At 72.1% G+C, this 57,671-nt stretch carries 27 protein-coding genes (2 of these 27 running past the window's edge); 2 read left to right on the forward strand and 25 right to left on the reverse strand.

The annotated features are described in order from the left end of the window. The 5 genes from JK364_RS03880 to JK364_RS03900 all read right to left on the reverse strand — a co-directional run. On the reverse strand, positions 1-4,438 hold the 5' portion of the coding sequence (locus tag JK364_RS03880; RefSeq protein ID WP_201847495.1) for a type I polyketide synthase. It extends 515 nt beyond the left edge of the window; only the first 4,438 of its 4,953 coding nucleotides appear in the window; it begins with the start codon at positions 4,436-4,438; its stop codon lies off the left edge, out of view. Between the two features lie 85 nt (positions 4,439-4,523). Then, entirely contained in the window at positions 4,524-14,954 is a 10,431-nt protein-coding gene (locus tag JK364_RS03885; RefSeq protein WP_372461920.1) for a type I polyketide synthase, read from the reverse strand. 91 nt (positions 14,955-15,045) lie between these two features. Further along, on the reverse strand, positions 15,046-26,886 hold the full coding sequence (locus tag JK364_RS03890; protein WP_201847498.1) for a type I polyketide synthase: 11,841 nt from the start codon (positions 26,884-26,886) through the stop codon (positions 15,046-15,048). A 260-nt stretch (positions 26,887-27,146) separates the two neighbouring features. Beyond that, the gene (locus tag JK364_RS03895; RefSeq protein WP_201847500.1) at positions 27,147-27,353 is read right to left on the reverse strand and encodes a ferredoxin; all 207 of its coding nucleotides are present in this window, start codon (positions 27,351-27,353) and stop codon (positions 27,147-27,149) included. 111 nt (positions 27,354-27,464) lie between these two features. Then, positions 27,465-28,559 (reverse strand): cytochrome P450, encoded by a 1,095-nt coding sequence (locus JK364_RS03900; protein WP_230991290.1) that lies wholly within the window; start codon positions 28,557-28,559, stop codon positions 27,465-27,467. A 541-nt stretch (positions 28,560-29,100) separates the two neighbouring features. Between JK364_RS03900 and JK364_RS03905 the strand changes: the two genes are divergently transcribed. Beyond that, on the forward strand, positions 29,101-33,753 hold the full coding sequence (locus JK364_RS03905) for a hypothetical protein (protein WP_201847503.1): 4,653 nt from the start codon (positions 29,101-29,103) through the stop codon (positions 33,751-33,753). Continuing rightward, positions 33,750-34,415, forward strand: a complete 666-nt coding sequence (locus JK364_RS03910; protein ID WP_307841143.1) for a hypothetical protein — start codon at positions 33,750-33,752, stop codon at positions 34,413-34,415. Before JK364_RS03905 ends, JK364_RS03910 begins: the two co-directional genes overlap by 4 nt. On the opposite strand, the gene JK364_RS03915 is transcribed toward JK364_RS03910, so the two are convergent. The 20 genes in view from JK364_RS03915 to JK364_RS04010 are tightly spaced (at most 19 nt apart) and all read right to left on the reverse strand, a layout consistent with a single transcriptional unit that may run on beyond the window. Continuing rightward, positions 34,403-34,678 (reverse strand): hypothetical protein, encoded by a 276-nt coding sequence (locus tag JK364_RS03915; RefSeq protein WP_201847505.1) that lies wholly within the window; start codon positions 34,676-34,678, stop codon positions 34,403-34,405. The genes JK364_RS03910 and JK364_RS03915 overlap by 13 nt on opposite strands. A 5-nt stretch (positions 34,679-34,683) precedes the next feature. After that, positions 34,684-36,786, reverse strand: a complete 2,103-nt coding sequence (locus JK364_RS03920; RefSeq protein ID WP_201847507.1) for an ATP-binding protein — start codon at positions 36,784-36,786, stop codon at positions 34,684-34,686. 5 nt (positions 36,787-36,791) lie between these two features. Further along, complete coding sequence (locus JK364_RS03925; RefSeq protein ID WP_201847509.1) at positions 36,792-38,693, reverse strand: hypothetical protein; 1,902 nt, start codon at positions 38,691-38,693, stop codon at positions 36,792-36,794. Continuing rightward, positions 38,690-39,220, reverse strand: a complete 531-nt coding sequence (locus JK364_RS03930; RefSeq protein ID WP_201847510.1) for a hypothetical protein — start codon at positions 39,218-39,220, stop codon at positions 38,690-38,692. Before JK364_RS03930 ends, JK364_RS03925 begins: the two co-directional genes overlap by 4 nt. A gap of 2 nt (positions 39,221-39,222) precedes the next feature. After that, entirely contained in the window at positions 39,223-40,359 is a 1,137-nt protein-coding gene (locus tag JK364_RS03935; RefSeq protein ID WP_201847512.1) for a hypothetical protein, read from the reverse strand. Next, positions 40,356-42,371, reverse strand: coding sequence for a hypothetical protein (locus JK364_RS03940; RefSeq protein ID WP_201847514.1), 2,016 nt, complete (start codon positions 42,369-42,371; stop codon positions 40,356-40,358). Before JK364_RS03940 ends, JK364_RS03935 begins: the two co-directional genes overlap by 4 nt. Positions 42,372-42,373: 2 nt before the next feature. Next, positions 42,374-43,651 carry a hypothetical protein gene (locus tag JK364_RS03945; RefSeq protein ID WP_201847516.1) on the reverse strand — a complete coding sequence of 426 codons (1,278 nt, stop codon included), beginning with the start codon at positions 43,649-43,651 and terminating at the stop codon, positions 42,374-42,376. 12 nt (positions 43,652-43,663) lie between these two features. Further along, entirely contained in the window at positions 43,664-45,625 is a 1,962-nt protein-coding gene (locus tag JK364_RS03950) for a phage tail protein I (RefSeq protein WP_201847518.1), read from the reverse strand. Beyond that, a complete protein-coding gene (locus JK364_RS03955) occupies positions 45,622-47,685 on the reverse strand; it encodes a putative baseplate assembly protein (protein WP_201847520.1) in 2,064 nt (687 codons plus the stop codon). The genes JK364_RS03950 and JK364_RS03955 overlap by 4 nt, the downstream gene beginning before the upstream one ends. Beyond that, complete coding sequence (locus JK364_RS03960) at positions 47,682-49,631, reverse strand: putative baseplate assembly protein (protein ID WP_201847522.1); 1,950 nt, start codon at positions 49,629-49,631, stop codon at positions 47,682-47,684. Before JK364_RS03960 ends, JK364_RS03955 begins: the two co-directional genes overlap by 4 nt. After that, positions 49,628-50,059: a GPW/gp25 family protein gene (locus JK364_RS03965; protein ID WP_201847524.1), complete on the reverse strand. Its 432-nt coding sequence runs from the start codon at positions 50,057-50,059 to the stop codon at positions 49,628-49,630. The genes JK364_RS03960 and JK364_RS03965 overlap by 4 nt, the downstream gene beginning before the upstream one ends. After that, positions 50,056-50,751: a phage baseplate assembly protein V gene (locus JK364_RS03970; protein WP_230991291.1), complete on the reverse strand. Its 696-nt coding sequence runs from the start codon at positions 50,749-50,751 to the stop codon at positions 50,056-50,058. Before JK364_RS03970 ends, JK364_RS03965 begins: the two co-directional genes overlap by 4 nt. Positions 50,752-50,753: 2 nt before the next feature. Continuing rightward, positions 50,754-51,935: a phage late control D family protein gene (locus tag JK364_RS03975; protein ID WP_201847528.1), complete on the reverse strand. Its 1,182-nt coding sequence runs from the start codon at positions 51,933-51,935 to the stop codon at positions 50,754-50,756. A 10-nt stretch (positions 51,936-51,945) separates the two neighbouring features. Continuing rightward, the gene (locus JK364_RS03980) at positions 51,946-52,617 is read right to left on the reverse strand and encodes a CIS tube protein (RefSeq protein WP_201847530.1); all 672 of its coding nucleotides are present in this window, start codon (positions 52,615-52,617) and stop codon (positions 51,946-51,948) included. After that, complete coding sequence (locus tag JK364_RS03985; RefSeq protein ID WP_201847532.1) at positions 52,614-52,808, reverse strand: putative phage tail protein; 195 nt, start codon at positions 52,806-52,808, stop codon at positions 52,614-52,616. The genes JK364_RS03980 and JK364_RS03985 overlap by 4 nt, the downstream gene beginning before the upstream one ends. Further along, complete coding sequence (locus tag JK364_RS03990) at positions 52,805-53,323, reverse strand: phage tail protein (protein WP_201847534.1); 519 nt, start codon at positions 53,321-53,323, stop codon at positions 52,805-52,807. Before JK364_RS03990 ends, JK364_RS03985 begins: the two co-directional genes overlap by 4 nt. Further along, positions 53,320-54,813 (reverse strand): phage tail sheath family protein, encoded by a 1,494-nt coding sequence (locus tag JK364_RS03995; protein ID WP_201847536.1) that lies wholly within the window; start codon positions 54,811-54,813, stop codon positions 53,320-53,322. The genes JK364_RS03990 and JK364_RS03995 overlap by 4 nt, the downstream gene beginning before the upstream one ends. 1 nt (position 54,814) lies before the next feature. Next, positions 54,815-55,270, reverse strand: a complete 456-nt coding sequence (locus JK364_RS04000) for a phage tail protein (protein WP_201847538.1) — start codon at positions 55,268-55,270, stop codon at positions 54,815-54,817. Positions 55,271-55,289: 19 nt separating this feature from the next. Further along, positions 55,290-57,554, reverse strand: coding sequence for a phage tail sheath family protein (locus tag JK364_RS04005; protein WP_201847541.1), 2,265 nt, complete (start codon positions 57,552-57,554; stop codon positions 55,290-55,292). A 10-nt stretch (positions 57,555-57,564) separates the two neighbouring features. Then, positions 57,565-57,671 carry the final stretch of a carboxypeptidase-like regulatory domain-containing protein gene (locus JK364_RS04010; protein ID WP_201847543.1) on the reverse strand. The gene runs 619 nt beyond the window's last position, so the window shows 107 of its 726 coding nt (coding positions 620-726); its start codon lies beyond the right edge, outside the window — the gene reads right to left on this strand; it ends in the stop codon at positions 57,565-57,567.

Genomic DNA, 57,671 nt, shown 5'->3' on the forward strand with positions numbered 1-57,671 from the left:
CCGCACGCAGCTTCGCCGCGGCCAACTCGGCCGGTGCCGGGTCCGAGGACTCGGACGACGCGTTCGGCTGCCGCCTCTTCACCAGTTCGGTCAGCAGTGGCGTCGGCTGGGCTCCATCGTCCCCGAAGCGCTCCCATGCGGCATCGATCACCAGGGCGTAGGTCTCGTCCAGGTCAAGAACGCGCTGGAGCGCGGAGATCGCCAATTCCGGGTTCATCAGGGCGACGCCGCTGCGGTTCATGTACTCGTCGAGATCTCCGTCGATCACCAGGCCGCTTCCGGCCCAGGCGCCCCAGGCGATGGAGGTCGCCGGAAGGCCGTCCGCGCGCCGCCACGACGCCAGCGCGTCCAGGAACGCGTTACCCGCCGCGTAACTCCCCTGCCCCGGGCCGCCTATCGTGCCCGCCGCCGAGGAGAACAGGACGAATGCCGACAGATCCATCCCGGCGGTCAGCTCATGCAGATTCCGCGCCGCGTCCACCTTGGGACGCAACACCCCGGCCGCCCGCTGAACCGTCAGCGCGTCGATCACACCGTCGTCGAGCACAGCCGCCGTATGCACCACCGCGCTCAACGGCGACTGTGCGGGAATCGCCTCCAGCACCGCCGCCAGCGCCGCACGGTCCGCGGCGTCGCACGCCGCCACCGTCACCCGGGCGCCCATGGCCTCCAGCTCCGCCTTCAACTCGACGGCGCCCTCGGCCTCCATACCCCGACGGCTGGTCAGCACCAGATGTTCGGCACCCGTACGCGCCAACCACCGCGCCACATGGCCACCCAGCGCACCCGTGCCACCGGTCACCAGCACCGAACCAGTCGGCCGCCAGCCGTCCCCGGTCGTGCTCTCCGGCGCCGAGGCCCGCACCAGCCGCTTGGCGAACACTCCCGAACCACGTATCGCCACCTGGTCCTCGGCGTCCGCACCGGCCAGTACACCGGCCAGACGGTCCACCGCACGGCTGTCCATGGTCTCGGGCAGGTCGACCAGACCGCCCCACCGCTGGGGATACTCCACTTCCACGATCCGCCCCAGGCCCCAGACCATCGCCTGGGTCGGGCTCACCAGCCGGTCGGAGCCTCCCACCGACACCGCGCCCCGCGTCCCGCACCACAGCGGGGCCACCACACCGGCGTCGCCCAGCCCCTGGACCAGTCCCACCGTCGCCGCCAGCCCGGCCGGGACCACCTCGAACGATCCGTGCGCCGACTCGTCCAGCCCCAGCAGCGAGAACACGCCCGACACCCCCGCCGGGTCGGCTCCCGCCTCGTCGAGCGCCTCACGCAGCCGCTCCGTCATCGCCTCACGGCCATCGGCCGCGTCGGCAACGACACGAACCACCTGCGCACCGCGCCCGGCCACACCGTCCACCACGGAGGCGAGCAAGGCGTCGTCACCACAGACCTTGGGGACGACGACCAGCCAGGTGCCGGTGAGCGTGGTCCCGGCGGCGGACGCCACGGGCTTCCAGGCGGCGCTGTAGCGCCAGCTGTCCACCGTGCTCCGCTCACGCTGCTGACGACGCCACGACGACAGCGTCGGAAGCAACGCGGTCAAGGACGACTGCTGCTCCTCGTCCGCCACCTCCAGCGTCCGGACCAGCGCCTCCAGGTCCTCGCGCTCGACGGCCTCCCAGAACCGCGCGTCCACGCTGTCCGCGCCCAGCCCCGCACCGCCGACGGGCACCTCATCGACCGGCGCGTCCAGCCAGTACCGCTGGCGCTGGAAGGCGTAGGTCGGCAAGTCGACCCGGTGGGCACCACGGCCCTCGAACACCGCCCGCCAGTCGACACCGGCCCCGCTGACGTGGAGTTCGGCGGCGGAGGTCAGGAACCGCTCCAGGCCGCCCTCGTCACGCCGCAGCGTGCCCACGACGACCGCCCGCGCCCCGGCGGACTCCACGGTCTGCTGCAACGGCAGCATCAGTACGGGATGCGGGCTCGCCTCGATGAAGACACCGTGCCCGCTGTCGAGCAGTGCGCGGGTGGTGGCCTCCAGCTCGACGGTCTGCCGGAGGTTGCGGTACCAGTACTCGGCGTCCAGGCCGGCGGTGTCCACCAGTTCACCGGTCACCGTCGAGTAGAACGGCACCTCCGACGAACGCGGCTCGATACCCGCCAGGACCTTCAGCAGCTCCTCGTGAATCGCCTCCACATGCGCCGAGTGCGACGCGTAGTCCACCGGAACCCGGCGAACCCGCACCTCCTCACCCTCCAGCCGCGCCACCATCTCATCCAGCGCACCCGGATCACCCGACACCACGACCGAACCCGGGCCGTTCACCGCGGCGACCGAGATCGCACCATCCCAGGCGGCGATACGCTCCTTGGCCTCGTCCGCCGACAGGCCGACCGACACCATGCCACCACGACCCGCAAGACCCCTCGCGATCGCCTGCGACCGCAACGCCACCACCTTCGCGGCATCCTCCAGCGACAACGCACCCGCCACACACGCCGCCGCGATCTCACCCTGACTGTGACCCATCACCGCATCCGGCTCCACACCCACCGAACGCCACAACTTCGCCAACGACACCATCACCGCGAACAACACCGGCTGCACCACATCCACCCGGTCAAAACCGGGAGCACCCTCAACCCCACGCAACACATCCGTCAACGACCAGTCCACATACGCCGACAGAGCCGACTCACACTCGCCGACCGCCTCCGCGAACACCGGCGAGGACTCCAGCAACCCCACCGCCATACCCACCCACTGCGCCCCCTGACCCGGGAACACAAACACCGAACGACCCGGGCCATCAGCCACACCACGCGTGACGCCCGGGACAGCCTCGTCCCCGGCCAACGCGCCCAGCCGCTCCAGGATCTCCTCGCGGTCAGCCCCCGTCACCACACCACGATGCGCGAACGAGGACCTGGTCGTCGCCAGTGAGAGAGCCACATCGGCGGCGCCCAGCTCCGGACGGGCCGCCACGAACTCCCGCAGCCTGCCCGCCTGCGCCCGCAGGCCGGCCGCGCCGCGGCCCGACACCACCCATGCCACCGGACCCTCGACCACCTCGGCCTCGGCGACCTCCGCCGCCTCGGCCTCCGGAGCCTGCTCCAGAATGGTGTGCGCGTTCGTCCCGCTCACGCCGAACGACGACACACCAACCCTGCGCGGCGCCCCGGTCTCCGGCCACGGGGTCGACTCGGTCAGCAGCGACACCGCCCCCGCCGACCAGTCCACATGCTCCGACGGCTCCTCCACGTGCAGAGTCTTCGGCAGCACACCGTGCCGCATCGCCATCACCATCTTGATGACGCCACCCACGCCGGCGGCCGCCTGCGTGTGCCCCATGTTTGACTTCAACGACCCCAACCACAGCGGCCGGTCCGCCCCGGGGCGCTCCTTGCCGTAGGTGGCCAGCAGTGCCTGCGCCTCGATCGGGTCACCCAGCGTCGTGCCCGTACCGTGCGCCTCCACCGCGTCCACATCGGCCGCCGACAGGCCCGCGTTCCGCAGGGCGTCGCGGATCACCCGCTGCTGCGAGGGACCGTTCGGCGCGGTCAACCGGCTGCTCGCCCCGTCCTGGTTCACGGCGGCGCCCCGTACCACCGCCAGGATCTGGTGCCCGTTGCGCCGCGCGTCGGACAGCCGCTCCAGCAGCAGCACACCGGCGCCCTCGGACCATGCGGTGCCGTCGGCCGCGTTCGAGAACGACTTGCAGCGTCCGTCCACGGCGAGTCCGCGCAGTCGGCTGAACTCGATGAACACCTCTGGAGTCGCCATCATGGCCACACCGCCGGCGAGCGCCAGCGAGCATTCGCCCTTGCGGAGCGCCTGCACGGCCAGGTGCAGCGCCACGAGCGACGAGGAGCAGGCGGTGTCCACGGTCACCGCGGGGCCCTCGAAGCCGAAGGTGTAGGAGATCCGGCCGGACGCGATGCTTCCGGCGCTGCCGTTGCCCAGGTGGCCTTCGAGACCCTCCGGTATCGACCGGATACGGGAACCGTAGTCGTTGTACATCACCCCGACGAACACGCCGGTGCGGCTGCCGCGCGCGGACGCCGGGTCGATGCCCGCCCGCTCCAGCGCCTCCCACGAGGTCTCCAGCAGCAGCCGCTGCTGCGGATCGGTCGCCAGCGCCTCGCGCGGGCTCATGCCGAAGAACGCCGCGTCGAAGCCGTTCGCGTCGTGCAGGAACCCGCCCTCACGCGTGTAGCTCTTGCCCGGCTTCTCCGGGTCCGGGTCGTACAGGTCCTCGTCCCACCCCCGGTCCACGGGGAAGGTGGAGACGGCGTCGGTGCCCGAGGCGACCAGCTCCCACAGGTCTTCCGGCGACTCCACCCCACCGGGATACCGGCACCCCATGCCGACGATCGCTACGGGCTCGGTGTCCCGGTCCTTGAGTTCCCGCAGCTCTTGACGAGTCTCGTGCAGACTGGCCGTCGCGCGCTTGAGGTAATCGCGCAGTTTGGTGTCGCTCACTGCCTCTTGTCACTCCTCTGGGAACCCCAAGACAGGGGGTTGAAAGCCTTCGGCCGGTAACGTCCGGGGACGGGGTGCGTGTCGGTCACGACGTTCCGAGCTCCTCGTCGAGGAAGTCGAAGATCTCGTCGTCGGTCGCCGACTCGAACTTGTCGGCGGCAGCGACCCCACCGTTCGTCGTCTGTGTCCGCTGCCCCGCGGTCAGCTTCGCCAGCACCTGCTGCAGGCGTGAGGTGAGGCGTGTCCTCGCGGCTTCGTCCGCCACCACCTCGGCGAAGGAGCTCTCCAGCTTCTCCAGCTCCGACAGGACCGGCAGCACCACCGATGCCTCCGGCTCGTCCGCGACGAGTTCTTCCGCCAGATACCCGGCCAGCGCCCTGGACGTCGTGTAGTCGAACAGCAGGGTGGCGGGCAGCCGAAGGCCGGTCACCGTGCCCAGCTGGTTGCGCAGTCCGACCGCGGTCAGCGAGTCGAAGCCGAGATCGAGGAATCCGCGGTCCGGGGCGATCATGCGAGGGTTGTCGTGGCCCAGCGCCATGGCCGCGTGCTCGGTGACCAGTTCCAGGAGCGCCTGCTGCCGGGCGGCGGGGTTCATCGAGCCGATACGCCGGCGCAGCTCGGCGGAACCGGCGCCGGAACCGCCCGTGGACGTCCGCCCGGCGCCGCGCCGGGCCGTGGTCCGGATGACGCCCCGCAGCAGGGCCGGGATCGGCCCGTCCTGGGCTCGCCACGCCGAGGCGTCGAGCCGTGCCGGGACCAGGGTGGCCGTGTCGATGCCGCACGCGGTGTCGAACAGGGCCAGGGCCTCCTCGGAGGCCATCGGGGTCACGCCGTCCCGGGCGATGCGCCGCATATTGGCCTCGTCCAGCTTGCCGGTCATGCCACTGCGCTCCTCCCACAGCCCCCAGGCGAGTGACTGGGCGGGAAGGCCCTCGGCCCGGCGCCGGTGCGCGAACGCGTCCAGGAAGGCGTTGGCGGCGGCGTAGTTGGCCTGGCCCGGGCCGCCGAGCGTCCCGGAGAGCGAGGAGAAGAGCACGAACGCGGACAGGTCGAGGCCGGCGGTCAGCTCGTGCAGGTTGAGCACCGCGTCGACCTTGGGCCGCAGCACACGGTCGACGCGCTCGGGAGTGAGTGCCTCGACGACGCCGTCGTCCAGCACACCGGCGGTGTGAATCACGGCGGTGAGCGGGTGCTCGTCCGGCAGCGAGGCCAGCAGCGCGGCGAGGGAGTCGCGGTCGGCGGTGTCGCAGGCGGCGACCGTGGCGTGGGCGCCGAGGTCCGCCAGCTCTGTGCGCAGTTCGGCCGCGCCGTCCGCGGCGAGGCCGCGGCGGCTGGCCAGCACGAGGTTGCGCACACCACGCTCGCTGACGAGGTGCCGGGCGACCAGGCCCCCGAGGCCGGACGCGGCTCCGGTGACCAGGACGGTGCCCCGCGGGTCCCAGGTGACGCCGGTCGTGGCCGTGTCCTGCTCGGGCGCGTTGGCCTGCTCGGACGCGTTGGCCCGCTCGGACGCGTTGGCCTGCTCGGGCGCGTCGCCGCGAGCCGGGACCCGAGCCAGGCGGCCGGCCAGGACCGTGCCGCCCCGGACCACGAGCTGTGGTTCATCGGCGGTGAGCGCCGCCGGGAGGATCCGGCGTGAGCCTTCCTGGCCGTCCAGGTCGGCCAGGACGAACCGGTCGGGGTTCTCGGACTGGGCCGAGCGCACCAGGCCCCAGACGGCCGCGCCGGCGGGGTCGGCCACATCGGTGTCGTCGCCCGCGGCGATGGCTCCCCGGGTGAGGAACACCAGGCGGGAGTCACCGAAGCGGTCGTCGGCCAGCCAGCTCTTGAGCAGGTCGAGGGCGTGGTGGCCGACTTCCCGTACCGCCTCCGCCAGGTGCTGCGTCCGGCGGCTGCGGGACACGGTGGCGGCCAGGACGACGTCGGGCGCGGGCGCGCCCCCGCCGATGGCCTCGGCCAGGGCCGCGAGGTCCGGGTAGGCGTCCACGGTGACACCGGCCGATCCGAGGACGCCGGTCACCTCGGCCTGGTCGGGTCCGACGAGCGCCCAGCGCCGGGCCGCCACGCCATTCGGCTCCGGGGCGCGGGACGTGTCCACGGGCACCCACTCGACCTGGTACAGCGACTCGTACGGCTGGACGGAGTTCACCTGCTCCGGGGCCACCGGCCGCAGGACGAGGGAGTCGACCGTGACGACGAGCGCGCCGGAGGTGTCGGTGGCGTGCAGGGAGACGGTGTCCCCGCCGCCGCTCGCGAGCCGTACGCGCAGCGCGGACGCGCCACCGGTGTGGAGGGTCACCCCGTTCCACGAGAACGGAAGGGTGCTGCCGTCGGTGCCGGTGGGGTTGAAGGCGACGGTGTGCAGCGAGGCGTCGAGCAGCGCCGGGTGCAGGCCGTACCGCGCGGCCTCGGCCTCCTGTGCCTCGGGCAGGTCGATCTCGGCGAAGATCTCGTCACCACGGCGCCAGGCGGCTCGCAGCCCCTGGAAGGCCGGACCGTAGGCGAAGCCGACGTCGATGAAGCGGTCGTAGACATCGGCCACATCGATCGGCTTCGCCTCCGCGGGCGGCCACACGGCGAAGTCGGCGGCCACGGACTCCGGTGCCGTGGTGGACGGGTCCCTGGTGAGCAGGCCGGTCGTGTGGCGTGTCCAGGGCTCGTCCGACTGGGCGTCCTCGGACCTGGAGTACAGGTTGAGCGAACGGGCTCCGGACTCGTCCGGCTCGCCCACGGTGAGCTGGATCTGGGCCGCGCCCCGTTCGGGCAGGACCAGCGGCGTCTCGATGGTCAGCTCGTCCAGCCGCTCGTAGCCCACCTGCTCCGCCGCGCGCAGGGCCACTTCCACGAAGGCCGTGCCCGGGAAGAGAACGGTCTCCGCGAACACGTGGTCGGCCAGCCATGGCTGAGTGGCGACGGACAGCCGGCCGGTGAACAGGTAGGAGTCGGTGTCGGCCAGGGCGACGGCGGCGCCGAGGAGCGGGTGGTCGGGCGAGTCGAGCCCCGCCGAGGTCACATCCCCGCCGGCGGCCGGCACCGATTCGAGCCAGTAGCGCTGCCGCTGGAAGGCGTAGGTGGGCAGCTCCACCCGCCGGGCGCCGCGCCCGGCGAACACCGCGTCCCACTTCACCGTGGTGCCCTGGACGTGGAGTTCGGCCAGCGCCATGGTCAGCGACTGGATCTCGGGCCGGTCCTTGCGCAGCACGGGTACGAGGGAAGGAGCGGGCCGGCCGTCGGACTCCTCGGCCGTCAGGCAGTCCTGGGTCATCGCGGTGAGCACACCGTCCGGGCCCACCTCCACGAACGACGTCACGCCCAGCTTCTCCAGGGTCCGTACCCCGTCCGCGAACCGCACCGCCTCCCGCACATGGCGCACCCAGTACTCCGGCGAGCACACCTCCTCCGGGTCCGCCGGCGCGCCGGTGACGTTGGAGACCAGGGAGAGGGCCGGCGGAGCGAACGACAGTCCCTCGACGACCTTGCGGAAGTCGCCGAGCACCCCGTCCATGCGCGGGGAGTGGAAGGCGTGGCTGACGCGCAGGCGACGCGTCTTACGGCCCTCTCGCTCCCACTGCCCGGCGATCTCCAGCACCGCGGCCTCGTCGCCCGCGATGACCACGGCGGTCGGGCCGTTGATCGCGGCGATGCTCACCTCGGCCTCACGACCGGCGAGCGACGCGGCGATCTCCTCCTCGGGCGCCTGGACGGCCACCATCGCGCCGCCCTCGGGCAGCGCCTGCATCAGCCGGCCACGCGCCGCCACCAGCGCACACGCGTTCTCCAGCGAGAACACCCCGGCCACATGCGCGGCCGCCACCTCACCGATGGAGTGGCCGATCAGCACATCCGGGGCGATGCCCCAGTGCTCCAGCAGCCGGAACAGCGCCACCTCGATGGCGAACAGCGCGGGCTGGGTGAACGCCGTCTGGTTCAGCAGCTCGGCGTCCGCACTGCCCTCGACCGCGAACATCACCTCGGTGAGCGGACGGTCGAGCAGCACATCGAGATGCGCGCACACCTCGTCCAGCGCCTGGGCGAACACCGGGAAGGCGTCGTACAGTTCACGGCCCATGCCCAGGCGCTGCGCCCCCTGGCCCGAGAACAGGAACGCCGTCTTCTGCTCGGTCCGCGCCTCGCCCTGGATCAGCGTGGCCGCGTTCCCGCCCTCTGCCAGCGCGTCGAGTCCGGACCGGAACTGCGCCGGCTCCTCGGCGACCACAACCGCGCGGTAGGGCAGCGCGGAACGGGTCGTCGCCAGCGAATAGCCGATGTCGGCGAGGTCATTGGTGTGCGCGGTACCCACACCGTCGAACTCGCGCAGTCGCCCGGCCTGAGCGCTCAGCGCGTCAGGGCTGCTGCCGGAGAGCAGCCACGGAACCACCGCGATACCGGCCGGTGAACCGGTGACCCCGCCGTCCGTCCGCGGCGACGGTGCCTCGGCGGTGTCGGCCGCCTCGATGATCGTGTGCGCGTTGGTGCCGCTGATCCCGAAGGACGAAACGGCCGCCCGGCGCGGGCGGTCCGTCTCCGGCCACGGGGTCGCCTCGGTCAGGAGGGACACCGCGCCGCTGGTCCAGTCGATATGCGGCGAGGGCTCGTCCGCGTGGAGCGTCTTCGGCAGCACGCCCTCGCGCATGGCCATCACCATCTTGATGACCCCGGCCACCCCGGCCGCCGCCTGGGTGTGCCCGATGTTCGACTTGATGGAACCCAGCCACAGCGGCTGGTCCTCCTGCCGCCCCTGGCCGTAGGTGGCCAGCAGCGCCTGCGCCTCGATCGGGTCACCGAGCGAGGTGCCCGTGCCATGGGCTTCCACCGCGTCCACCTCGGCGGCCGACAGTCCCGCGCTCTCCAGCGCCTTGCCGATCACCCGCTGCTGCGACGGGCCGTTCGGCGCCGTCAGTCCGTTGGAGGCGCCGTCCTGGTTGATCGCCGAACCCCGGACGACGGCCAGCACCTGATGGCCGTTGCGCCGTGCGTCCGACAGCCGCTCCACCAGCAGCAGGCCCACGCCCTCGGACCAGCCCGTGCCATCGGCCCCGGCGGAGAACGCCTTGCACCGTCCGTCCGGCGACAGCACCCGCTGGGAGCTGAACTCGACGAACGTGCCCGGCGTGGCCATGATCGTCACACCGCCGGCCAGCGCCATATCGCATTCGCCCTGGCGCAGCGACTGCGCGGCCAGGTGCAGGGCGACCAGCGACGACGAGCACGCGGTGTCCACCGTCACGGCCGGGCCCTCGAAACCGAAGGTGTAGGAGAGACGGCCGGAGGCGACGCTCGACGCGCTGCCGAGTCCGAGATAGCCCTGCACCCCGTCCGGCGCGTTGATGGCCCGGCCGCTGTAGTCCTGGTAGTTCGAGCCGATGAAGACGCCCGCCTGGCTGCCACGCAACGTCGCCGGGTCGATGCCGGCGCGCTCGAACGCCTCCCACGATGTCTCCAGCAGCAGCCGCTGCTGCGGATCCATCGCCATGGCCTCGCGCGGGTTGATCCCGAAGAAGTCCGGGTCGAAGTCGGTGACGTTGTCGAGGAAGCCGCCGGTGCGGGCGTAGGTCTTGCCCGGCTTGTCGGGGTCGGGGTCGTACAGCCCCTCGATGTCCCAGCCACGGTCGTCGGGGAACCCGGAGATCGTGTCGACTCCCCCGTTCACCACATCCCACAGCTGCTCGGGGGTCCGCACACCGCCCGGGAACCGGCAGCTCATCGCCACGATCGCGATGGGCTCGTCGAACGAGTCCGATCGGGTCGGCGCCGTCTCGGCGGCGCCGCCTTCCTCGGTGCCGAACATCTCGCCGTTCAGGAACCGTGCCAGCACCGCGGGCGTGGGGTAGTCGAAGACCAGGCTGACCGGCAGCCGCAGCCCGGTCGCCGCGCCGATCCGGTTGCGCAGTTCAACGGCGGTCAGCGAGTCGAAGCCGAGGTCGCGGAAGGCACGGTCCGACGCCACCGCGTCCGCGCTGTCGTGCGCGAGGACATCGGCGGCCTGGGCACGCACCAGGTCCCGCAGCGCCCCTTCGCGCTTCTCCTGGGGCATGGCTTCCAGCCGGTCGTGAAGTTCGGCCCGCCCGGGGGCGGCGCCGCCCACCGTGGGCTGCTTCCCCGTGGTGGCGCTCCGCGCGCTCCGCAGCTGGCGGAAGAGGGGAGTGTCGGCGGAGTCCGCTTCGAAGCGTGCCCAGTCGATGTCCGCGACCGCGAGGAACGTCTCGTCGTGGTCCAGTGCCTGCTGCAGCGCTGAGATCGCCAGCTCGGGGGGCATGGCCAGGATCCCCGACCGGCTCATCTGCTCGCCGACCTCATCCGTGACGAGACCGCCTCCGGCCCAGGCGCCCCAGGCGATGGAGGTGGCCGGAAGGCCATCCGCACGCCGCTGCGACGCCAGCGCGTCGAGGTAGGCGTTACCCGCCGCGTAGCTGCCCTGACCCGGGCCGCCCAAGGTGCCGGCCGCCGAGGAGAACAGGACGAACGCCGACAGATCCATCCCGGCGGTCAGCTCATGCAGATTCCGCGCCGCGTCCACCTTCGGACGCAGCACCCCGGCCGCCCGGCGCACCGTGAGGGCGTCCACCACACCGTCGTCCAGCACACCGGCCGTATGCACCACGGCCGTCAGCGGGAACTCCCGCGGAATCGCCTCCAGCACCGCCGCCAGTGCCTCACGGTCCGCGGCGTCACACGCCGCCACCGTCACCCGGGCACCGAGCCCCTCCAGCTCCGCCTTCAACTCGGCGGCGCCCTCGGCCTCCATGCCACTACGGCTCGTCAGCACCAGATGTTCGGCACCCGCACGCGACAGCCAACGGGCCACATGGCCACCCAGCGCACCCGTACCACCGGTCACCAGCACCGAACCACTCGGACGCCAGCCATCCGCGGCCGTGGCCTCGGGTGCGGAGGCCCGCACCAGCCGCTTGGCGAAGACGCCGGACCCGCGCACCGCGACCTGGTCCTCGGTCTCGGTCTCCGCACCCGCCAGCGCTCCGGCCAGACGGGCCACCGCACGGCTGTCCATGGTCTCGGGCAGGTCCACGACGCCGCCCCAGCGCTGGGGGTACTCCGCCTCCAGGATCCGGCCCAGGCCCCACAGCATGGACTGCACCGGGCTCACCAGCCGGTCGGAGCGCCCCACCGACACCGCACCCCGGGTGCCGCACCACAGCGGAGCCACCACATCCGCGTCGCCCAGCGCCTGGACCAGGCCCACCGTCGCCGCCAGCCCGGCCGGGACCACCGCGAAGGACTCATGCGCCGACTCGTCAAGACCCAGCAGCGAGAACACACCCGCCACGCCCGACGGCTCCACCGCCACGCCATCGAGGGCCACGCGCAGCCGCTCCGCAATCACCTCACGGTCATCCGCCGCCCCGACGGCTACCCGGACCACATGCGCACCGCGCCCGGCCAGCCCGTCCAGCACGGTGGCGACCAATACATCGTCACCACGGCCTTCCGGAACGGCCACGAGCCAGGTGCCCGAGAGCGTGGTCTCGGACGCGGATGCCAGGGGCTTCCAGACGGCCTGGTAACGCCAGCTGTCCACCGTGTTCTGCTCACGCAGCTGACGGCGCCAGGACGACAGCGCCGGAAGCAACGCCGTCAGCGACGACTGCTGCTCCTCGTCCGCCACCTCCAACGTCCGCGCCAGCGCCTCCAGGTCCTCGCGCTCCACCGCCTCCCAGAAGCGCGCGTCCACCGCGTCCGCGCTCAAGCCGCCACCGGCGGCCGCCCCCTCGACAAACGAGATGGCGTCCAGCCAGTACCGCTGGCGCTGGAAGGCGTAGGTGGGCAGTTCGACGGGGTGTGCGCCGGTGCCGGCGAACACCGTCCGCCAGTCGACGGCGATGCCGCCGGCATGGGCCGCGGCCAGGGAGGTCAGGAACCGTGCCGGGCCGCCTTCGTCGCGGCGCAGCGAGCCGATGGCCGCCACGGGGGTGCCGTGGTCCTCGGCCGTGTGCTCGATGCCCATGGTCAGCACCGGGTGCGCGCTGGCCTCCACGAACGTCTGGAAACCCTCGTCCAGGAGCACCCGTACGGTCTCGTCGAAACGCACGGTCCCGCGCAGATTGCGGTACCAGTAGCCGGCGTCCATCTGCGTGGTGTCCAGCACACCGCCGGTCACCGTCGAGTAGAACGGCACCGAGGAGGACCGCGGAGCGATCCCGGCCAGAGTGCGCCGGATCTCCTCTTCCAGGCTCTCGACGTGGGCGGAGTGCGATGCGTAATCCACCGGGATGCGACGCGCCCGGATCTCCTCCGCCTCACACGCCGCCAGCAACTCCTCCAGCGCGTCGGCGTCGCCGGAGACCACCACCGCCGAGGGGCCGTTCACCGCCGCCACCGACAGCCGCTCACCCCACGCCTCAAGGCGCTCCCGAACCGAGTCCACGGGCAGCGACACCGACACCATGCCCCCGCGCCCGGACAGCACCGGCAGCGCCTGGCTGCGCAGCGCCACCACCTTCGCGGCGTCCTCGAGCGACAGCGCACCCGCCACACACGCCGCCGCGATCTCGCCCTGGGAGTGGCCGATGACCGCCGCGGGCTCCACACCGTAGGAGCGCCACAGCTTCGCGAGCGACACCATCACCGCGAACAGCACCGGCTGAACGACATCCACCCGGTCAAAACCGGGGGCGCCCGCGGCACCACGCAGCACATCCGTCAACGACCAGTCGACATACGCCGACAGGGCGGTCTCACACTCGGCTATCGCCTCCGCGAACACCGGAGAGGACTCCATCAGCCCCACGGCCATGCCGACCCACTGCGACCCCTGACCGGGGAAGACGAAGGCGACCCCGGCGCTGCGCCTGGCAATGCCTTCGACCAGTCCGGAGGTGCCCCGCCCCGCCAGGTGATCGGTCAGCATCCGTACGGCCTTCGCACGGTCGGGGGCCAGCACGACCGCACGGTGCTCGAAAGCGGTCCGCGTGGTGGCAAGAGACAGCCCGATGTCCTCGGCCGCGACCTCCGGGTGCTGTTCCACGTGGTCCAGCAGCCGCCTCGCCTGAGCCCGCAGCGCCGCCTCGGACTTGCTCGACAACAGCCAGGGAACGAGCGGCAACGCCATCCGCGGCGCCTGCGCCGGCTCCGTCTCCGCCGCCTCGGCACCGGACGGGGTGACGGACGGCAGTGGTGCCTGCTCGATGATGGCGTGGGCGTTGGTGCCACTGATGCCGAAGGAGGACACACCGGCCCGGCGCGGCTCCTCACCCTCGGGCCAGGCGGCGGCCTCGGTGAGGAGCTCGACGGTGCCCGTCGACCAGTCCACATGCGGCGACGGCTCAGCCGCGTGCAGCGTCTTGGGCAGCACACCATGGCGCATCGCCAGCACCATCTTCATCACACCCGCCACACCCGCAGCCGCCTGCGTATGACCGATGTTCGACTTCACCGACCCCAGCAGCAGCGGCTCACCCGCGGCGCGCTCACGGCCGTACGTGGCCAGCAGCGCCTGCGCCTCGATCGGGTCACCCAGCGACGTACCCGTCCCATGAGCCTCCACCGCGTCGACCTGCCCGGCCGTGAGCCCGGCGTTGGCCAGCGCCTGACGGATCACCCGCTGCTGCGACGGGCCGTTGGGGGCGGACAGCGCACTGCTCGCACCGTCCTGATTCGTCGCCGTACCCCGGACAACCGCCAGCACCGGATGCCCATTTCGCCGCGCGTCGGACAGCCGCTCCAGGAACAGCATCCCGGCACCCTCGGCCGCCCCGAAACCATCAGCCGCCGCCGAGAAGGGCTTGCACCGGCCGTCCGCCGCGAGCCCGCGCTGCCGGCTGAAACCGACGAACGTACCCGGCGTGGCCATCACGCTCACACCACCGGCCAGGGCGAAAGTGCACTCGCCCTGACGCAGCGCCTGCACCGCCAGATGCAGAGCGACCAGCGACGAGGAACACGCGGTGTCGACCGTCACCGCGGGGCCCTCCAGCCCGAGCGTGTAGGCCACCCGACCGGACACCACGCTGATCGCGCTGCCGGTCACCAGATGACCCTCGACACCATCCGGTGCCTCATGCACCCGCGGCCCGTAGTCAGGGGCCACCGCCCCGAAAAAGACCCCGGACCGGCTGCCCCGCAGCGAGACCGGATCGATGCCCGCCCGCTCAATCGCCTCCCACGACGTCTCCAGCAGCAACCGCTGCTGCGGATCCATCGCCATCGCCTCACGCGGCGAGATCCCGAAGAAGTCGGCATCGAAGTCGCCGATGTCGTGGAGGAATCCCCCCTCACGCGTATAGGAGGTACCCGACCGGTCAGGGTCCGCGTCGTAGAGCGCGTCGAGGTCCCAGCCACGGTCGTCGGGGAACGGCGTGATGGCGTCCTCGGCCCCGCTCAGCAGCCGCCAGAACTCCTCGGGCGAGCGCGCCCCGCCGGGGAAGCGGCAACTCATCCCGACGATCGCGATCGGCTCACGGGCCGCCGACTCCACATCCTGCAGACGCTGCCGCGCCTGGTGCAGATCAGCCGTCACCCGCCGGAGGTAGCCGAGCAGCTTTTCTTGTTCCGACATCAGAACCTCTCGGGGTCGCGCTTCGGGAGCGGGGTGGTCGGCGGGCAGGTGGTGTGGGTTCGTGGGGGTGCCGTGCTGGCGGCCGCTGGTCGGATCACGACGTCCCGAACTCCTGGTCGATGAAGGCGAAGAGCTCATCGGCCTCCGCCGTCTCCAGATGTTCGGCGACATCCTGGCCATCGCCGGAATCGGTGGTCGGGCCGTCCGGTGCCGGGCCGCCGCGGCCGCCGTCCCAGTGGGACAGAAGACGCTTCAACCGGCCGGCGACCATCGCCCTGGTGTCGTCGTCGGCCGCCTCGCCCGTGCCGAGCAACGCCGCTTCCAGCCGGTCGAGTTCGGCGGCCACATCCGTTGGGTCGTCCGCCGCTGCGGGGGCGACCTCCGCATTGAGCTGTGCGGCCAGCGCGGCGGGGGTCGGATAGTCGAAGATGAGGGTCGCGGGCAGCCGCAGCCCGGTGGCCGCGTTCAGCCGGTTGCGCAACTCGACCGCGGTGAGCGAGTCGAAGCCCAGCTCCAGGAAGCCACGATCGGTGTCCACCGCCGACGCCGACCCGTGGCCGAGAACGGTGGCGGCGTGCTCCTGGACCACACGCAGCAGCGTCCGCTGCCGCTCCCCCTGACCGAGCCCGGCCAGCCGCCGCACCAGCGGCGCCTCCTGCGAACCGGAGTCGTCCTGGGCCGAGGCACGCCGGGACACGACAGGCCGTCGTACGAGCCCGCTGAGCAACGGCGGCACGGGGGTGGTGTCGGCGGTGGCCGCCAAGTGGCCGAGGTCGAGCCGCGCGGGCATCACCACGCCCTCGGCCAGCCGCCCGGCCGTGTCGAGCAGCCGCAGCCCCTCCTCGGAGGAGAACGGCACCAGTCCGCCGCGCGTCATCCGCGACAGGTCCGCCTCGGCGAGGTGTCCGGTCATCCCACTGCGCTCGGCCCACATACCCCAGGCCAGCGACACTCCCGGCAGACCCATCGCCCGGCGCCGCTGAGCCAGCCCGTCCAGGAACGTGTTGGCGGCGGCGTAGTTGGCCTGGCCCGCGGACCCCAGGACACCGGCGGCCGAGGAGAACAGGGTGAACATGGCCACATCGAAACGGCGCGTCAGCTCATGCAGATGCCACGCCCCGTCGACCTTCGCACGCAACACCGCGTCCAGCCGCTCCGGCGTCAGCGAGGTCACCGTGCCGTCGTCCAGGAGGCCCGCGGCATGGACCACACCGGTCAGACCGTGCCCGTCATCGGGCAGCCCCGCCAGCAGTTCGGCCAGCGCGTCGCGGTCGGCGACATCGCAGGCGGCGACGTCGACCGAGGCCCCGAGGGCCGTCAGCTCCGTCTCGAGCGCCGTCATGCTCTCGGCGGCGCGGCCGCGGCGGCTGACCAGCAGCAGCCGGCGCATCCCGTGCTCGGTCACCAGATGCCGGGCCACCAGTCCGCCCAGGACACCTCCGGCGCCGGTGATCAGTACCGTCCCGTCCGGGTCCAGCGCGGCCGGAACGCTCAGCACCAGCTTGCCCACATGACGCGCCTGGCTCATGAACCGGAACGCCTCCGGAGCCCTGCGCACATCCCACACCCGGGTGGGCAGCGGCTCCAGCACACCTCGCTCGAAGAGGGCCACGATCTCGGCGAGCATCGCTCCGATACGCTCCGGGCCCGCCTCGGCGAGGTCGAACGCCCGGTACAGCACGCCCGGATGCGCCGCGGCCACCTCATCGGCGGACCGCACATCCGTCTTGCCCATCTCGATGAAGCGCCCGCCCTCACCCAGCAGCCGCAGCGACGCGTCCACGAACTCACCCGCCAGGGAGTCCAGGACCACATCCACCCCACGGCCGGCCGAGGAGTCCTTGAACCGCTCCTCGAACTCCAGCGTCCGCGAGGAGGCGATATGCGCCTCGTCCAGCCCGAGACCGCGCAGGACATCCCACTTGGCCTCACTCGCGGTCGCGAACACCTCACAGTCCCAGGCCCGCGCCAACTGCACCGCCGCGATCCCCACGCCACCGGCGGCGGCATGGACCAGCAGCGACTCACCACGCCGGAGACCCGCCAGCTCCCGCAGCGCATACAGAGCCGTCACGAACACGACCGGGACGGAGGCGGCATCGGTGAAGGACCAGCCGTCCGGGATCCGCACCAGAGTGCGGTGATCCACCACGGCCAACGGCCCGAAACCGCCCTCCCACAGCCCCATCACCCGGTCGCCGACGGCCAGGGAGGTCACACCGGAGCCGGTGGCCACGACCACACCGGCTCCCTCGCCACCCATCAGAGCCTCACCCGGGTACATGCCCAGGGAGATCAGGACATCGCGGAAGTTCAGGCCGGTGGCACGCACCGCGACCCGCACCTCGTGCTCGCCGAGATCCCCGGTGGCGTCCGTGGCCGTGGCCAGCGCCAGCCCCTCCAGCGTGCCCGCTCCGGACGCCGCCAGCCGCCACGCCTCCGTACCGGCCGGCGGCGTCAACACAGCCGTCGCGGCACCGGGGGCCAGACGCGGCACCAGCATCTCGGCGCCGCGCACCGCCAGCTGCGGTTCCCCGGTGGACACCGCCTGGTGCACCAGGGCCAGCGACTCCTCGTCGCCGTCCACATCCAGCAGGACGAACCGGTCCGGATTCTCGGCCTGCGCCGACCGCACCAGCCCCCACACCGGGGCCGCCGCCAGATCACGCGGGTCCACGCCGTCCTCGGTCGCCATCGCACCCCGGGTCACGAGCACCAGCCGCGCATCGGCGAACCGGTCCTCCGCCAGCCATGTCCGCACCATGTCCAAGGTCTGGTGGGCGACCGCCCGCGTCGCCGGAACGACGTCTTCACCGGGGGCGGAGGAGAGGGTCACGAACACCAGGTTCGGCAGCGGAGCGCCCGACCCCACATGCGCCGCGAGAGCAGCCAGGTCGGCGTGTTCCTCCACCGACCCATCGACCGCCTTCAGCGCCCGGGCCAGGCCGAAGACATCGGGTCCGGCCACGGCACACCGGTCCGTCGCGGGGACTGGGGCGGTCGTGGACGCCGCGACCCACTCCACCCGGTACAGCGACTCACCGTCCTCGGCGGACGACGCCAGTTGCGCTTCCGACACCGGCCGGGTGACCAGCGCGTCCGCCGACGCCACCGGCGTACCGGCGGCATCCGCCACCAGTACGGACATCCCATCGGCGCCCGTACGGGCCAGCCGTACGCGCAGGGAGGTCGCGCCGGTGGCGTACAGCGACACACCGCTCCACACGAACGGCAGCCGGATCCCGGCCTTGCTCCCGTCCTTCTCCGGATGCGAGGCGGCGGACACCAGCCAGGCGTGCAGCGCCGTGTCGAGCAGCGCGGGATGCAGCCCGAACCGGGCCGCCTCCGCCCGCCACTCCTCCGGCAGCGCCACCTCGGCGAAGACCTCGTCACCCCTGCGCCAGACGGCACGCAGCCCCCGGAACACCGGTCCGTACGCCAGCCCGGTGGCCGCCACATCCTCATAGAAGCCCGCGGTCTCGACCGCCTCCGCGCCCGCCGGCGGCCATGCGCTCAGGTCCGCCGGACCCGCCGCCCCATCGGCGGCGGACGCCACAGTCAGCGCGCCCTTCGCATGGCACGTCCACGACGCGTCCGGACCATCGCCACGACGGGAATACACACTGAGCTCGCGCTCCCCGCCCTGCCCGGGCCCGCTCACCACCAGCTGCACCTGGACCGCCCCCTCCTCGGGCAGCACCAGAGGCGCCTCCAGCGTCAGCTCCTCCAACCGGTCACAACCGACCGCGTCACCGGCCCGCGACGCCAACTCGACAAACGCCGTACCCGGCAGGATGACCCGGCCCAGCACCGCATGGTCGGCCAGCCAGGGATGCGTACGCAGCGACAGCCGGCCGGTCAGCAGGAAACCGTCGGAGTCGGGCAGCGGCACGGCAGCGCCCAGCAACGGGTGTCCCGCCGCGTCCAGTCCCGCAGAGGACACATCACCGGCGCCGTCTGCTTCGGGATCCAGCCAGAAGCGCGCGCGCTGGAAGGCATACGTCGGCAGATCGACGCGCCTGGCCGCCGTTCCGGCGAACACGCCCGCCCAGTCGACGGACACACCGCCCACATACGCCTCGGCCAGAGACGTCATAAACCGATCCAGTCCGCCTTCCTCACGGCGCAGCGAACCGACGGCGGTAACGCGGGTGCCGTGGTCCTCGGCCGTCTGCTCCACCCCCATGGTGAGCACCGGATGGGCACTGGCCTCGATGAACACCTGGAAGCCGTCGGTCAGCAGAACACGGACGGTCTCGTCGAAGCGCACCGTCTGCCGCAGATTCCGGTACCAGTACCCGGCGTCCATCTCCGTGGTGTCCAGCACCCCGCCGGTCACGGTCGAATAGAACGGCACCGACGACGAGCGCGGGGTGATTCCCGCGAGGATCCGCTGGAGCTCGTCCTCGATGGCCTCGACATGAGCGCAGTGGGAGGCGTAGTCCACGGGGACACGACGCGCCCGGATCCCCTCGCCCTCGCACGCCGACAACAGCTCGTCCAGCGCGTCGGCGTCGCCGGAGACCACGACCGCCGAGGGCCCGTTCACCGCCGCCACCGACAACCGCTCACCCCACGCCCCGAGCCGCTCCCGCACCGAGTCCACCGGCAGCGACACCGACACCATCCCGCCACGACCCGACAACGCCCGCAGCGCCTGGCTGCGCAGCGCCACCACCTTCGCGGCGTCCTCCAGCGACAACGCACCCGCCACACACGCGGCCGCGATCTCACCCTGGGAGTGACCGATGACCGCCGCGGGCTCCACACCGTAGGAACGCCACAGCTCCGCCAGCGACACCATCACCGCCCACAGCACCGGCTGCACCACATCCACCCGCTCCAGCGCCTCGGCGCTGCCTTCGCCCCCTCGCAGCACCTCCGCGAGCGGCCAGTCCACGTACGGCGCCAACGCCGCCGCGCACTCACCGATCCGCTCCGCGAACGCCGGGGAAGACTCCAGCAGCTCGGCCGCCATCCCCACCCACTGCGACCCCTGACCAGGGAAGACGAGCACGGCCTGGTCACGAGCGGTGGCCATCCCCCGTACCACACCGGGTGCCACATTCCCCTCGGCCAACGCCCCCAGGCCGTTCAGGAGACCGTCGCCGTCGCCCGCCAGCACCACCGCGCGGTGCTCGAACACACTGCGCGTGGTCGCCAACGACAGCCCGATATCGGCGGTCGAGACCTCTCGGCGCTCACGCACCTGCGTCAGCAGCCGCTCCGCCTGTGCCTCCACCGCGCTGTCCGACCGTCCGGAGATCACCCACGGCGTGATCTCCGGCAGTTCCGCGGCCGGGGCCTCGTCGGCGGCGGCGGGGCTGGGAGCGTCGTCCAGCGGAGCCTGTTCCAGCACGGCGTGGGCGTTGGTGCCACTCATCCCGAAGGAGGAGACTCCCGCGCGCCGCGGATGCCCCGTCTCCGGCCAGGCCATGTCGTCCGTCAGCAGGCTCACGCCGCCCGCGGACCAGTCCACATGCGGCGACGGCTCATCGATGTGCAGCGACTTCGGCAGCGCGCCGTTCCGCATCGCCATCACCATCTTGATGACACCGGCCACACCGGCGGCCGCCTGCGCATGGCCGATGTTCGACTTCACCGAGCCGAGCCACAGCGGCTGGTCCGCGGGCCGGTCCTGGCCGTAGGTGGCGAGCACGGCCTGGGCCTCGATGGGATCGCCCAGCTTGGTGCCGGTGCCATGTGCCTCGACCGCGTCCACCTCGGCCGCCGACAGCCGGGCGTTCGCCAGCGCGGCGCGGATCACCCGCTGCTGGGACGGGCCGTTCGGGGCGGTCAGGCCGTTGGACGCACCGTCCTGGTTGGTCGCCGTACCCCGGACGAGGGCCAGCACCTCGTGTCCGTTGCGCCGGGCGTCCGACAGCCGCTCCACCAGCAGCAGCCCGACGCCCTCGGCGAATCCGAAGCCGTCGGCGGCATCGCTGAACGCCTTGCACTTGCCGTCCACGGACAGCGCGCGCTGACGGCTGAAGTCCACCAGCCCGACCTGTGTGGACATCACGGTCGCACCACCGGCCAGCGCCATGTCGCACTCGCCCTGGCGCAGCGCCTGGACCGCGAGGTGCAGCGCGACCAGCGACGACGAGCACGCGGTGTCCACCGTCACGGCAGGACCCTCGAGGCCCAGGGTGTAGGAGACACGGCCCGAGGCCACGCTGCCGGCACTGCCGATGCCGAGGTAGCCCTCGATGCCTTCGGGAGAGTGCCCCTGCAGCCGGGTGCCGTAGTCGTTGTACACAACGCCGACGAAGACGCCGGTCCGGCTCCCCCTCGCCGTCTCGGGCGCGATACCGGCCCGCTCGAACGCCTCCCACGACGTCTCCAGCAGCAGTCGCTGCTGCGGGTCCATCGACAGCGCCTCGCGTGGCGAGATCCCGAAGAACTCCGGGTCGAACTGGTCCGCCTCGTGGAGGAAGCCACCGTTGCGGGCGTAGTACGTGCCCTCGTGCGAGGGGTCCGGGTCGTAGGTCGACTCGAGGTCCCAGCCTCGGTTGGACGGGAGTGACGACGTGGCATCGGTGCCCGCCATCACCAGCTGCCACAGCTCCTCGGGGGTCCGCACACCACCGGGGAAGCGGCAGCTCATGGCCACGATCGCGATCGGGTCGTCGTCCGTGCGGGACGGGGCGTCGGACGGTCCGCCCACCGCCGCGGCGGCCGCGCCCTGGGACCCGAGGATCTCCGAGCGCAGATGGCCCGCCAGTACCGTCGGGTTCGGGTAGTCGAAGACGAGGGTCGCCGGGAGGCGCAGACCCGTTTCCGCGCTCAGACGGTTCCGCAACTCCACGGCGGTGAGCGAGTCGAAGCCCAGCTCCTTGAAGGGCCGTCCCACCTCGACGGTGTCCGACTTCGCATGGCCGAGGGCGGCGGCCACCTGGACGCGGATCAGCTCTTCGAGCAGGAACTGCTCCTGATCCGCCTCGGACATGCCGGCCAGTCGCCGCCGCAGGCGGGCGGCGACATCGTCCACGCCCGCGTCCCCGGCGCCGGCGACACGCCGGACGGTCATCCCCGGTACGACGTTGCGGAAGAGGACGGGGAGTTCGGCGCCCTGCGCACGCAGCGCCGGAATGTCCAGCCGGAAGAGAACGGGTACCGCCGCGTCCGAGACCAGAGCGGCGTCGAAGAGCTCAAGGCCCTCGTCCGTGGCCAGTGGCACCACGCCCGAGCGGGATATCCGCTGGATGTCGTCCTCGCCGAGGTGTCCGGTCATACCGCTGGCCTCGGCCCACAGACCCCACGCCATCGACACACCCGGCAGCCCCCGGGTCCGGCGCCAGGACGCCAGACCGTCCAGGAACACATTCGCCGCGGCGTAGTTGCTCTGCCCCGCACCACCCAGCACACCGGTGGCCGACGAGAACAGCACGAACGCCGACAGATCCATGCCCGCGGTCAGCTCATGCAGATTCCACGCCGCGTCCACCTTCGCCCGCAGCACCGGCTCAACCCGCTCACGGGTCAACGACGTCAGCAACCCGTCATCGAGCACACCCGCCGCATGCACCACACCACTCAGCGCGAACCCCTCGGGCAACCCCGACAACACCCCGGCCAGAGCCGCACGGTCCGCGGCATCACACGCCGCGATCACCACCTCGGCGCCACCGGCCTCCAACTCGGCCCGCAGCTCGGACGCGCCCTCAGCCTCCGCACCACGACGCGAGAGCAACACCAGTTTCCCGACCCCGTGCCGGGCCACCAGATGCCGCGCCACCACACCGCCCAGCACACCCGTGCCGCCCGTCACCAGCACCGCACCCGAACCAAACCCACCCGACTCCGGAACAGCCGCAGCCGCCACCCGGCCCAGGCGCGGTACCCGCACCGCACCCGACCGCACCACCATCTGCTCCTCGCCCAGAGCCAGCACCCCGGGAAGAACACCGTCGACACCGTCCACGTCATCGGTGTCCACCAGCACCAGACGCCCGGGGTTCTCCGACTGGGCGGACCGCATCAGACCCCACACCGCGGCCCCGGCCATATCCGCCACGCCATCGCCGGTGTCGACAGCGCCCCGGGTCACCACCACCAACCGCTCACCCGCACGGTCCTCATCCGCCAACCACCCCTGCGCCCGCTCCAAGACCTCAAGCACACGCCCGTACGCCTCACCCACCACATCCACACCATCGGAGACCACCCGCAGCACCTCTGTCCGCGGCGCGGCCTCACCCCCTGCCACCACGGCCCCGGGCGCGTCCACCCACTCGACCCGGAACAGCGCGTCCCGCGCCGCCCCGGCCGCGGCGTTCAGCTGATCGGCCTCAACCGGCCGCAGGACCAGCGACTCGACCGACGCCACCCCATGCCCCGACTCATCCCCCACCAGCACCGACACCGCATCCGACCCGGCACCCGCCGGCGCCAGCCGCACCCGCAGCGCTGTCGCACCCACCGCCTCCAGGGCAAACCCACGCCACGAGAACGGCAGCAGACTCCCCGAACCACCCGCCAGGCCCTCGCTCACACCCATCGCGTGCAACGCCGCGTCGAACAGCGCCGGGTGCAGCCCGAACTGGCCCGCCCGCTCCCGTTCTCCCTCCGGGAGCTCGACCTCCGCGAACACCTCACCATCACGCCGCCACGCACGCTTCAACCCCTGGAAGACCGGACCGTACTCCAGCCCGTTCTCCGCGGCCCGCACATACTCACCCGACACATCAACCGGCTCGGCTCCCGCCGGAGGCCACACACCAAAGTCGAACTGAGCCTCGGAGAGGGGCGCGGCCGAGCCGAGCACACCATGGGCATGCCGCACCCATGCGGTGCCCGCACCGTCCGCTTCCTCCCGCGAGAACACACTCACCTCGCGGAAGCCGGAGGCATCCGCCTCCCCCACCTCGACCTGAAGGTGCACCCCGCCCTTCTCGGGCACGATCAGCGGCGCTTCCAGGATCAGTTCCTCGACCCGGCCACAGCCGACCTGATCGCCCGCCCGCACCACCAACTCGACGAAGGCCGTCCCCGGCAGCAACATCACTCCGTGTACGGCATGATCCGCCAGCCACCCGTGCGTGGCCAGGGACAGCCGCCCGCTCAGCAGCACTCCGCCGCCGCTGGCCATCGACACCACGGCGCCCAGCAACGGGTGCCCCAGCGAGCCCAACCCCACCGAACCCACATCGCCCACACCCGCGGGAGCGTCGAGCCAGAATCGCTCCCGCTGGAAGGCGTAGGTCGGCAATTCCACGCCGCGGCCACCGTGGCCCGCGAACACCTTCCGCCAGTCGACGCCGGCCCCGCTGACATGAAGCTCGGCGGCAGAGGTCAGGAATCGCTCAGGACTGCCCTCATCCCGTCGCAGCGTGCCGACGACCACCGCCTGGGCCTCAGCGGCCTCCACGGTCTGCTGCACCGGCAGGGTCAACACCGGATGCGGGCTCACCTCGACAAACACGGTGTGGCCCGCATCGAGCAGGGTGCGAGTCGTGGACTCCAGCTCAACCGTCTGGCGCAGGTTGCGGTACCAGTACTCGGCGTCCAGACCGGCGGTGTCCACCAGCTCGCCGGTCACCGTCGAGTAGAACGGCACCTCCGACGAACGCGGCTCGATACCCGCCAGGACCTTCAGCAGCTCCTCGCGGATCCCCTCCACATGGGCGGAGTGCGAGGCGTAGTCCACCGGAACCCGGCGAACCCGCACCTCCTCGCCCTCAAGCTCCGCGACCATCTCATCCAGCGCGCCCGGATCACCCGACACCACGACCGAACCCGGGCCGTTCACCGCCGCCACCGAGATCGCGCCACCCCACCGGGTGAGACGCTCCTCCACCTGGTCGACCGGCAGCCCGACCGACACCATGCCACCACGGCCCGCAAGACCCCTCGCGATCGCCTGCGACCGCAACGCGACGACCTTCGCGGCATCCTCCAGCGACAGCGCACCCGCCACACACGCCGCCGCGATCTCACCCTGACTGTGACCCATCACCGCATCCGGCTCCACACCCACCGAACGCCACAGCTTCGCCAACGACACCATCACCGCGAACAACACCGGCTGCACCACATCCACCCGGTCAAAACCGGGAGCACCCTCAACCCCACGCAACACATCCGTCAACGACCAGTCCACATACGCCGACAGAGCCGACTCACACTCACCCACCGCCTCCGCAAAGACGGGCGAGGACTCCAGCAACCCCACCGCCATACCCACCCACTGCGCCCCCTGACCCGGGAACACGAACACCGAACGGCCGGGCGTCTCGGCGTCCTTCCCCCGGACCACACCGGGAAGCTTCGCCCCCTCGGCCACCGCCGCCAGGCGCTCGAGGAGTTCCTCACGGCTGGTCCCGGTCACCACGGCGCGCTGCTCGAACGCGAACCTGGTCGTCGCCAGTGAGAGAGCCACATCGGCGGCGCCCAGCTCCGGACGGGCCGCCACGAACTCCCGCAGCCTGCCCGCCTGAGCCCGCAACGCGGTGTCGCTCTTGCCCGACACCACCCACGCCACCGGACCCGCGACACCACCACCGGCAGGCTCCTCGGCAACCTCCGCCTCGGCCTCGGCCTCCGGAGCCTGCTCCAGGATCACATGCGCGTTGGTCCCGCTCACGCCGAACGACGACACCCCAACCCTGCGCGACTCGCCTGTCTCCGGCCACGCCCGCGCCTCGGTCAACAGCTCGACCTGGCCCTCGGACCAGTCCACGTGGCTCGACGGAGCGTCGACATGCAGCGTCTTCGGCAGCACCCCATGCCGCATCGCCATGACCATCTTCATGACGCCGGCCATACCGGCGGCGGCCTGCGTGTGGCCGAAGTTCGACTTCGCCGAGCCCAGCCACAGCGGCCGCCCCTCCGGCCGGTCCTGCCCGTACGTGGCCAGCAGTGCCTGCGCCTCGATCGGGTCACCCAGCGTCGTACCCGTACCGTGCGCCTCGACCGCGTCGATCTGACCGGCAGTCAACTCACAGTTTTCCAGGGCCTGCCGGATGACGCGGCGCTGTGACGGGCCGTTGGGGGCGGTCAGACCGTTGCTCGCGCCGTCCTGGTTCACGGCGGAGCCGCGTACCACCGCGAGGATCTGGTGCCCGTTGCGCTTGGCGTCGGACAGCCGCTCCACCATCAGCACACCGATACCCTCGGACCATGTGGTGCCGTCGGCTCCGTCGGCGAACGCCTTGCACCGGCCGTCGACGGCCAGACCACGCTGGCGGCTGAAGGTGACAAAGCCCTTGGGGCTCACCATGACCGTCGCACCGCCGACCAGCGCCATGGAGCACTCGCCCTGCCGCAGCGCCTGCGCGGCCAGATGCAGGGCGACCAGCGCCGATGAGCAGGCGGTGTCCACGGTCAGTGCGGGACCTTCGAAGCCGAAGGTGTAGGAGACACGACCCGAGGCGATGCTGGTGGTGGCGCCGTTGTGGAGGTACGGCTCGATCTCGTCCGGGATCTGCGCGGCCTCGGACGCGTACGTGGTGTGCATGGCACCGGTGAAGACGCCTGTCTGGCTGCCGCGCAGTGACGCGGGGTCAATGCCCGCCCGCTCCATCACCTCCCACGATGTCTCCAGCAGCAGCCGCTGCTGGGGATCCATGGCCAGGGCCTCACGAGGCGAGATGCCGAAAAACGCGGAGTCGAATTGGTCCGCGTCGTGGAGGAAGCCGCCTTCGCGAACGTAACTGGTGCCCGCATGTTCCGGGTCCGGATTGTAGATCCCCTCCACGTCCCAGCCACGGTTTGTCGGGAAGGGCGAGATCGCGTCCGTTCCGTCGGCGACCAGCTGCCACAGCGCTTCCGGGGAATTCACTCCACCCGGAAATCGGCAGGCCATACCGATGATCGCAATGGGCTCCGTGGCCGAACTGGTCAGCTGGCGGTTCTGACGCCGGAGCCGCTCGATTTCCTTGAACGACTTGCGCAGCGCTTCAACGGCCTTGTTCTGGTTGGATGCAGCAGGCATCAAAAACTCCACACTTAACGCGTCGTTCGCTGGAAGAGCGCAACGGCCCTGAAAGTAATGAAAACATGGATCGCCAGACGGACACCGGCCACACTAGCCCTGGCCCCATAAGGGAAACCCTAGAAACCCACTCAGGCGTGGTTGAGACCCCCGGGCGTGTTCCCGGGCTTTTGTTTCAGTAGCGTTTCACCGGCCGTGTGACGCTTGCCACTATGCGTTCTCCGCCGCTATTCATGCCCCCGAAAATTCATGCGCCGTTTTCACACACCAGGGTCTTCTTCAATGCGGATCGCACCGGTCGGGCACCGGGATACGACCTCTCGCAGAACGTCCAGCCGTCCGGTGTCGGGCTGCGCGTCGAGCAGAACGACGGAGCCGTCCTCGTCGCTCTGGTCGAACAGGTCAGGTGCGATCAGCGCGCACTGGCCGGCCGAACAGCACACCTCACGGTCGGCGGTGATCCTCATCGGGTCTCAGTCCTACCTTGTTGTCTGTGGTACGTCTTATGGGCCCACTTGCGTGACGGACGGTGCGAGAATTCCACACCGTCCGTCCACATTCACCGCTTGATATTCCGATCAGTCGTCCCAGGTGACGGGAAGCGACCTGGGGCCGTAGTGCACGAAGTCGTCGCGCATGGGGACCTCGTCGCTCGGCACGGCCAGTCGCAGCGTGGGGAACCTGTCGAACAGGGCCTCGTAGCCGACGCGCAGGATCGTGCGGGCGAGGTGCTGGCCGAGACACTGGTGGACGCCGTGGCCGAGCGCCAGGTGACCGTGGTCCGTACGGCCGATGTCCAGCTGATCGGCATTGTCATAGCGCTCGGGGTCGCGGTTGACGGCGGGCAGGGCGACGGTGACCACCTCGCCCTTCTTGATGCTCTGGCCGGCGAACTCGACGTCTTCCAGCGCCCACCGGCTGGCCCCGAGGTGGGAGATGGTGAGGAAGCGGAGGAGCTCCTCGACGGCGGGCCCCATGAGCTCCGGGTCCTCGCGGAGCTTGGCCAGTTGATCGGGGTGCTCGAGCAGGGTGAAGATACCCATGGCGAGCATGTTGCCCGTGGTATCGAAGGCCCCGTTGATCAACGTGGCGGCCATGCCCATGAGTTCTTGCTCATTGAGCTGCCCGCCCCGGATCAGGTCTCCGAGGAGGTCATCCCGGGGGTCATCCATCCTGATGGGGATGAAGCGGGCCAGGAATCCACTCATCCCGGAGACGGCGGCAAGCGCCTCGGGAACGGTACAGGAGAGCCGTCCGAGTGTTTCCACGTGCCGCTGGAGGGTCTTCCGCTCCGATTCGGGAACGCCGATCATCTCGCACATCACCCGGGAGGGAGCGGATTCGGTGAAGAGCTCCACCAGATCGGCGCCCGGCCCGGCCTTTTCCAGGTCGTCGAGTTGTTCGTGCACGATACGCTCGATCATGGGGGCGAGCTGACGTGTGCGGCGGACCGTGAAAAAGCCGGTGAGCAGTTTGCGGTACTGACTGTGACTCGGGTCGTCCGTCTTCGCGAAGGCACCGGGGTCGGCCGGAACGCCGTCGTACTGCAGCTCCGTGGGGACGGGAGCGATCAGCCCTTCCTGGCGCGCGCTGAAGCTCTTATGGGTGAGCAGTTCCTTCGCTTCGGCATGCCGTGTGATGAGCCACCCGGGCGTCCCGTCCGGATAACTCATACGCGTTATCCGCTCCCGCTCGCGCAGGGGACTGTAGCCATCCGGAGGGTTGAAGGGGCGGCTCCGCTTAGTGGGCAATGACACAGGGGGGTGCGGGGCGTCGACCAAGACTCCTCCATCGATTCACAATCCATGCATCGAGGTCGTCGGCGGCTACACCGGCTGGCTCGATCTCGATGCTAGCTTCGCCGTCGGCCCGATAGCGCACCAAAGAGCCCCCGCAGACAAGTTCTGCAAATTTCCTTAGACAAAGGCGGGAGCGGTTGACCTCGTGGGCGCGGGTACACTCACCGCGCCGACCGCGACGGCTGAACGCGTGGCGGCTCCACCGCTCCCCTACCCCGGGTAAGCCGTCTCCAACCACATCTGTTGGCACCGGGTCCGACCCGACGCCGGCTCCGTCCGCCGAACTCCGCGGAGACACTGGGAGAACACGGGGGTGACGGGCTCGTCACGCCTGTGCTGCCACCCTTCGTCGGGGAGTGCCAGCGGGACGCCACGTTCCTGTCGGCACCGACATGCGTGGGAGGGGTTCCGTCCGATGCCACCGCCGAAGGCTCTCGCCCTGCGGCCCAGGGTGTCGAAGACGGTACCGGCCACTGCACAGGATCGGCCAGAGGTACGCGACCCCGGCCGCCCCCAGGTGCCCCTGTCCAACGCCGCGGTGACGGCGGCCTTGTCCGGCGGACGCGGACCCGCGGCGCTCCCGCCCGCCGCCACCCGGTCGCGGCCGGCCGGGCAGGACACGGTCGGCAATGGCGCGGTAGCGGCGGCCCGCCGTACCGAGACCGACCCTCGGCAGCAGCCGCCCACGGCCGAAGCGGCGCGGGTGGACACGGCGGAAGCGGCGCCCGCCGCCGCGACTTCCCCCGCCGCCCCCGAGGTCAAGGCGCGCCCCGGCCCGGGAGCGGACCCGAAGTTCGCCACGCTCAAGAAGGACGTACGGCGTAAGAAGGGCTCGGTGGCGTCCTCGCACCCGCCTCCGAAGGCGGAGGCCGGGGCCGCGCAGGACGCCGCCCGGCCGCCCAAGGACGACGAAGAGGCGCAGGGCAAGACCGCCAACGCCGAGAAGATGAACGAGGCCAAGCCGAAGGACTTCGACAAGGACGCGTTCATCAGGGCGGTCGAGAAGGCGATCGCCGAGAAGGCGCCGAAGAACCTCGACGAGGCGGACAAGTTCGCCGACTCGGGCAAGGCCGATGAGGTGCGGCAGGAGGTGCGGGGCAAGGTCGGCGAGGGCAGGGCGGACTCGGCCGAGCAGATCGCCACGACGACCGCCGCTCCCCCGGACACCTCGGCGGCGGTGCCCAAGAAGGTCGTCCCGATGACCCCGGACCGGCCGCCCGGAACCCCGGGCACGCCGAACCCGGCGAACGCCGTACCGGACAAACTCCCGGCATCCGCCACCGACTTGTCCGCCGGTCCCGCACACGTCGACCGGCAGATGGCGGACGCGCAGGTCACCGAGACGCAGTTGAAGAAGTCCAACGAGCCCACGTTCAAGAACGCCCTGGGCGAGAAGAAGACCGCCGAACGGCACTCCGAGGTGGCCCCCGGCCGGATGCGCGGGCACGAGAAGAAGGAACTGCGCGCCGCCACGGCACAGGCCCAGCGGCTCAGCGCCGCCGCCATGGGCGCGATGGGCGCCCAGCGCGTACGGACCGGACAGCAGGTCGGGACGGGCAAGTCCGGCACCAAGAGCCGGGACGAGGAGAAGCGGGCCCAGGTCACGACGCTCCTCCAAGGCGTCTTCGACACGATGAAGAAGGAAGTCGAGGCGATCCTCGACGGCCTCGACAAGCTCGTCGACGAACAGTTCGGCAGAGAGGAGAAGGCGGCCCGGGACGCCTTCACCGCCGAGCACAAGCGGAAGATGGAGGAGTACAAGGACCGGCGGTACTCGGGCTGGACAGGCAAGGCGCGCTGGGTCCGGGACCTGTTCGCCGGGCTGCCCGCCGAGGCCGACAAGATCTTCGAGGAGGCCCGCGACAACTACGTCCGCCGGATGCGGCAGGTGATCTCCGACGTCGCCGACACCATCGGCGGCGAGCTGAACCGGGCCAAGCGCCGCATCGCCCAGGGCCGGACCGAGATGCGGGACGCGGTGCGCAAGCTTCCGGCCGACCTTCGGTCCATCGGACAGCAGGCGGCCGCCGAGTTCACCGACAAGTTCGACGAACTCGCCCAGTCCGTGGACGACAAGGGCACCCAGCTCGTCGACACGCTGGCCACCAAGTACACCGACGCCCTCAAGTCCGTTGACGACGAGATCGCCGCCGAGAGGGAGAAGAACAAGGGCCTCGTGGCCAAGGCCGTGGACGCGGTCAAGTCCGTCATCAACACCATTCTGGAGCTCAAACGGCTTCTGCTGTCGGTCCTCGCCAAGGCCGCGTCGGCGGTCATGCTGATCCTCAAGGACCCGATCGGCTTCCTGCGCAACCTGGTCTCGGCCGTCGGCGCCGGCCTGCGGCAGTTCCTGGCGAACATCGGGCGCCATCTGCAACAGGGCATCATGTCCTGGCTGCTGGGCAAGACGGCCGAGGCCGGTATCGAGCTGCCGTCGAAGTTCGACGCCCAGGGCGTGCTGCGGATGCTCGCCTCCCTGCTGGGGCTGACCTGGCAGAACATCCGCTCCCGGATCGTCCGCAAGGTCCCGAAGATGGAACCGGCGGTCGCGGCGGCCGAGACCGCGGTGCCGCTGGTCGCGGAGGTCCGCAAGCGCGGCGTCGCGGGGATGTGGAACGACCTCAAGACGCGTGTGGGCGATCTGAAGAAGGACCTGCTCGACAAGGTCATCGCGTACGTCACCCCCACGATCATCCAGGCCGGCATCATGTGGGTGATCTCGCTGCTCAACCCGGCGTCCGCCTTCGTGCGGGCGGTGAAGCTGATCATCGACATCGTGCGCTTCATCGTCACCCAGGCGCGCCAGATCTTCGAATTCGTCAACGCCGTGCTGGACTCGGTCATCGCGATCGCGAGAGGCGGCAGCGGCGGCGTCCCGGGCCTCATCGAACGCGCCCTGGCCCGCTCCATCCCGGTCCTCCTGGGCGTCCTGGCCGCGATCCTGGGCGTGGGCGGCATCGCGGCGAAGGTCAAGCAGATCGTCCAGGCCCTGTCCAAGCCGGTGAACCGGGCCGTTGACTGGGTGATCGACAAGATCGTGGGGCTGGTGAAGAAGCTCTGGTCCAAGATCAAGCCGAAGTTCGAGAAGAAGAAGCCCAAGCCGAAGCCGAAACGCCGCCCGGACCGGAAGCGCCCGGGCAGGCCACGCCGCCGGAAGCGTCCGGACCAGCGGCGCCGCCCCGACCGGCGCAGGCCCAAGCGCGGGCGCGACCCGAAGAAGAAGCGGCCTGCCAAGCGGCCCGACAAGCGGACCGAGGCGGACAAGAAGCGCGCCCTCGACGCCGCCGTGCGCGATGCGACGCACTTGCTCAACGAGGAGTCGGCGACGGTCAAGTCCGTACGGCGCGGGCTCCCGGGCATCAAGCGGCGGCACCGCCTCACGCGGATCCGGCTCGAGAAGGTGACCGGGGAAAAGTACCGCGTCAAGGTGGCCATCAACCCGGAGGCGGAGACCCCGATCGAGGACCTGGGCGACAAGTTCCCCTACAAGATCGGCCGGGCCGAGGGGAATTTCAAGATCAGGAAGCATGGGAAGGTGGTCGACCAGCTCAACCCGATCAAGAACCTTCCCATGGCGGGGCGCGACCGGCGGACCGGCTTCGTCGTCAACATCGCGGCTGTCCCGGGCGAGGTGAAGAAGAACCCGGGCATGGCCGCCCGCTATCTCAACGACGCGTGGAAGCACCCCGAGACAAAGCACTTCGGGCCGGTGAGCACCGCCGTCGTGATCGGCGTCAACACCTTCGAGCACCTCGACCAGAAGAACGACAGCAAGGTCCTCAACGAGGCCATCGACGTCGTCAAGCGGCCGCTCAAGCTCATCATGGCCGTGTTCGGCTTCATCTGGACGCCCAGGTGGCTCCACAACGACGGCCATGAGGTCCCCACGGCGGAGGTCCGCAAGAAGTACCGGAAGCTGGAGACGGACGGCGAGAGGCGCATCGCCGAGCAGCACGAGAAGGGCCTGCGCGACAAGGGCGCACTCCCCTACGGTCTGTTCCGCGAGGAGGTGACGAACTCCTCGTACACCCGCGAGGCGACGGCCATCCTGTCGGGAGCCAACGACCAGGTCCACATCCTGGGCCAGGACGCCGACACCGGGGTCGCGGTGTCCGAGACGATGGGGGTTCTCGCCGAGTACCAGCAGATCCTGGACGCGATGGAGAGCCATCCGCAGCTCACCATCGGCGGCTACCACTTCAAGGGCTTCAACTGGAGCCCGGAGGGCGACCAGCGCCCCAAGCAGCTCACCCTGCTGGCCAACGTGCTGGACCGGGCGATCCGCGTCGCCATCGGCAAGAAGTTCCCGCAGATGCTCTACCCGACCGAGCCGAATATGCTGATCAAGGCATGGGACCGCCATCGGCCGGACGGCCTCTTCCAGAACAGCCGCCTCCACGCTCTGCGCCAGATCCAGGGCGGGCTCTACGGAATCCGCAGCGCGGAAGGACGCACCCTGCGGATCAGGTACATGGAGGTCTTCGGCGAGGAGCTGCCCGTCGCCTACGTGCCCGAGGCCTCCACCACCACGAGCCCGGAGCCGCAGGACGAGGACCGCGGTCTGACCGTGCGGCCGTCCGGCGTTCACCGCGCCGCCCGGGGGAAGATGCGGGCCAAGGGCGGCGCGGAGGAAGCCATCCGCGTCGCACACCGGATGTACGCGCTCATCATTCAGTCGCAGTCGTACGCCAGCGCCCACACCCTCTCCCGGGAGTACTTCTACGCGAATCCCGGGATGTCCAACAGGCTGCGGTACACGCTGCGCGACACCGTCTTCGTCCACGTCGAGAACGTGGCGATGATGATGGCCGACAACCCCAGGCTGACCGCCCGGAGCGCCGGCATCCAGGCGGAGCTGCAACGGCTGTCGGAGACCGTCGACCGGCTCGCCCGCGGCTCGGGCGGTGACCAGCGGCGCAAACAGGCCGTCCAGCGGGCTCGCGATCTGGTCTCCGACATCATCAAGGCGATGACCGCCCCCGAGCTGCACACCTACTGGGAGAGTGTCAGCACGGCCCTGGACGAGGCCATGAGGGACGCGCCGGAGAGCGGAGGAGAGCAGCAGTGAACCCGGAGGCCGATATCGGCCGGCTGCGGGACGAGGCGTCACGCGAGGACTACGCCTCGATGGCGCGCCTGGCGCGGGCGCTGTACGCGAGCGGGCTGGGGCCGCGCGAGGTGCTGCGCGAGGCTTACGGCACCGGCTTCCCCGAAGAGGTCTTCGTCCTGGTCGGCGCCGGGCTGTCCGCGCTCGACCTGCTGGCCTACTTCACCCATCAGCCCTGGCAGCTGGCCGTCCCGCCCGAACAGGGCGGTCCCGAGAAGGTTCCCGGCCCGCTGGCGGAGACCGAACAGCTGGTGCTGGCCCTGGACCCCGGGCTGCTGCCGCTGGTGCAGATTCCCGCGGCCACGTCCGCCGGGGACGACCGCATCGTGTGCTACCGGTTCGAGGAGCTGCGGGCAGGCCGGCCCACGGCCTACTGCCTCCGTGCGGCGCCCTACCCCTACAGCGAGCTGCGGAACACCGAGGCGGCGCGCTGCGGGGAGTCCCTGCTCGCCGTTCTGGACGAGGTGCACGCCGACGCCCTCCGCCGGCTCGAGGAGGAGCTCCAGCAGCCGTGGAACCGGGGCGCCGGATCGGTGGACCCCGGGGAAGTGGAAGAAGCCCGCGCGTCCCTCGAGCTGGTCCGGACGTTGCGGAGGCGGGCGGCCGGGCGTCAGGAGGGCTGAGCGGCCTCCGGCTTCAGCAGCACCACTGCACCCGTCGGCGGGGGCATGACGGGGCTCCTCCTGGCCGCCGCGTCCGCCACCGCGGCGTTGCCCACCTGGTTCTGGCCCGCCACGAGGAGATGTCCGACGGGGGTGGGCGGCTTCGCCGGAGCGGCGGCCGGGGCCGGGGTCTGGCGGGTGGCCGTCGCCGTTTCCTGCGGGCGGGCCGGCGGGACCGGGGCCAGGAGGCGGTGGAGGGAGAGCGGGGGTTCGGTGGGCAGCATCGGCTTCACCCCTGGGATGCGTCGTCGAGCAGATGGGCGTGCGGGCCCAGTTCGGTCGGGCGGAGCAGGCGGGCCTCGCGTTGGAACTGGCGTGCCACACCACGTACGACATGGCGCATGGCAATCGTATCGCCGCCCCCGTCCGCCGCCGCCAGTGCCGCCGTGCGGGCCGCCGCGGTGATGGCGGCGCCGGTCATGTCCAGACGGGCCAGGGTGTCCAGGTCCACGTCGGGGGCGAGGGGGGCCTCCTGGGGGAAGGCGAGGCGCCACAGCCGGCGGCGTTCGGCGGCGGCCGGGCGGGGGAAGTGGACGACGAAGTGGAAGCGCCGGGTGAAGGCCGAGTCGATGTTGTCCTTCAGATTGCTGGTCAGGATGACCAGGCCGTCGCTGGCCTCCAGGCGCTGCAGCAGATAGCCGACTTCCAGGTTGGCGTAGCGGTCGGTGCCGTGTTTCACCTCGCCGCGCTTGCCGAACAGGGCGTCGGCCTCGTCGAAGAGCAGCACCGCGTGGCTCTCCTCGGCCTGCCGGAACGCGGTCTCCATGTTCTTCTCCGTCTCCCCCACCCATTTGGAGACGACCTGGGCGAGGTCCACCTTGAGCAGTTCCAGGCCGAGCATGCCGGTGACGATCTCGGCCGACATGGTCTTGCCGGTTCCGGGTTCCCCGGTGAAGAGCGCCTTGACCCCGCCGTGCCCGGAGCGGCGGGCGAAGCCCCAGCTCTCGGCGATCCGGGGCCAGGCGCGGAAGGCCGAGGCGATCTCCAGGATCTGGCGGAACTGGACGTCGGGCAGGACCAGGTCCTCGACGGTGCGGCGGGGCGTGACCGAGTGGACGGCGCTGCCGCCGCGGCCGCGGGTGACGGTGGCGATCGCGGGCTCGACATGGGCGGCGACCGGCTCCGGGTGCCCGTTGCCGGCCAGGCGCGCCCCGGCGTCCGCGACCGAGGCGACGGCGCGCAGTTCGCCGCCGCTCATCCGGTAGCGGACGGCGAGGTCTTCGAGGAGGGTTCCGCTCAGCTCCGGCAGGGCGGCCGACCACATCGCCCGGCGGTCGGTGAATTGGGGTACGGGCACGGTGAGTTCGGCGTAGCCGCGGGCGGCGAGCAGGCCCGCCGGGCGCCAGGGCTTGAGGCCGGTCAGGCACACCGGCACCCGCGAGCGGAGCAGCGCGGCGGACACCGTGTCGGCGGTGGTCCGACGCGGCTCGCCGTGCAGCTCGTCGGTGGGGATCCACAGCACCGCGCCCAGCACGGCGGCCGTCCGCAGATCGGCCTCGGGGTCGTCGGTCAGGGTGCGCAGCGGTGCCCCGGCGGCCCGGACCAGCGCCTGTACGGCGTCGAGCTGGCCGTCGGGCGGGCAGCCCCACAGCCCGGCCAGGTCGATATCGCCGGAGCCCAGCGCCCGGCCCAGCCGGATGAGCCGCTCGGAGGAGAGGTACGGGGACAGCACGCGCGGCTCCGGCGGGGCGACCTCGCCGGGGTCGTGGCCGAGCAGTCCGACGTCGCCGCCCCAGCCCAGCAGGAAGTCCAGCACCCCGGGGCCGGGGAGGAGTTCCTGGGCGAGTTCGACCGCGGCCGCGCCGTGGGCGCGCAGCAGGCCGTAGCGGCGCAGCGGCCCGGCCGGGCCGAGGGAGCGGCGCAGGGCGAGGCGCGCCGCCGCGCTGTCCGCGCCCACCGCCATCAGCAGTTCCACGCTGGGCAGCCGCCGGTTGAGGTTGTCCACGATGTAGGCGTAGATCCGCTCGTAGCCGCGGTCCAGTTCGGGTGCGGCGGCCAGCAGCAGGGCGTCCTGCTCCGCGCGGGTCAGGCCGAACCGGGTGGCGAGCGCGTCCAGCGGCAGGGCCCGGCCCTCGGCGGAGGCGCGCCGCCTCAGCTCCCGTTCGGCCTCCGGCTCCGGCGGCGGGGGCGGGTAGGGCTCGGCCATGGTGTCGGTGAAGGCGTGCACCTCGCCGAGCAGTACGTCGACCTGTTCGTCGGTCACGCAGTACGGGATGAGGTCGGGCCTGGTGAGCCGGGCGGCGAGCCGGGCCTGGCGCTCGACGGCGGCCCTGAGCGCCCCGTGCAGACCCGCCAGCCGGATCCGCAGGTGCTCCACCGCCGAAGCGCCCATGGGTCTCACCCGGCCGAGAAGGTCAGGGTCCGGCCGCCCAGCCAGGCCACATCGGGCACATCGGCGAGCAGGCCGCCGTGTCGGAGGTCCGCGTGGCGCCGTCCCATCGGGACGCGCACCCGGACGGCCGTGGCCTCGAACCGCACAGTGGCCTCCAGGTCGGCGAAGCGATGCAGAGCGAGCACCGGATCCGGTGTCTCGCGGTCGCGCCAGAGCGTCCAGGCGATGGTGGACAGGCCGAGCGCGGCGGCCAGGGTGACGGTGCGCTCCAGACCGCCGTCCCGGGCGAGCGGCACCGCCCGGCGCCCGGTGACCAGGTCCGTGACCAGGTCCGCGCACCGCTGGGCGTGAGCGGGCAGTTCGGCGGCGAGGCGCAGGTCCGGTGCCGCTCCCTCGGCGGCCCACAGCGGGGTGCGCCAGGGCAGCCGCGCCACCGGGTCGCCGCGCAGCGGCCGTACGGAGGTGAGGAACGGCATGCCCGCCGAGGCCAGGTCGCGCAGGGTGCCGGGCGGCAGGGGCCCGTCGCAGAGCAGTACGGGCGGCCGCCCGCAGGACTCCCAGTGCGGCAGCAGTCCGGCGGCCTCCGGGGTCCAGGCGATGGGGAACATGCCATGGGCGTCGACGAGAAGCAGCCCGCCGTCGGCCCCCGTGAGCAGCAGCGGCTCGGCCGGGTCGTGGCCCCGGCACACCGACAGCGCCAGGACGCCGTCGAGGACCGGGAGCGCGGGGCCCACCTGGCGGGCGAAGTCGGTCAGCCGTTCCTCGGCGACGGGTGGCGGGAGGCCCGCGAAGGCGGCCGCGGCCTCGGTGTCCCGTTCGGCGCGGCGCCAGCCCCGCGTGGTCTCGCCCAGCACCTTGTACGCCAGGGCCGCCGCGAACAGCGGTGCCTCTTCGGCGAGTTCGATACCGGCCAGGGCGGGCCCGATCGCGTCGAGGTACCCGATGCGCGCCAGGGGCCCGGCGAGCAGGAAGGGCAGGGCGGACCACACCCGCACCTCGCCGCCGGTCCGCGCACCGGCGGTCGTGCTTGTTCCCGAGGTGGTACCCGCTGGACTGCCGCCGCCCGCCGCGCCGGGCGGTTCGGCGCCCGCGTCGTACGGCCCGGCCAGGGACCGGACCAGGCGTACGGCCTCCTCCCGGTCGGCCGACGCCAGGAAGTCGGCGAGCAGCCGGGGCAGGTCCGCCGTGCCGGCGCCCGCGACGGCGGCGCGCAGACGCTCGGGCAGCGCCTCGGCGTGCCCGGGGCGGGCGGCCTCGCCGAGCCGCGCATGCGCGGGCCGAGGGTCGGCCGCGAGGACGCGCCCGACGAGTTCGGCGAGCAGCCGTGCGGCCGCCGTCTCGTCGTCGCCGAGCAGGACGAGGAAGTACGCCCGCACCGACGCGTCGGGCAACAGCGCGAGCAGCGCGTCCAGTTCGCCGCGCTCGGCGAGTTCGGCGAAGAGCGCGGCGGCGCCCGGGGCGGTCCACGGGTCCGGGGCCGCGGCGAACGACTCCTCGAAGGACCGCGCGAACGACTCGGCGTCGCCGCCGGGTTCGCCGACGGGGTGTTCCACGACCGGTACCGGCGCGAAGTGGACCTCGACCGGCGGACCGCCGGCCATCGGGCGACCGGGGCGGCCCGGCCGGACGGTGACGGTCAGCGGCTCGGTGATCTCCACGTCCGGCCCGTCGGCCGCCAGCCGCTCGGCGAAGTGGTCCGCCAGCAACTCCGGCAGAGCCTCCACCACCTGGTGGATCAGGCCGCGTGGCTCGGGTCCCCAGCTCCACCCACCGCGCCGGACCACGGTGACGGTGCACCGGCGCACCGTGATCTCGCCGGGCTCACCGCCATCGCCGGTCCCACCGGTCCCGTTCGTCCCACCGGTCTCTCCGGTCCCGTCGGTGGGCGGCGCGGTGGGCGCGTTCACGTCACCCCCAGCCTCTCCAGGCGGCCCGCCCAGCCGACCGCGAGCACCAGCACCCCGTGCGCGCTGCCCGCCACGAGGGTCAGCGGCAGTTTCACCTGGGTCTGCTGGGCCGGGATCTCCCCGGTGAGCACATGGGTGTCCTGCTCGTCGGAGACCAGGACGACCACGGGGGTGGCGCGGGCCGACGCGACCTTCACGGTGACGGTGACCCCGTCCGTGGCCAGCGCGATGCCGTCGGTCCAGGAGGCGAGGCGCACCAGCCCCGGTTTGGGTTTGCCCTCGGGCGTCAACTCGACCCCGTGGGCCAACGGCTGGGCGAGGGCGCCCGGTTCGTCGTCGACGGCCGCCACGTCGAGGTCCCTGGCGTTCAGCGGAAGGGTCGCCATGCGGCCCTCGCCCAGGGAGACGCGCAGCGGCAGCGCGCGTCCGACGAGCGACGCCACATCGGCCGGGGCATCGGCGCCGGTCAGGGCGAGCGCGCCCACGACATGGCCGGTGTCGGAGGCGTACACCACGGAAAGAGCCATCGTCAGCCACCGCCGTTCGTCGCCGCGACCGTCGCCAGGACGAGGAAGTCGACCGCCCCGGGCTGTTCGACCGGCTGCTTCCAGTTCACCGAGGGGTTGTACACGCGCACCCGGCAGCGGACCCGGCGGTCGCCGTCCACCGTGGCCTCCACCGGGCTGAACAGCGCCGAATCCGCCAGGGGCGGTATGCGCGGGGTCAGCTGGACATGGATCACGACCCGGCCGTCGGCCACCTGTTCCGGGGTGACGCCGGACGGCAGCGGCAGCAGCATCCCGTCGGTGGCGGTCCCGGAGGCCACCAGCGTGCTGCCGGCCGACATCCGGCCGCCGAAGCTGCCCTCGATCGTGAGGTTGCCGTTGGCCGCCACGGTCATCAGCGGAGCGACCGCGCCACCGCCCTGGTACAGGCCGAAGACCAGGTTCGGCGTCTCGCCGCCGGTCAGGACCAGCGCCGGCTCGCCCTCCTGGGTCTCCGTGCCCGTCCGCAGGGTCAGCGCCCCCGACCGGGCCGAGACGGTGTCCGCGCGCACTCCGGCGAACCGCGCCGCGACACCGCGCGCCTCGGTCTCGACGCCGCTGAAGTGGCCGTCCGCCCAGTGGACATAGCCCAGCAGGACCAGCCAGCGGACGGGTGGATCGGCCGGTGGGCCGCCGATCGCGGGCGGCTGCTGCTCGGCGGCCAGCCGCTCGTCGCCGCGGCGCCCGAAGAGGATCTGGTACGACTCCTCCACCCGGGTCTTCGTGGCGCTCCCGGAGCAGGAGACCGGCCCGGCGGGCTCGGCCGGTTCCCGGTCGGCCGCGGTGAGGAAGACCGGATAGGGCTCGTCCGTCGTCTGGTCCGCGCCGTTGACCTCCTCGAAGTCGCTCTCGCGCAGCACGACCGGCTCCGTGACGACCACTTCGCGGCCCGTGCCGTCGACGGCGATGCCCGCCGAGACGCTCACCTCGACATGGCGGACGCCCGTCAGCGGGTCGGTACGGGGCTGGGTGACGAGGCCGAGCCCTTCGACGATGCCCCACTCGTGCAGGTGCCGCGCATGCCGGGCGGCCCCGCCGCGCGCGTACTCCACCGTGGCCGACAGATCCGCGGCGGCCAGCACCTGCCCCTCGTGGAAGGCGGGGCGCAGCGGGCCCGTCATGGCGTCTCACCGGGCTTCCGGGTACGGGACGACCGGGTGCGCTTGGCCGGGGGCCTGGCGGGCTCGGCCCCCTCCCCGGCGCCCTGCTCGGGCGGCTGGTCCGGAGTCCGGTCCGGTTCCTGAACGGACTCGCCGGACGGTTCCGGTGCCCGGCTCGGCACCCGCTCCTCCAGCTGGCTCACCTGCGTCTGCGCGCTGCCCAGTTGGGCGCGCAGCCCCTCCACGGCGGCGGTGAGATCGGCGACCCGCGTCCTGAGCCGGGCGAGCTCCTGCATGCTGTCGGTGACTTCACTGGGGGTCGTATAGACCTGTTCGTGCAGCGCCTTGGGCGGTGTCTCGCCGGGTGCGGGGGTCAGCAGCAGGGACAGCATCTCCTCCAGGTCCCCGGTGCGCGGCCAGTCGCCGAGCAGTCCGTCCGCGTACGGGCGCGCCACCGGGCCCTCGGACGGCAGGGTCGGCTTCTGGTATCGCGGCACCGGCCGGCAGCACACCCGCTCGGCGAGTTCACGCAGCTGGTAGAGCTTGGGCAGCCATTCGCCGTACGCCGATCCGCCCGGCAGCACCTGCTCCCGGGTGGCCGAGCAGATCCGTACGACATCGCAGCCGTCCAGTTCCAGATGGCCGAGCAGGACGTCGGTGTCGGTGCAGTCGCCGCACGGCGGGTTGAGGATGGCACAGGCCGCGTCGGTGAGGAACCGGCGCACTGCGGTGCCCAGTGCGGCGGCCGCCTCCGCGATCTGCTGCACCTCGGCGATGGTCGCCTTCTCAGTGCTGTCCGGCGGCGGGGACGGCAGCAGCGGCGGTACGTCGACGGCGGCGATGTCCTGGCGCAGTGCGCGGTCGGCCAGGTCGGTGGCCTGGTCCAGCCGGCACAGCAGCCACTCCCGGATCAGGCCGAGGTCCGCGCGGAACTCCACCCGCAGCGCGTGACCGAGCGGGGTGCCCTGGGCCAGCATACGCACTTCCAACGGCGCGTCCGGGTCGCCGCGCTCCGGTACGACGCGGGCGGCGGTCTCGGTGACGACGGCGCGGGCGATCCCGGCGTGCAGCGGGTCCGGCCACGCCGCTTCCAGGTCGGCGCCGCCGAGCCGCCCGCACGCCGTGCCCAGGGCGCTCCGGGCCTCCCGCACGGTGGCGAGGTCCGGGTAGTCCCTCGCGAGCTGGGCCTGCCCGGCCGCGTCGTAGGTGTCGTACCGGGCGACGGCGGCGGCCAGCGCCCGGACGTGTTCGGTCATCTCGCGGGCCGTCGGCGGGGCGGGCGGGCCCTCCCCGCCCGCGTTGTCGCGCAGCCATGCGAAGGCGGTGGCGTACCGCTGGGCGTCGGCGGCGTCGAAGCGGAAGGCCCGGCCGGTGCCGAGCGACGCGACGGTCAGGGCGTCGGTGTAGAACCCGAGCCGCCGGTCGCGGGTGCGGGCCCGGTCGGCGCGGGCGAGGTCGCCGAGGGTCATCAGAAGGCGGGTGCCGGGGTTGTGGCGGTGGTCCTCGAAGTCGTCGCACCTGACGACGAATTGGTACCCCTCCTGGATCCTGGAGGGCACGCATCCCGGTGCGGGGCAGGGCTCCTCGGTGGCGTACGGCGCCACCGGCTCGACGGGGAGCTCGCGGTAGCGCGCATAGAGCCCGTAGCGGCGCCCGCCGTCGTCGCCGTCGTTGTCGCAGTCTTCCCCGCAGTCCACGCCCAGGGCGCTGATGCGGCGCTCCCGCACCAGTGCGGTGACGTCGACCCGCTCGGTGCAGGGCACCACGATGTCGTTCCCGGCACAGTCGAGCGCGTGTCCGGGGTGGACCGCCACGGTTCCGCCGCCGCACGGGTCGCAGGTGACGCCGAGGCCGCAGATGACTCCGGGCCCGTACAGGGACCGGTTGTGCAGTCTGGCCTTCGCCGTCGTGTACTCCACCAGCAGGCTGAGGTCGTCCTCGGTCAGCAGTTGCCCTGCGAAGAAGCGGGGACGTACGAAGGCGGAGGTCCGGGTGGCGTCGCCACCACAGCCGCATCCGCAGTCTGTTCGCATGATCAGCGCTCCTTCACGAAGAACCAGCTCTCGAAGACGTCCCCGCCCGCGCCGGTGCCGGATGTCCAGGGCCCGATGCCCGAGGGCGGGAGGTCGCAGCAGTCGCCGCCGTGCTCGGCCGACAGCGTCGAGCCGGTGCGGATGAGCGGGACGCGCCCGCCGACATGGGTGCCGTCGACCGGGCGGCAGCAGCGGTCGAGGAGGAACGCGGCGCGGACGGTGATCAGTACGCGGTCGCCGTCCTGCAGCGTCTCGCGCGTGGTCTGGCGGTAGCGGAACTCCTGGACGAACTCGTCGCACTCGTCGGACTCGTCGGACTCCAGGTCCGGATCGGCGAAGGTGCCGCCCATGTACCAGGTGGAGGCGTTGCGGCCGCTGCCGCCCTCGATCACCTGGAGCTCCACCACACCGGGCCGCAGGGTGTCGGACCGTACGTCGGCGGAGAACCGCACCACGAGCCCGCCGTCCGCGTCGAGGGTGCCGAGGAGGTCCTTGGCCTCGTCGATGGTGTAGGTGTGGCCGTGGATCCAGTTGATACCGGTGATCACCGTGGGCAGATGGCGGCCGAACGGGCGGCGTACGTTCATGTGGATGTGGTTCCGGCGCACCGGCTCGTACCAGTCCACGCAGTCGATCCTGGCCAGCCACAGCACCGTGTGCTCGCACGGCTCGCAGCAGGTGTCACAGCGCTCGTCCACCGGCGGTTCGCAGCCGGTGACCCGCACCGTGTAGCACTCCTCGGTCCAGCCGAACTCGCAGTCGGAGGTGTCCGCGCAGGCGTCGTTGTAGACGGCGCGAGTGGGTTCGACGGGCCGCTCGGCGTACTCGACGCCGATCCAGACGGTGTCGGTGTCCCGTTCGTGCGGGGGCAGCGCCTTCCACAGGTCGATCTCGCAGCCACCGCGCACCACGACCTCGTTGCCCTCGCAGTCCACGGCGAGACCGGGAGTGATCCTCACCCTGGCCCTGCGCCGGGTGCGCTCCGGCTCGGTGCCGCCCTCCTCACCGCCCTCCTCCGCGCTCCGCTCGGGCCGCGCGGACTCTTCGGCGGGGTCGTCCGGCGGGCAGTCGTCCTCGTCCCGTGGCACCGGTTCCACATGCAGACCGCACACCACTCCGTAGCCGAGCAGACAGCGCATGCGCAGTCTCAACTTCTCGCGGTGGTACTCCTGTTCGCGCTGGAAGTCGCGCGCGCCCAGCATCTGGCCGTGGAAGTACCGCAGTCGGCGCAGTGGTGGCGCGTGGAACTCCTCGGTCCTCGATGGTCCTGTCTCGGTCATCGCCCCGTCCTCTCACGACACTCGCGTATGCATGCCGACGGCGGAGACGACTCCCACGCCCACCCCTCGGCGCAACCCTCTCGGTCCCGGCCTCAGTACTCCGTCACGGTTCAGCCGCACCGGCCTCGCTCCGCCCAGTACGGGCGCCGGCAGCGGAACGAACGCGGTGTCCACACCGACCGTGGACCGCGAACCGACCACGAAGCCCGCCCCGCCGGTGCGTACCGACCCCACCGTGTGCGCGGGCGCCTGCCGCTCCACCAGCCGCCGCAGCGCCGTCGCGTCCGCCGATCCGGCGGGCAGCAGCAGCCGGAACCGGTGCGCGTGCGCGGTGAACGGGTCGCTGTCCGGCGCGCCGAACGCGCGCAGCGGCGCGGCGCCGAGCGCCGTGCCGCCGACCCGGAAACGGCTCGCCGAGCGGCCGAACAGCCTTATGGCGCCGAGCCCTTGATCCGTCCCCCGGCCCTGGTCCCGCGCCGCGCGCAGATGGGCCCAGCGGCGGTCCGCCGCCAGCTCGTCCACGACCGGGGCCACTCCGAACACGATGCGCACCGCCTCGCGCAGCGCCCATGGCGTACCCCGGCGCCGGTAGAGCTCCGGGGCGGCGGCCAGCAGCGCGCGCCGGGTGCGGGCGTCCCAGCCCGCCTCGAACGACAGGCCCAGCAGCCCGGCCAGCCACGGCAGCGCCCGGTCCGGGACGCCCGCGGGGTCGAGGAGCGACGGATACCGCTCGATCACCCGGTCGAGCTGGGCGAGCGTGGCGTCGAACAGCGACAGGAAGCGCTCGGTGAAGTCGTCGGCCGCGGGGTCCGCACGGAAGGCGGGCGGCAGCAGGTCGGCGCTGGTGACCCGGGGGAAGTCCAGCCGGATCCGGCGCAGCACCGGAGTCGAGCCGCCGTCGCCGGACAGCCGCAGCCGCAGCCGCAGAAAGCGGCCGGGCGGCTGGTCGACGAGGAAGTCAGTGACACCCGGGGCCGACGCCTGCCAGTCGCTCTCGTCGTACCGGCCGTCCTCGCTCACCACGATCTCGACGGCGGCCGCCGTCCCGGCGGGCACCTCGGCGTCCAGGCGCACCCGGTGCCAGCGGCACCGCGAAATGCCGCTGTCGATGAGGGTGGTGAGGTACGACCCGCTGGTGACATACGCGTCGGTGGCGGGCGGCGCGGGCTCCCGGGGCAGGCCCTGCCAGGTGAAGCAGCGGGTCTCGGGGCCCTCCGGGCCCCTCTCGGTCAGGCAGAACCCGTCCTCGCCGGCGGAGGTGAGCGTGGACGGTGGCAGGGCCGCGGCCAGTTCGTCGACGGTGGCGGGGCGGAAGGGGCGGCGGTGACCGCCCCGGTGGATGCCGAGCCGTCCGCCGTCGTCGGTGAGCAGCCACACGGTCCGCTCCGGCCCGGTGCGCAGGCCGATGATCTCGCCGCGCACACCGGTGCGCAGCACCCCGCGGAAGCCGCCGGCCGAGTCGAACCGCCACAGGTCCGTGCTGCCCTGACCGGCCACCAGGACGTCGTCGTCAGGACCCAGGGCGGCCCACCGGGGCCGTTCGGCCCGGATCACCCCGGCGAGTTGCCCGCCCTCGCGGCGCCACACCAGGACCCGGTCGGACTCCACCACGGCCAGCCGGTGTCCGCGCGCGGCGACCGAGACCGGTTCGCGCAGCGGGTCGGGGTCGCAGCCGGGCGGCCAGACGGGGGCGAAGACACCGCCGCAGCCGTCACGGCGCAGCAGCCGCCGCTCGCCGGGGACGAACAGGTACCAGCCGCACGGCCCGCATCCGGGCGCGAGGCGGGGGTCGGGGAACCACGGCAGCAGCCGGTCCCTGGTGGGGCCTTCCGGCGCGGCGCCGCGGTGGGCGAGCCGGAGTCCGGCCGGGTCCTCGAAGCCGACGATGCCGTCAGCCTGCTGGAGGTCCCACCGGTCCCAGCCGACGTAGGCGTCGAGGAGGCGGAAGGTCGCGGGGTGCGGGGTGCACGTCATGGCTGGTCTCCTACCGGGATCAGCAGCGGGCGCTCCGGCCAGACGAGGGTGTGGGGCGGGAGGGCGTGGTCGGCGCAGGGCGGTCGGCGCACTCCGTCGACGGTGAGCGAGAGCCGGGTGACGGCCAGCACGCCCTCGACCGCCAGGAGCCGCCGGACCAGCGCCGTATGGCGCAGCGCGCCGCCGAAGGGCCAGCCCGCGCCGTCCTCCCCGCCGCGCAGCGGATCGAGGTAGGTGCGCACCGCGTCCCCGGCCCGGGCCAGGACGGCGGCCCGGTCCAGGTCCGGGTCGAGGGCCACCCAGGACTCGACCGCGACGCGGCGGTACGGCGCGGGGGCGGCGACCACCGTGACCCCGGCCGGAGCGGCCTCGCGGATGAGGAAGTCGGCGACGGCCTTCAGGGTCGCGGCGGTGGCGACCGGCGGTTCGTCCGGGTCGCCACCCGGCGGTACGGGCGGTACGACGAGGACGCCCACCACGCCCGGGATCGGCGCCCCGGCGAAGTCGGGGTGCAGACCGGGCACGCCCCGGGCGCGGGCCACCGAGGCGCCGGGCGCGCGGGTGGCGAGCTGCCCGTAGTCGGCCGGGGCCACGGCCCGGCCGCGGGCGCGCAGTTCACCGGCGCCGCGGCGGATGGCGTCGGCGTCGGGCTCGGCGTCCGTTCCGCCGGAGGCCGGGAAGGGGTTGCTCACACCGGTGACGAACGGCAGCGCGGTCACCACCCCGTTGACCGCGCCCGCCGCCACGGCCCCGGCGCTGCCGCCGCCGACGCGGTAGCGCACGGCGCGGACGTTGCGGAAGCCGGGCGGGACGGCGGCGCCGCTGACGCCGTCCCCGAAGGTCACCTCGCCGCTCTCGTGGTCCACGGTGAACACCCGGTCGTCGGCGCCGTACCCGGCCAGGCTCTCCACCTCGCGCCACCGGGACGAGGTGCCGGCCGATGTGCCCGCCGTGGTGCCGAACACGTCGCCGCCCGTGTCGTCGTCGACCTCGATGACCACCGATCCGGCGAGGATGGGCACCTGGCTGAGCCTCATGCGCCGCAGCCCGGTGGCCGCCGGGTCCTGGACGGGCTGCAGCGGCTCGTCGCGGATGGTGCGGGCGGCGGTGGCGGCGACCACGTTCAGCCGCAGCCCGGACAGCACGGGCGCGGGTCCGGCGAAGGCGCCGTGGGCGATCCGCAGGCGCAGCCAGCGCAGCCGGGGCCGGGTGCCGGACGGACTGCCCGGCTGCCAGGACCGCGGGACCCTCAGCTCGACGGTCCCACTGGCGCCGAACCCGGCCGTGGAGTCCCGCATCAGCTCGGCGGGGACGAGCCGGGTGCCGTCCAGTACGTCCCAGCGCAGCAGCGGCGCGGGCGGCAGCGGCAGCGGCGCGGTGCCGCCGGAGGCCGCGGGGGCGGGCGGAGCGGCGACGACCACGAAGCCCAGCGACAGCCGCGGGTAGGGGGCGGCCGGTCCGGCGAGCCCGATCCACAGCGCGTTGCCGGGCCGCGGATCGCGGCCGAAGGGCTCGAAGGGACGGCTGGGCCCGGCCGGGCCCAGCGGCAGGGCCTGGATCGTTCCGGCCTCCTGGACGGCGAGATCGGCGAGGGTGGCCGGGGTGGCGTACAGGTCCTGGTCCGTCTCGTAGACGACCTGGCCCGCCGGGGTCGAGGCGGCGCTCTGGAACCCGGCGGGGACGAGCACCGAGGCGCCGTCCGGCGGGTTGACGGTGAACTCCAGCAGCGTGGCCGCCGCTCCGGCCGGGCGGCGCCGCACGCCCGCCGTCGCCAGGTGTTCGGCCAGCACCTTCTCCGGCAGCCGGTTGACGCGGCCGAGTACCGGTTCGGCCTGGGTGCCGAAGAGGCGGACGAGGGCGACACCGGCGTCCTGCCGGTCGGGGTCGGTCCAGTCCGGGGTGTAGCCCGCGATCCGGCCGCGGACATCGGCGCGGACGGCCTCGCGGGTGGCGTCGACCAGCTCCGGCTGGACACCGGTCGGGCCGGGGCCGGGCACGATCCGCCCGTCCTCGCGCTCCCGTTCCCGCGCGTCCCTCTCCCACCACACCTCGCCGGTCATACCAGCCCCTCCCCCGGTTCGACGGCGGGCACGATCCGGGTGTGGACCGTCCGCAGGACGGGAAGCTCCCCCGCGCCGAGCGGCACCTCGTCGCACTCCTCGAAAGTCCCGTCAGAGTCCGCCCCGTCGAGGCCGATCGCCACGGCGGCGACGTCGGCGAGGTCGCCCAGCGCCCGCTGTGCGGCCCGCAGCAGGGCCGAGGGCCGCAGCGGCTGTCCGAACGGCCAGCCGTCCTGGTCCTCACCGCCCACGAGCGGGTCGAGGAAGCGGCGCAGCGCGGCGGTGAGCGCGGTGGACACGCGAGTGACGTCCGCCGGATCGCCCGACAGGCTCACGCGCAGCGTCACCTCGCGGTAGCGGGGCGCGCGGACGAAGACCTCGGAGGTGAGCAGCCGCGTCTGTTCGAGGTGGGCGGCGGCCGCGCGCAGCATCCCGGGGTCCGGGAGCGGCGCGGCCACGAAGTCCTCGCGGGTGAGGTCGTCCCGGGGCGCGGCCGGGACGATATGGACGGTCACCGCGCCGGGCACCGTGGCGCACGGGAAGCCGGGGTGCGCGCCGACGGCCGGGTAGGCGCGGGCGATGGCGACGCCCGGTGTCGCACGCGCCAGGGTGACGTAGTCCTCGGCGGTGACCGCGCGGGTCACCTCCCCCAGGGAGTCGGCGGCACGGCGGCGCGCCTCGGTGATGGTCTCGGGGTCGGTGCCGCCTTCGGCGCGTACGAGGTTGGCGGCCGAGACCGCTCCCGGAAGGTCCTGGGCCGGCAGCCAGTTGCCGGTCATGCCGCCGTTGCCGACCCGGCCGCCGCCGGTCACGTAGTCGATGTGCGCGTCCGGGTCCGGGTGGGGGATGCGCCCGGTGAGTCCGTCGCCGAACACCAGCGCGCCCTCGGCCCGGTCGAGCACGAAGATCCGGTCGGCCGGGGAGCCGAAGGTGAAGTCCGGGGCCGGCCGCCACTCCTGGCCCGCCAGGCGCAGCGTCGCCTCGAGGAGGCGGTCGGCGGCGTCCGGCAGGACGAGATGCTGGCCGGGCAGCCGGAGCCAGGCGCCGATCTGGTCCTGGAGGTCGGCGCCGCTCACGGTGTGATGCCGGCAGTGGTGTGCCGCGGCGGCGTTGACGGCGATTTGGAGCAGACGGGGCGGGGCCGCGTAGCTGGCGGCCGGGGTGGACACCAGGAGCCCGGTGTCCCGCGTCGACCAGTCGGCCGGGGGGTGGAGCCGGACGAGGCCGGACCGTCTGAGCCCGCCCGTGCCGTCCTCGACCTTCTGATACGCACCGGAGATGTCCGTGCCCGGCCGGAACCACGACCAGGTCAGCTCGGCGGGCGGCGGTACGTCGGCGACCGCGCCGGGCAGCCACGACGGCGCGGACGCGGTGGGCGCGTCCAGCTCGAAGAGCAGCCCGATCGGGCCGGGCGCGGGGTGGTCCCCGGTGAGCGGCAGGGTGAACCGTACCTGTGCCGGGGCGCCATCGCTCGCCAGCAGCGCGATACCGCGCCGGGCCCGCAGATCCGCCGTGCGGTCGCGGTCGGTCCAGACGGTGACCTCACCGCCCTCGGCGAGCGGCGGCACGGCCAGGTCGTCGTCGAGGGTGAAGACCACCTGCCCGGTGGGGTCCCGGGTGAGCGCCGTCCCGGCGGGGACGAGCGGGACCGCGGTGCCCTCCTGCCGGGCGGCGAGGCGCAGCACGGTGGCGGCGGGGCGGGCGGGGCGCGGCGGTTCGAGGCCGAGCAGCCGCAGTATGGCGACCACGAGCGCGTCCGGCACCTGGTCGAGCCAGTACAGCCGCTGTTCGAGGAGGTAGGCGAAGAGTTCGAGGAGGGTGACGCCGGGGTCGACGGGCGCGTGCAGCGTCCAGGTGCCGTCGGACTCGGCGGGGATCCGGCGGCGGATGGCCGCCATCATGTCGGCCCAGGTGAGGTCGTCCAGCTTCGGCGGGGGCAGGGTCATGGTGTGCCCCCGGTGAGGCCCGTGAGTCCGGTGAGCCCGGTGAGCCCGGTGTAGAACGGGAACACCAGGTTCGCCTTGGTGTTGCTGCGCCGGATGCGGTACACGATCGAGACGGTGATCCGCGACTCGTCGGCCGGGTCGGCCTCCGCGCGGACCTCCTCCAGTTCCACCCGCGGCTCATGGTCGCGGACGGCGACGGCGATCGACTGCTCCAGGTCGCGCAGGTTCTGCACACTTCCGGGCGCGAACACCAACTCCTGGGCCCGGGTGCCCAGTTCGGGCCGCATGACCCGCTCGCCGGTGCCGGTGAGAAGCAGCGCCCGCAGACAGTGCTCGATGCTCTCCTCGCCGACGGCGTATCCGAGCCGCCCGGACGCGTCGGGCAGGATCGGGAACCGCCACCCGGTTCCGAGGAACTCCTCGCTCACGCCGTCCTCGCCTTCTTCGCCAGCACGGCGGGGGTGAGCGGCGGGGCCGGCGGGCCGGTGGGCCCGGCGGCGGAGGGGTGGGTGTGGGTGTTGAAGGCCTGGAGCAGCGCGTTGCCGAGTACGAGCGGTTCGGTGGCACCGCCGCCGAGGTCGATGGAGGGGGAATCGACCGTCAGCTTCGGCGCCTTGAGGGTGATCTCGCCCTGCGCGGTCACGGTGACGCTGCCGCCCTCGGCGGCGGTGATGCGGATCGCCTTGCCCTGGTCGTCCAGCTCCACCACATGTCCGGCGGCGGAGGTGATCCGTACGGCGGCCTTGGACCGGGTGTCGTCCAGGAGCACCTCATGGCCGTGCCGGGTCCGGATGATCTTCTGGTCGCGGCCTTCGGTGCGGGCGGTCGGCGGCTTGTCCTCGCCGTTGTAGAGGCCGCCCAGCACGATCGGGTACCGCATGTCCCCGTGGACGAAGGCGACGAGCACCTCATCGCCCTTCTCGGGAACGAACACCGAACCGTAGCCGCCTCCCGCGTAGAGCTGGCTGACCCGGACCCAGTCGGTGACCGTGGTGTCGTCGAACCACGGGAACTTCAGCTTGACCTGCCCCTCGTCGTCGCCCTCGTTCTCCACCACGAGCGCCTCGACCACGCCGTAGTAGCGCTTGTCGGTGGAGCGGGCGCGTGGCGTGCCCCTCATGGTCACTGGTCCCCCTGATGGATCCGCCGTCCGGTGAACTGGGTGAAGAAACCACTGGTGTTGAGGGTGTGCTCGACCCGCTTGACGAAGTAGGTGCCCGAGAAGCGGTGGCCGAGGCCGTAGATCTCCAGGTTGTCGCCGGGCCGCAGCTCGGGCAGGCCCGCCACCTTGCCGGTCGCGGTGATGAACTCGTAGGCCCGCTCGCGCAGCAGGCTGATCGCCAGTTCGCGGGCCTCCTGGTCGCTGCCGACCGGGGCGTCGACCACGACCTCCTGGCGGCCCTGCAGGGTGGACTCGGCGACCTGCGGCCCGCTCTGCCCGTCGGCCGTGTTCTGCCCGGCCGGGAGGTTCTCGGCGGTCGCGGTGAACGCGATCGGCTGTTTGGTACGGGGGTCCCAGCCGCGCACGGTGACCTTGCTGACCTGCTGGGAGACGGTCAGCGTCGGGGTGAACTCCATCAGGTTGGGGACCAGCCCCTCGGGCCGGCCGGTGGGGCCGGTGCTCAGCCCGGGTGCGTACGCCAGCCGGTACAGCCGGATCGGGCGGCCGTCGCGGCCGTCGGTCGGCTTGGTGAAGTACAGCGTGTCCTCGCCGGTCCTCGCGTCCGGCAGGATGTAGCAGTCGAAGTCCAGCCGCTTGGCCCGCTCCAGCAGGAACGTCGCGTCGTCCTGGTTCTTCTGCACCACCACGTCATGGGTGGGCCCTTCCCGGGTGACCTCGATGCGCAGGTGGTTGCGCTGGGCGATCTGCTCGGCGATGCGCCAGTCCGGCAGATTGCGGTAGATCTTGGTCTCGTTCTCGGTGGGCTTGCGGTCCTTGAGCCGCAGCAGCCCGTCCACGCCGCTGACCTGGACGGTGGGTGACGCGCCGTCGGTGAACTTCGGACTGAGCGTGGAGATGGTCCCGGTGGCGACGGTGAGCAGTTTGTCGGCGTAGCCGAGCCGGACCGAGACCCGGCCGCCGAGCCGGAAGCGCGGCGAATCGCTGTGCTTGAACCGCAGATTGGCGTCGTCCCAGTTGTTCAGGGTGAGATCGAAGCCGGACAGCTCGTCGATGTCCCGGTTCACCTTGATGTCGATGATGTCGTTCTTGGTGGACGGGTCCATCTCCAGGCCCTCGATGCGCACATCGAACTCGGGCGCGTACCTGTCGGGCGAGGCGACCTCGGGGGTGGGGGTGCTCATCGCGCGCTCCTCACGCCAGCCGGGGCACGGTCAGCACCCGGCCCGGCCGCAGGTCCCGTGGGTCGCTGATGCCATTGGCGCGCGCCAGCTCCCGCCAGGCGTCCGGCCGCCGGTACAGCGCGGCGGAGATGGAGCTGAGGGTGTCGCCGCGGCGCACCACATAGCTCTTCTCCACCGTGGGCGACGAGCGGGGCGTCTCGGCGACCTGCGCGGCGGCCGTGCGGAACTCCTTGAGCGAGAGGTCCAGCATGGCCCGCAGCGGCACACCGTCCGGCCGGAACAGCTGGTAGTTGACGTCCAGCTTCTCCACCACGCCGGTGAAGACCTCCTCGTCCCAGACGAACCGGACGACCGGTGGCGCGTGTTCGCGGCTGTCGGGCCGCAGCAGGTTGCGCACCGCGTTGACGTAGGCCTTCCGTACGTTCTCCAGGGTGTCGGAGGTGTCCACCAGCGCCTGCACGGTGAGGGTCTCGGTGCCGCCGCGGACGTACTGCAGGGGCGGTGTCTCCAGGCCGGGGATGGTGATCTCGGCGAACGTGTTGCTCTTGCTCAGCTTGTAGTCGGTGGGGTTGAACCGCAGCGGGATCCGCCGCTGCCGCTCGTCGGCGATCACCGGCCGGACGATCTCCAGCCGGGCCCGGGCGGCCCCCTGCCGCGCGAAGGACACGGGCGTCACACTCATGAACTGCCCTCCCCGTCGCCGAAGCGCCGTTCGGCCTCGGTGTGTTTGGCGCGTGCGCACTGGTCCTCGTACAACTTCGCCCACGCCTGGATGTGCTGGTTGAACAGGCGGGTGAACACGGCGCCGTCGTCGCCGTCCACCTGGAACCGGACCTCGAGGTGGTGAATGGTCACCTTCGGCACCCCGGTCACCTCCCTTGGCTCAGGCGCGGCAAGGCGCTCGCCGCGGCGTCCTGCAAGACCTTCGTCAGCCCCTCGTGCGCGATCTCCAGCGACTCGATGGCGATCGCGTTCTGCTCCCCGTGCAGGTCCGGGCCGCTCCACTTGGCGGCGAGCCCGCCATGGAAGGCCCAGGCCGCACCGGGCGCCCCGTCCGGGCCGAGCACGATCACCGCGCCGTCGCGGCGGGCGCCCAGCGAGTCGGCGAGCCCGGCCTGGTACCAGGACCACAGCCCCGGGTCGCGCACCACGCCGCGCTTGAGCGTGATCCGGTTCCATGAGTGGCGCAGCGGCAGTTGGTGGACCGAGTCGTTGCGCCCGCCCTCCGGGTAGCTCGTCACCTCGAGCTGCGCGCCGAGCCCGGTGACCTCCTGGAACGCGCCGGAGGCGGCCAGTGGCAGCAGCAGCGCCTGCGCGGCGGGCAGATACGCGTCGCCGGGGTCGAGGGTGACCAGGAAGCGGTATTTGGGCAGCGGATCCAGGCTCACGCCTCGATCACCTCCAGACCTCGGTCCTGGCCGAGTACGAGACGCAGCCGGATGAACTCCATGGGGACGGCCGGGGCCACCTCGATCTCGCAGACCAGCTGGCCCGGGTCCTGCTCGGGCGGGTTGTTGGTGTCGTCGCACACCACCCGGAACGCCTGCTCGGGCCGGGCGCCGGCGAGCGCCCCGGCCCGGAAGGCCGACAGGAGCACGGAGGTGAGCGCCCGTACCAACGTCAGCCGCAGCTCGGCCGAGTTGACGTCGAACACCAGCGGGCTCGCCGCCCGCCGGATCGCACGCACCAGCAGATGCACCAGCCGCCGGTGGGCGATGTAGCGGGTGCCCGGGTCGGCGGACAGGGTGCGCCCGCCCCACACCGTCAGCCCCCGCCCGCGGGTGCAGCGGATCAGGTCGATCCCCGCGTCGAACAGCCGGGCCTGCTGCGGCTCGGGGTATTCGGTGGCGAGGTCGACCGCCTCCAGGATCACGGCGTTCGCGGGCGTGTGGTGCGCCCCGCGCTCGCCGTCGAGGCGGGCGATGACGCCCAGGACGTGCCCGGACGCCGGGACGGTGCGCAGGTCCTGCCCGTCGGGGGTGCGCAGCCGCGGATGGTAGACGGCGGCGCAGCCGAGCAACTGGCTGTCGCCGGTGGCCGCCAGGGAGCCCACCCAGTCGACCGCCTGGTCCACGGAGGACAGCGCGGGCGGCACGTCCAGAACGGCGAGGCGGTCGTGCGACGGCTGCACGCTCCTCAGCAGTTCGAGCACCGCGTCGGTATGCGCGGCGCCGGACAGGTCCGTGCCCAGGTCCGGCAGCGCCACCAGCGCCGGTTCTGGCAGTTCGGCCTGTACGGTCACGGCGTCCGAGTACGCCCCGCGGGTGGGCGCGGCGTCGGCGCCGCCCGCGAGCGTCAGGTCCCAGGACACCGAGATCGGGCCGGGCCGCCCCGGTGGCGGTGGCGGCCCGTCCGGGACCAGCCGGAGGTAGCGGGATCCGGTGAGCCGGTCGGCCAGGCCGGCGAGCGGCAGCCCGGGAAACGTCTCGGGCGGCTCTCCGGGCATCATGATCCGGATGCCCACGGTGGGCGGTCCGGCGACGGTGCTGGCCTGGTAACGGATGGCGACGCGCCCGCCGTTGGCCCAGGCTCCGGGGCTGGTGGCCACCGCCTGGTAGCTCGTGGCGTCCCATCCGCTCAGCGGCCCGACCGTCCATGCCGTCCGGGCCGTGGTGGCCGGTCCGGACACCCGGAGCACCCAGGCGGTGCGGCCGCCGTTCTCGAAGAAGCCGCGCAGTGCGTACGGGGTGGCGAAGGCGCCCTCCGGCGGCCCGAAGGTGCCCACGACGTCGTTCCAGCTCTCCACGCGCACGGGAGTGCCGACCGGGCCGCGGCGGAGCCGGCCCAGGAACGCCGCCACGTCGGTGCGCAGCGGCTCGGTGCCGGAGCCGCGTGGCGGACACGCGAGGGATACTCCGGGGAGCGCATCGCCTGCCATATCAGGTTTCGATCTCCAGCTTCTCGACCGCCAGGACGAGCGTCTCCATGGCGATCTCGTTCTTGGTGGCGCTCAGCGTCGGGCCGGTGTACTTGGTGGGCCAGCCGCGGTCGAAGTTCCAGCGCACCACGTCGTTGCGGTTCTCGTCGCACAGCACGATCGAGCCGTGGGTGCGTTTCACCGTGCCGTTGAGCGCGTCGGCCACCCACTTCCAGAAGGCGGCGTGGCCGGTGATGCCACGCTTGAAGGTGAGGTTGGTGAACTTCTTCAGCCCCGGGATCTTGCGGACGGTGATGTCCTCGCTCCCGTTGCGGTACTCGATCGGCGGGATCTCCAGCTCCAGCCCGCTCGCCTCGGTGAAGGACCCGCTCACCGCGAGCCCGTCGTCGCTGACGTTGAACACGAAGATCTTGAAGTTATAGGACGCGTATGGATCGTCCCTGGTCACGGGCGGCATGGTGGACTCCCTCGGGCTCTCAGGCGAGTTGGGTCTCGCGGGTCTTCTGCTGGATCCGGAAGATCACGAACTCCGCCGGGAAGACCGGCGCGACGCCGACGACACAGATGAGCCGACCGCCTGCGAGGTCGTCCTCGGTCATCGTGGTGCGGTCACAGGCGACGAAGAACGCCTCGTCGGCGGTGGTGCCGGCGAGCGCGCCGGTGCGCCACACCGTGGTGAGGAAGTTCGTGACCGTCTGGCGGACCAGGGACCACAGCGCCTCGTCGTTCGGCTCGAACACCACCCACTGGGTGCCCTCCTCGATCGACTCCTCCAGATAGAGGAACAGCCGCCGGACATTGACGTACTTCCACGAGCTGTCCGAGGAGAGGGTGCGCGCGCCCCAGACCCGGTGGCCGAGTCCGGGGAAGAACCGCAGCGCGTTGACGCCCTTGGGGTTGAGCACGTCCTGGTGGCGCTTGGTGATGTCCTGGGCGATGCCGTCGGTCAGCCGGATGCCCCGGATGACCGCGTTGGCCGGTGCCTTGTGCACTCCCCGCTCCACATCCACGCGCGCGTAGATCCCGGCCATATGGCCCGAGGGCGGCACCTCGACATCACGGCCCGCCGACAGGTCGCGGGTGACCAGCCACGGGTGGTAGAGCGCGGCGTACTTGGTGTCGAACCGCTCGCGGAACGCCTGGACGTCCTCGATGTCCAGGCCGTCCTGCGGATCGAGGATCGCGAACCGGTCCTTGAGCAGCTCGCAGTGGGTGACCAGGGCCGATTCGACCGTCCCCGACCACATGCCCGGCACGGCGCAGACGGCCACCTCGTCGATGTCCTCCAGCGCGGCGATCCCGGTGCGCTTGCCGCTGCCGCCGTCCTCGCCGACGAAGTCGGCCACGCTCAGGCTCCCATAGGCATCGTCCCCGTCTCCCAGCGTCAGCCAGGATCCGACGGCGGGCAGGGGGAACTTCGTCGGGTCGGTGGACAGGGCGCCCAGCGCCGTCGCCCGCACCAGCCGGGAGCGGCCGGCCAGGGTGGTCACCAGGTTGGCCGGTGTGTCGCCGGTGAGCCGGAGGTTGCGGTGGGTCTCGGTCTCCACGGCCCCGGACGGGTCGGTGAACCGGGCGTCGACCTGCGCCTCGATCAGTTGCACCCGATCGGTCTCGAACAGCGTCCCCGGCACGTTTCCGTCGAGGGTGACGACGTCCGCGGCGACCGATTCGACGGTGCGGATGGTCAGATGGGTGCCGTCGTCGAGCTGTACGACGGCGCCTTCGTAGAGCCGGCTCGCCCCGCCGACCCGCAGCGTTGTCCCCGCAGAGGTGTTGCCCCGGCGCACCCGGCGCACCAGCAGTCCAGCGCGCCACGCCTCATGGGTCGCGCCGGACGGCAGGGTCAGGGTGACCTTCCCGTCCGCCGGCTGGCTCACCTGGACCTTGAAGCGGCCGGAGCCGATCTGCACCCACACGTCGGACGGCAGTTCGTCGGGGTCGAGCCCGGTCACCGCGGCGACCTCGACCGTCTCGCTGTCGGCGGCGGCGTCCGCGGCCAGCCGCGTGACGAACAGCCCGCCCTCCTGCGGATCCGGCAGCACCGGCAGCGCGGCCGAGGCCATCGGCTGGATCCGCACCCGCACCGCGTCGCCCCACGAGCCGGGGCTGACGGCGGCGAACTCCAGTGTCTGCTCGGCGCTGCGCGTCCCGATCTGGACGTAGTCGCCGCGGCCCGCCCTGACCTCGGCGGGCAGCTGGGCGTCCAGCTCGATCCGGTGGGTGGTGGCGTCATAGGCGGCGACACCGGCGGTGTGGATCGACTGCTGGTCGTCGCCGCGGAAGAGCTGGATCTGCTGCCCGACGCCGGAGAACCCGATCAGATGGCCGAGTTCCAGGCGGGTGGCGCCCTTGGCGGCATCACCGGTGACCGGGCTCACCAGGCCGTGGCCCAGCACCCCCGAGGACGGGCCGGCCTGCTTGCTGGCGACCCGCTTGATGTACAGCCGCTGGCCGCCGTTGTCGAAGAACCCCTTGACGGCCAGCGGGAACAGCCACCAACGGCCGCCTTCCGCCGGGTCGTTCGCCCAGGTGTCCCGGATCAGCGGGTCCGGCTCGCGGAGGAATCCGCCGAAGGTGTTCTGGAACTCCAGGAAGTTGGTGACCAGTTTGGGCTTGCCGGTGTACGGACCGCGCACGGTGACCCCGGCCATTCCGGCCGTACTGGTGCTCACCCCCGCGATCGGCCGTGGGCCCGCATCGATCTCCTCGATGTAGACCCCGGGGCTCAGATACTCCGCCATGGACGGCTCCTTAACTCTCGCGGATCTCTATGACGTGCCGGCGCTCGGTGTCCTGGGGCAGCCGCACGACCAGCGATCCGGACCGGCCCGGCCGCTCGGTGGCCCGCAGGCGGAATG

The sequence above is a fragment of the Streptomyces endocoffeicus genome (assembly GCF_016741935.1).
In the GTDB taxonomy this organism is placed as follows: Bacteria; Actinomycetota; Actinomycetes; order Streptomycetales; family Streptomycetaceae; genus Streptomyces; species Streptomyces endocoffeicus.

Excerpts from the sequence above, each read along its gene's own strand:
- JK364_RS03945 (WP_201847516.1), bottom strand. The coding sequence starts at position 43,651 with ATGACCGAGACAGGACCATCGAGGACCGAGGAGTTCCACGCGCCACCA.
- JK364_RS04005 (WP_201847541.1), bottom strand. The coding sequence starts at position 57,554 with ATGGCGGAGTATCTGAGCCCCGGGGTCTACATCGAGGAGATCGATGCG.
- JK364_RS03905 (WP_201847503.1), top strand. The coding sequence starts at position 29,101 with ATGCCACCGCCGAAGGCTCTCGCCCTGCGGCCCAGGGTGTCGAAGACG.
- JK364_RS03920 (WP_201847507.1), bottom strand. The coding sequence starts at position 36,786 with ATGGGCGCTTCGGCGGTGGAGCACCTGCGGATCCGGCTGGCGGGTCTG.
- JK364_RS03895 (WP_201847500.1), bottom strand. The coding sequence starts at position 27,353 with ATGAGGATCACCGCCGACCGTGAGGTGTGCTGTTCGGCCGGCCAGTGC.
- JK364_RS03975 (WP_201847528.1), bottom strand. The coding sequence starts at position 51,935 with ATGAGCACCCCCACCCCCGAGGTCGCCTCGCCCGACAGGTACGCGCCC.
- JK364_RS03970 (WP_230991291.1), bottom strand. The coding sequence starts at position 50,751 with ATGAGGGGCACGCCACGCGCCCGCTCCACCGACAAGCGCTACTACGGC.
- JK364_RS04000 (WP_201847538.1), bottom strand. The coding sequence starts at position 55,270 with ATGCCGCCCGTGACCAGGGACGATCCATACGCGTCCTATAACTTCAAG.
- JK364_RS03950 (WP_201847518.1), bottom strand. The coding sequence starts at position 45,625 with ATGACGTGCACCCCGCACCCCGCGACCTTCCGCCTCCTCGACGCCTAC.
- JK364_RS03900 (WP_230991290.1), bottom strand. The coding sequence starts at position 28,559 with ATGAGTTATCCGGACGGGACGCCCGGGTGGCTCATCACACGGCATGCC.
- JK364_RS03935 (WP_201847512.1), bottom strand. The coding sequence starts at position 40,359 with ATGACGGGCCCGCTGCGCCCCGCCTTCCACGAGGGGCAGGTGCTGGCC.
- JK364_RS03995 (WP_201847536.1), bottom strand. The coding sequence starts at position 54,813 with ATGGCAGGCGATGCGCTCCCCGGAGTATCCCTCGCGTGTCCGCCACGC.
- JK364_RS03960 (WP_201847522.1), bottom strand. The coding sequence starts at position 49,631 with ATGACCCTGCCCCCGCCGAAGCTGGACGACCTCACCTGGGCCGACATG.
- JK364_RS03980 (WP_201847530.1), bottom strand. The coding sequence starts at position 52,617 with ATGAGTGTGACGCCCGTGTCCTTCGCGCGGCAGGGGGCCGCCCGGGCC.
- JK364_RS03930 (WP_201847510.1), bottom strand. The coding sequence starts at position 39,220 with ATGGCTCTTTCCGTGGTGTACGCCTCCGACACCGGCCATGTCGTGGGC.
- JK364_RS03890 (WP_201847498.1), bottom strand. The coding sequence starts at position 26,886 with ATGCCTGCTGCATCCAACCAGAACAAGGCCGTTGAAGCGCTGCGCAAG.
- JK364_RS03915 (WP_201847505.1), bottom strand. The coding sequence starts at position 34,678 with ATGCTGCCCACCGAACCCCCGCTCTCCCTCCACCGCCTCCTGGCCCCG.
- JK364_RS03955 (WP_201847520.1), bottom strand. The coding sequence starts at position 47,685 with ATGACCGGCGAGGTGTGGTGGGAGAGGGACGCGCGGGAACGGGAGCGC.
- JK364_RS03940 (WP_201847514.1), bottom strand. The coding sequence starts at position 42,371 with ATGCGAACAGACTGCGGATGCGGCTGTGGTGGCGACGCCACCCGGACC.